Origin of the sequence: Streptomyces sp. NPDC058157, assembly GCF_042884105.1 — a bacterium.
Lineage (GTDB): Bacteria > Actinomycetota > Actinomycetes > Streptomycetales > Streptomycetaceae > Streptomyces.
Genome location: NZ_JBHVUQ010000044.1, coordinates 1 through 49,196, shown reverse-complemented (window position 1 = coordinate 49,196; position 49,196 = coordinate 1). Strand labels below are relative to the sequence as shown.

The window sequence follows — 49,196 nt, the reverse complement described above, 5'->3', positions numbered from 1 at the left end:
TACTTCACCGATCACCCTGCTATCGCGATCGCGGGACTGCGGGGGTGTCAGCCGCCCAACTTGCTGAAGGCCCAGCAAAGCACTTCCCGGTCAGGAGGAGAACCGGCTGCTGCTCCGGTTCGCCGCTCCCCGGGATCCGGCGCTGATCGCGAAGTGGATCAGCTACCAGGTCTTCAACACCGAGCGGCAGAACTGGAGGAGGGGCGTCGAGGCCGCCTTCCGGTACCGCGAGCGCGAGGGCCACCTCCAGGTCCCCTACGACCACACCGAGGGCCCCTACCCGCTCGGCGGGTGGCTCTCGGACCAACGCAGGGCGTTCCGGGCCGGGGCGATGAGCGGGGAGCGGGCGGCCGAGCTGGAGGGGCTCGGGATCGTGTGGGACACCGCCGACGCCGCGTTCGAGAAGAACCTCGCCACCGCACGCGCCTACCACCGGCTGCACGGCACCCTCGCGGCCCCACGGGGCGCGGCGATCCTCGACATCGCCGTCGGGCAGTGGCTCACCAACGTCCGCCGGCCCGGCGGACTCGGGAAGGACCCGGTGCGCGCGGAGCGGCGGGCGGCGGCGCTGGCCGCGATCGATCCGGACTGGAACCCCTCGACGCTGGGGTGGACGGTGGACTGGCAACGGCACTACGCCTACCTCGCCCAGCTTCTGGACAAAGGCGTCCCTCTGAAGGCCATCGCCCCGGGGGTGACCCGGCACGGCGAGGACGTCGGACGGTGGCTGGCCACCCAACGACGGGACTGGAACCGGCTCAACGCCGAGCAGCAGACCCGGCTCGGCGCGCTCGGCATCGCCCCGGCACGGGTTGCACGGGCCCGGCAGGCGCCCGCGAAGACGAGCGCGACCACCAAGTCCGGGCGGGGTGCGGAAGCCTTCCACAAGGGCATCCAGGCCCTCGCGCAATACATCCAGCGGGAGGGCGGGATGCCGGGCAGGGCGCACGTCGAGCAGCTGCAGGACGGTCCGCATCGCACTGGGGTGTGGCTGGCCAACGCCCGCCAGCGCCGCGACCGTCTCGACGCCGGGCAACTGGCCGCACTCGCCGACCTCGGCGTGGAGTGGGCCGCCACCTGACCGTCCCGGGAGAGCAATCCTCCGAGCCCCGCCGAGAAGCCCTCACTGTCGCCAAAACGAGAGATTCACTGTCACCAAGGCGAGAGCCCACTGTCACCAAGGTGAGAAGCCGCTGACACGAAAGCGGTCTCCCCGACGAGCCGTACCGACGTGGGCAGCCCGCGATCACGGCCGACCCCACGAGACCGCGCACCGGACACCCCCACGAGACCGACCCGAGAACCCCTTCAAGCCCCCGGCATCCGCCGGGGGCTTCGTCGTGCCGCCCGAAGGAGACCCTCTTCGTGCCCACCTACGAGACCCTCCCCCCACTTCACCGCCGACCTGAACCGCCTCACCCCCGCCCAGCGCCGGCGCTTCACCCGCGTCGTCCAGGACGCCTTCGTCCCCGGCCTCTTCCGCCGCGGGCTGCGCGTCAAGGGCGTACGGGTCACCCCCGGCGTCTACGAACTCACCTGGGCCCCAACGGCCGCGCCACCTTCACCTACAGCCGCACACGCCACCACGGCCACCACATCAACCGGCGCCGCATCGGCAGCCACGACATCCCCCTACCAGCCCTGAACCCACCCCCGCCACCCAAGTCCTCGCGCCACCTGACCAGGCACGTTCCCATATACGGGACACGTCGATCACCACGGGCGGCACCATTCCCAGATCCGGGAACCCCGCCCCGGCGCAGCAGTGCCGGGTCGACGGCGTCCGGGCCCTTGAAAACGCTCAGGCGTCAAGACCGGCACCCGCCTTGCGAGCGGCATGCTTTCGTGGTCGACACCGGCGCGTGGATCTTCGGCAAGCGGTCCTGCTGCCGGCGGGAACGATTCTCCACGTGGGCAGGGAGAACAGGACGGTTCACGTGGACTGCACCAAGGGCTAGATCAAGGCATCTCCGGAGTTCCACTCCGACAACCACCTGCGCGAGCCTGACTACCGCCAGGAGATCGGCAAGTACGACGGCAGGAACTAGACGCATGTTTTATACATCTGTATTGCACAATTGTATAGGCGTGGGTTAGCGTGGGCACACGAGATCGGGGCCGCCACGACGAGCTCCGGGCCGTCCTGGCCCAGACCGTGGGCCGACGCCACAGGGGGAACCATGCAGCAGCAGACCGTCCTCATATCCGGAGCCAGCGTGGCCGGTGCCACCCTCGCCTACTGGCTTCTTCAGCACGGAATGACTCCCGTGGTGGTGGAGAAGGCCCCCGCCGTCCGGCCCGGCGGCTACAAGATCGATCTCCGCGGCGCCGCACTGAAGGTAGCCGACCGGATGGGCATCCTGGAGGAGGTTCGCCGCCATCGGACCGAGGTCCGAGAGGCCTCCGTCGTGAACGCACGGGGAAACCGGGTCAAAAGCATGGACGCCGACAGCTTCGGCGGCCGGGTCCACGGCGACGCGGAGATCATGCGCGGCGACCTCACCCGCATCCTGTACGACCTCACCAAGGACAAGGCCGAGTACCGCTTCGGGGACTCGATCGCCGAGCTGGAGCAGGGCCCCGACGGGGTCCGCGTCATTTTCGAGAGCGGCCGGACCGAGACCTTCGACCTGGTGGTCGGCGCCGACGGACTGCACTCCCGCACCCGGTCCCTGGCCTTCGGCCCCCAGGAGCGCTACGTCCGCGACCTGGGTTACCACGTGTCCATCTTCAGCGTCCCCAACCACCTCGGCCTCGACCGCGAGGAGTTGACGTACGTCGGCCCGGGCCGAACCGCCCTCGCCTACACCACCGCACACGACACCAGCGCCAAGGCGATGTTCCTGTGGTCCTCCCGCCCCCAGGACCACGGCGTCCGTGACACCGCCGAGCAGCAGCGGCTGCTGGCCGAGGCGTACCGCGGGGAGGGCTGGGAGGTACCGCGCTTCCTCGAGGCCCTGCCCGCCGCCCCCGACTTCTACTTCGACTCGCTCAGCCAGGTACACATGGACAGCTGGTCCACCGGCCGGGTGGGCCTGGTCGGCGATGCCGCGTACTGCGCCTCCCCCGCTTCGGGGCAGGGCACCAGCCTGGCCATGGTGGGCGCGTACGTCCTCGCCGGTGAACTCGCCACTGCGGGTGGCTCCGCGGAGGGTTTCGCGGGCTACGAGCGGGCCCTGCGGCCCTTTGCCGACGCCAACCAGAAACTCGGTCCCGCAAACGTCAAACGGATGGTGATGAACAGCCCCGCACAAGTACGGATCTCCATGCTGATGCTGCGCCTGCTCCAGCACCTGCCCGGCAAAGACCACATGATGGCCAAGGTCCTCGAACCCATCCAGCAGGCAGCCAACTCCATCGAGCTCAAGGCGTACTGAGCACACGGCGCCGACGTCGACCAGTGCCGACGGCCCCTTTTTTCAGGAGACCGGGTTCTGGCACGACTTCCGTGAAGCGGTCACGATTAGTGATCAGCGGGTGCTTCGAGTGCTTGTCGGATCTGTCGCACTTCCTGGCGCCACTGATCGGCCTCGGCGCTATCCACCCAGCCGGTTGCCATTTCTGATCCGTCCTGGAGAACCCGGTCCAGTGCGAGTCTCGCCGACGCGCGAAGGGAGGCTGGCAGTGTGGGCAGCGGTTCGCTGGGGCCGTCGTCCGGGTCGATCACGATGGGGCTGTCCGGGAGGGTGCTGGCCACGAGAGCGCCAGCGGCAACGGCTTCGGCCCCGTCTCCGCCGTCGACGCGTGCTCCCGAGTCGGTGACACGCTGGAATGCCCGCCCCAGCACGTCAATGACCTGCTGGTGGGTAAGTCCCGCAAGTTCATCGACGAAATCTGCGGCGAGATCGCTGTCGAACGGGCCGGTTCCCCACGTTCCCATGCATGGCTCCTGATACGGCTGTCTTGGACGAAGACATGGTTCCAGGAGCCACTGACATCGTCACGGGGCGAGGAGGACCCGCTTGCGGAGCAGTGCGAAGCCAGCGCGACCGAACATCTGGCGCTTGAGCATCTTGATCCGGTTGACGTGTCCTTCGACGACTCCGGAGTTCCAGGGCAGGGTCAGACCAGCGATCACTGCGCCGCGGTCTCGGTCGAGGCCGGCCGCGAGCGAGTGGAAACTGGGAAGGTCGTCCTGGCGGCCGGCGTCGAGCCACTGCGGGAGTCGTTCCCCCTGCCGCTCGGTGAGCATGTGGGCGAAGGCCCGGACGTGACCGGTCAGAGCGTCGAGTTCGGGGCAGTTGGTCAGGACGGCCTTGAGCCGGAGCTGTTCGATCTCGGTCAGCGTCTCAGGTCGGCTGAGGATCCATCGCGTCACCACGCGGGGTGTCGGCGGTTGCGCGGTGACCGGCCGTGGTGAGGTGCGCTTCTCTCGCAGGTAGGCGCTGACGCGGCCGTAGCTGCCTCGATAGCCCAAGGGAACGATCTCCTCCCAGAGCTTCCAGGCGTTGGTGCAACCCTCGTCCCAGCGTTGGTCCAGGTAGGGCTTGTACTCGTCGAGCACGGAGGTCCGGTTGAGCTGCCAGTGGCCGCGGAAGAGGTCCTCCGGCTTCGCAGCGTCGGCGAGGCTTTTGACGGTGCGGTGGGTCATCTGGAGCTGACGCCCGATGGAGCGGCGGCTGTGGCCGGCTTCCAGCAGCGCGTGGACCGTGGCGTGCCGGGCTCGGACGCGGTTGGCGAACCGCTCGCTCCGCCATGGAGAGTCCGCCTTCTCCTCGGGCGGCGCCAGCTCGTCGGCCTTCCCCTCGCGATCGGGGACCAGGACGCGAAGACACTGGCGGTGGCTGGCAACAGCCCGCTCAGCGGCCTGCCCGAGGTTGTGCCACAGATGCCAGCGGTCGGCGACCTGCGTCGCCTGGGGTGCCCCGGCTGTGGCGCCTTCCGCGAAGAACGGCGCACGGTCCCGGCAGACGATCTCGATCCCAGGCCGCTTCGCCAGCCATGCGGCCAGACTGGATGCTTCCCGGTCAGGCAGCAGATCCACCGGCCGACGGGTCTCGACGTCGATGAGCACCGTGCCGTAGACCCTTCCTTTGCGTGTGGCGTACTCATCAACACCAACCACCCGCGGGGCCGGGACTTCGGGTTCGGGCAATGCATCGAGCAGACGCAACACCGCGCTGCGGCTGATGGGCACCCCGAAGGCCCGTGCCATCCGGGCGCCAGCCCGGCCGGCGAGAGCGAGACCCACCGCGGCGAGAGTCGACCGCAACCGCTCCGTCCACCTGCTGTGCCGCCGGGTCAGTCCCGGCATCTGCTCAGCGAACGTCCGCCGAGCGCATGAAGACTCCGAACAGAAGAACCGCCGAACTCGCAGTTGGAGGACCACCAGACGTCCCCCACTCGGAACGTCCGCAGGAAACTGCAGGTAAGAGCTGTGCACCCGGGTCGACTCGCTCCTACAGTCCGGGCATGCCGCCCCGGCCGCCGTACTACAAACGTCGATGCGTATCGCCTCGTGACTCACGTCCAGCGACAGCACCGACACGTCCGCGATGGACGATAACAGCAGGCCCTCCAGACGGGGCGACATCTCTTCCACGACGCCGCACTGTCGACCACACCAAGATCGGCCCTGGTCATTTTCAGGCAACTTCCCCGATCTGATTGGAACACCAGCCGTTACTCAGCGTGCGCGCTTCACGGAAGTCGTGCCAGAACCCGTTCTCACGGACAGAGCCATTCCGGGCCGCGGGCGACGTCGGCCATGCGGGCCGCGAGCAAGGGCCAGGCCCGGGTGGAGACCAGCAGGGCCGTGTCCCGCTCGGAGCCGATGTTCTTCTTCCCGATCGTCACCAGCCGGCCGTTCGCCGCCGGAGAGACGCCGAGCCGCTCAAGGGCGGCCGGCCGGTCGGAGAGGTCCAGGTCGTTCGGGACGGTAAGGCCCTCGGTCAGCGGACCCCACACCGAGCGGGCATCCGCACCCACCACCACCGGGCTCCCGGGCCGGGGCCGGGCAGGAGCAGGAGCAGAGGCGGATTCCGGCGCGGCGGGCAGGGCAGGGCGCGGGCCGGGCGGCGGGAACCCCGCCCGCGGCCACGCATCCAGCCCCCCTACACGCACGCCACCGGACCCATCCGAGGAACGACAAGAACCTGCACCACGCCGACGACATCCTTGACCCCACCCACACAGGTCAGGCCACCGCAAACAGGTGAACCTCCCTGCCGCCAACCAGTGAAGAAACCGCGACGCACATCAGGCGGCGGCTTCGAAGTCGCCGCGGAGGAATTGCGGGCGGGCCTTGCCTTCGAGCACGGGGACCGTCTGGATGTCGAGGCGCTGGACGGCCTGGACCCAGAGCAGTCCACGGTCTAGGGCTTGGTGGCCTTGTCGGCTGATGACGAAGGCGCCCACCGAGTCCTGGTCTGGGTTCCAGACGATTCAGGCCCAAGCTGTCCCGGCGGCAGAAGGGCGTCAACCGCGCCCGCGCGAAAATCCGCGCTCGCGGCGGACGAGCCGTCGCTACCCTCAAAGCCTGGAGAATCCTGGTCAAGCTGCGCTGCTGCCCGCGCCGAGCCACCGCAATCGTGCAGGCCATCCTCGTCCTGCACCACGTCGAGTCACCGCGTTACAAAGGATGAAACGGCTCACTGGATGCCGGCTCGTCTGCGAACGATGTGCCGGCGCGGTCGCCGGTGCCCGGCACGTCCTTGGCGAGCCGGCCTGCGAGTGCGCTCACCGGGCATCGACTGGGTGAGGACGCCGAGTGTGAGCAGAGCGAGCGCCGGCAGCACGGCGACGATGATTCCCATCGGCAAGGCGTCGGTGGCGCCGCCCGCGCCGGCCAGCGGAGCAAGTGCCCCGCCGATCATGAACTGGCTGAAGCCGAGCAGAGCGGCTGCCGACCCGGCGTGTCCGCCATGGTCGGCCAGGGCTTGGGCCGCGGCGTTCGGCATGACCAGGCCCACGCTGGAGACCAGGACGAACAGGCCGGTCAGGAGCACGGGCAAGGGTGCCCGTGTCAGCACCGCGCCCAGGACCGTGGTGCCACCGGCTGTCGCGCCCAGCAGGCCGGCGAGCAGCAGCACGCGGGCGCCGACCCGGGCCACCAGCCGGCCGCTGATCTGGGCGGCCGCAATGAGTCCGGCGGCGTTGACGGCGAACACGGCGCTGTACTGCTGCGGTGACAGGCCGTGAATTTCCTGCAGGACGAACGGCGAGCCGGAGATGTAGGCGAACATCGCCGCGAAGACCAGGCCGTTGGCCAGGACGTACCCGGTGAAGACCCGGTCGCTGAGCAGCTGCCCGAAGACAGCCGGCAGCGGCCGGCGTGACGCGGAGGACCGGGTCTGCGGCAGTGCTGCGGCGGAGGCAGCCAGCATCACGGCGCCGAGTACGGCCAGGCTCACGAAGATCCCCGGCCAGGCCGTGACGCGCAGTAGCTGGCCGCCGAGGACCGGCGCGAACACCGGCGCCAGGCCGGTGATCAAGGTCAGTGCGGAGAAGAGACGTGCGGTGCGGGTTCCGGAGGTACGGTCGCGGACCATGGCGTTGGCGATGACGATGCCGAACGCCCCGCCGATGCCCTGGACCAGGCGCAGGCCGATGAGGGTCCGGACGTCGGGCGCCACCGCGCAGAGCGCGCTGGCGATCGTGTAGAGCGCGAGGCCCGCCAGCAACGGACGCCGCCGGCCGTAGGTGTCGCTCAGCGGCCCGGCGATCAGCTGCCCGATGGCCAGCCCGGCCAGGCAGGCGGTGATGGTCAGCTGGGTGGCCGCGGCGCTGGCGCGCAGGTCGCCGGCGAGGTCCGGCAGTCCGGGCAGGTAGCCGTCGATGGACAGTGGCCCCAGGGCCACGAGCGCTGCGAGCAGGACGATGAATCGGGTCTGTCGGCCGGCGGCGTCGTTGCTCATGGCTCAGTACGCCACGGTGATGCGGCGGCGGATCGCGGTACCGCTCTCGATCGTGTCGGCCAAGGCGATCGCGTAGTCGGCGTACGAGATGCGACTGTTGCCGTCGTCGTCGGTGAGCAGGGTGTCCCCGGCGCTGCGGTAGGCCCCGGTCCGCTCGCCCGCTGCGATGACCGCGGCGGGCGACACGTACGTCCAGTCGAGGTCGTGGACGCCGCGGTAGAAGTCGAGCGCTTCGGACTGGGCCTCGGCGTTCGCCTTCCACAGCGCGGGGAAGTCCGGGTCGTCCATGACCCGGGCGCCGGTCGGCGTGCGCAGGCTGCCGGCACCGCCGATGGTGACCAGGCGGGTGACGCCGGCTCGGCGGAGTCCGTCGATCAGCGCACGGGCGGCACCGACGATCGTGGCGCGGTCGTCCTCCTGGCCGATCCGGGGGCCGACGGCCGACAGTACGGCGTCGTGGGAGGCGGCGAGGCCGGCGACCGCGGCGGCGTCCGTGACGTCACCGGTGGTCACGGTCAGGGCCTTGTGCCCCAGTCCGTCGACGTGGCCGGCTCGGGTGACCGCGGTGACGGTGTGACCGCGACGCAGTAGTTCCTCGGTGGTGGGCCGGCCGATGTTGCCGCTGGCACCGAACAGGACGATCTTCATGTGTTGCTCCTTGTTTCTGATGGTCACAGGACGGGCCGGCCGTCGGCGACGATGGCCGCGGTGATGCCGCGCGCGTCGGCGGCGTGCTGGAAGCGCTGCTCGATGTCGGGTTGCTCGGTGTAGAACGGCGGGTTGTGGAACAGGCCGTAGTGCATGGCGCAGACGGTGCCGGCGCCGAGTGCGACGGCAGCCTCGACGCCCTGCTCGGGGGTCATGGTCGCCGGGACGTTGGCCGCGTAGCCCTCGAAGTGGGCGATGACGCCGTTGACCGGGACGAACGCGACGTCGAACGGGCCGTGGTCGCGGGCGATCTGCCACCAGCTGCCGTGCCACTGGGTGTCGCCGCAGTGGATGATCCGCCGACCGGCGCCTTCGACGACCCAGGCGACCTGGTCACAGTCGTTGCCGCGCCAGTCCAGCGAGGTCACCGGGGTGACGGTCAGCTCTCCGATGCGGCGTGACCGGCCCAGGTCCTGGGCGACGGGGGTGATGCCCACCTCGTGCAGCGCCGCTGCGCTCGGGGTGTGGCAGCCGATCGTGCCGGTGGCCGCGATCCGGGCGATCAGGTCGTGGTCGTAGTGGTCGGGGTGCAGGTGGGTGATGAGGGCGTGGGTGCCGGGCGGGGCATCGACCGGGTCGACCGGCCGGTGCGGCGGCCCCATCACCGGCGCCAGCGGAGCGACGTTCTCGAGCGGGTCGATCAGCAGGCGGGTGTCGCCGAGACGGATCTCGACGCCGGCCCAGGCCAGCCGACGCACGGAAAGGGTGGGAGTCATGGGCAGCGACGCTAGACCGACTTTGTTGAGAAAGTCAACAAGCGAGTTCTGAATCTCAACACCACGATGTAGGATGGTGGCATGCGCACCTACGGGCAGTACTGCGGCATCGCGAAAACACTGGACACCGTCGGCGACCGATGGACCCTGCTGATCGTCCGTGAACTGTTCGCCCTGGGTCCGTGCCGGCACACCGACCTGCGCAACGGGCTGCCCGGGATCGCCAGCAACCTGCTGGTCGACCGGCTCCGCGAACTGGAGGAAGCCGGCCTGATCCACCGCGAGGCCGCCCCGCCGCCGGTGGCCACCACCCTGTTCTCCCTCACCGAGCGTGGCCGCGAGCTGGAGCCGGTGCTGCGGGAGCTGAGCCGGTGGGGCATGCCGCTGTTGCGTGAGCCGGGCGGCAGCGACACCTTCCGCACCCACTGGCTGGACATGCCTGCCCGGGCACTGACCGACCACCACCCCGACCAGCCGGCAATCGCCCTGCAACTGCACGCCGACGGCAACGAAGACCTGGTAATCGAAGTCAAGGACGGCTCGGTGCACACACACGCAGGCCGGGTCGACCACCCCACCGCGTCACTGACCGGACCGCCGCACCTGCTCGCCGCGACCCTGCTCGGCGACCTCGATCTGAGCGCCGCAGTACAGCAAGGCCTGCGGCTCAGTGGCGAACACGAGGCAATACTGCGCATCCTGCCCCGCTGATCGTCCGGCCGCTCGCGAGACTGCGACCTCAAGCTCTACCGAGTCTGCGCCGGTCTCAAAAACGGTCCATTGAAACGGGCTGGGGAAGGACGAGGACACCGCCACGACCCGGGCCGCGCAGCTCACCGCGATCGACAAGGACTGGAACTGCCCCTGGCCACTCGGCTGGCAGCGGCACCACCGCGTCCTGGCCGACCTGGTCGACGCCGACGGACAGCTGCCCGACATCGCCCCCGGCGTCCTGCGGGACGGCGACGACATCGGACGGTGGCTCCAACAGCAGAAGCAGCCGGCCACCTGGGCCCGACTGCTGCCCGAGCAGCAGGCCCGGCTGACCGTGCTGGGCGTACAGCCCGACCAAGCGCCCTCTCCCTCCCCGGCGGCCAGCCGCAGGGCCAAGGGGCCGAGCAAGGCGCAGCAGGCGTTCCAGCGGGGCCTGGCAGCCCTCACGCAGTGGGTGGAGCGGAAAGGCGCCCACCGGCCGGTCCCCAGGGCCCACGGCGAGGAGATCGCGGTCGAGGGCGAAGCAGAGCCGGTGATCGTGAAGCTCGGCGTGTGGGTCACCAACACCAAGAGCCGACGCAACAAGCTCACCGCCGACCAACACGACGCCCTCGCCAAGCTGGGCGTCGACTGGGCCTGACGGGCTGCCCGGCTCGTCGTTGAGCTGAGAGGTCAGCGAAGTGAAGGCCCCGGGGCGTCGTGACCCCCGGGGCCTTCGATCGTGTGCATGGGTTGTGCGGCAAGGCGCAGCCGGCGTGGCTACCGGGCTCCCGCCAGGCCCTGCTTGTGCAGGGCAACCCGTCGTCCAGTCTTCCCATCGGGACTGGCACCTGCGGGGGTACCTTGGGGCGTGCCGGGGTGTGGCGGGTGGGTGACCCGGCGACCGGTACGGCCATGTCAGCGGGCACAGCCAATGCGCGGCGTCGAGCAGGGGCCCGTATTCGCGCCACCACTCACTTCGCCCGCGGCCGGGGCCGAGCTCGACCTCTCGGGCCTGGGCTGCGCAAGTGTGCTGAGCTGGTTCTCGTAGTTCAGTGCCAGCCGGTGCAGGTCCAGGCGCCATCAGACCCCCACAGGCACGCCCGATTCTCTACCGTGCCGTCAACCATGTCGGTCCAGCTGTTCGACGAGGTGGCCACCCACGACGCGTAGCCGTTGGGCGCTTGGACAATGAACTGGTGGCCGGCTCCGTTGACGAGGCGGGCCCAGTTCGCGGCGCAGGCTGCGCTGTACCTCAGCTCGATCCTCCCGGAGGTGGTCGACTTGGACTCGACCGTGTAGGCATCTGCGTTGCAGCCCATCTCGATGGGGTCCTTGCCCCAGCACGAGTTCCCGTAGCAGCCCGCCATGGCTTTCGCGGTGGTCGCTCCCGCTCGCGCCTCAGGGCCGTCACCCGCGGCGGATGCCGGGCTCGCCCATGAAAGTGCCGCGATCGTACCTGCCGCTAACGTGACGCTGAGCTTCCTCCACATGGTGACCCTCCGGTCTGAGACGGTTCCACCGACGCGCTTCGCACGGTGCCGACTGCCACTGTGTGGGGAGAAGTCAGCCGGCGTCGTTGGCACGGCGCGCAGCTACATTGCGCACTGAGCGCAGACAGGTCGCGGGTGACCGGGAGTTGGCCGACACCCCGCTATCCCGGCGGGCTGCCGACCGCCAACTATGGGCGTGTACACATCACCGTGGAGCGGGGGCTTCGTGACGGGTACACAGCCGCATGCACAGACGGTCAGGGTCCGCGCGCGGGACGGTTTCGAGTCGTGGGCGGGCATGGTCGGCGACCTCGTGATGCCCGTCTCCATCACCAGCCCGCACGTCGAGCGCTTCCGCGGCACCGCGACGGCGCTCGACCTCACCCATACCGACCTGTCCGGATTCGCCTTCTCACCGATGTCCGCCCGGCGCGGCGCGGGGCACATCCGGCGCGGGGACCCGGAGAACTACTTCCTCTTCCTCGTCCACGGCAGCCCGGTGGGCCTGGAGCAGAACCGCAACAACACCCTGCTCCGCGCCGGCGACATGGCGCTCTTCGACTCCTCTCACCCCTTGAGCTGCGAGTTCCTCGACGAGGGCCGACTCTCCCGCATCTCTCTGCTGCGGGTGCGCCGCAGCGTCCTGCCGCTGCCCCAGGACCACGCCGACCGGCTCCTCGGCACCCGGCTCGCCACCGGCACCGCCTCGGGCGCCCTGCTCGGCTCGTACCTGACCGGGCTGCGCACCCACACCGAGCACGCCGGCCCCGCCGAGTTGTCCCGCCTCGGCTCCGTCGGCCTCGATCTGTGCGCCGCCTACCTCGCGGTGCAGTCCAGCGGCCCCGGCGCGCTGCCCGCCGAAACCCGCCACCAGGTCCTGCTGGCCCGGATCCGGGCCTTCATCGACCACAACCTGCCCGACCCGCAGCTCGGCCCGGACACCATCGCCGCCCACCACCACATCTCCGTACGGCTGCTCCATTCGCTCTTCCGCGAGGAGCCGCAGACCGTCGCCGCCACGATCCGCAGGCTCCGCCTCGACCACAGCCGGGCCGACCTCGCCGACCCGCACCTCGGCCACTCCACGGTCGGCGAGATCGCGGCGCGCTGGGGCTTCCGCCACCCGGCGGACTTCAGCCGGGCCTTCCGACGCGCGTACGGCATCCCGCCCAGCGACTACCGCCGCCTGGCGCTGCTGAGCGGTGCCGGACAGACCGAGTGCGAAGCACCGGCTTCGTGACAGCGCCCGACAAGGCCGAACGCCACCCTGTGTCAGTACAGCAAGGCCAGGCGCCACATACGTGTCAGCGAGCGCACCACCTCTGCAGGGTCCGGCGGCGGAAGTCGGGGGGACCTCTACCTCAGTGGGGATGCCGCCGTCAGCCGTATGCCGGATAGCGCCCGTCGTCGCGGGGTGGTGGCAAGGGTGGACCTGCCGGGCTTCGGGCTGCGGTGGGAGCGGGGCTCCCACCCGGCGGGTCGCCGTCCTCCTGGGCGTGTCCCAGCGGACCGTCCAGCGCTGGGTGACCCGTAAACCGGGCAGCCAGGGACGCCCGAGCCCCCGCCACGAGCAGAAGATCGCCGAACTCCTCCAGGCGCGCCGGCAGCCGCTGATCCGTGCCGGTCGGCGTGCAGCGGCCGAGGAGGGCGGTGTGGTCGTGCACACCCGCGTCCGGTTCGGGTTCGAGGCCGGTGTTGCGCGACGTCAGAGATGCGCATGAAGGCGACGTCATGGTTGATGGGGCTCTCGTCCAGGACGTAGCGGACGTGCGGGCCGCCGAAGTAGCCGCAGACGATATGGGCCGGGGGTAGGTGAATCGGCATAGGCTCGCCCGCGTGGCTGATGACATAGCTGAACTCCTGCGGGATCTGCCGGGTCTGAAGAGTGTGACGGGGGTGTGGCGGCTCGCCGAGCAGTGGTTGGCGGCCGGGGACAGCGAGCGGGTCGCCGAGCTGGGTGTCCGGCTCGTTGGGGAGTACCGCGGCCGAGAGCAGGAGTTGTGGCAGTACGTGACGATGCGGGACGGGCTGCTGCGGCTGCTCGCCCGCACGCCCGGCCCCGGCCAGGTCCTCGCCACGGGTCGGCTGGCCCAGGCTCTTGGCGGCAGTCACTTCCCGAGCCTGGCCGCCTCCCTGCTGGTCTCGGCACAGCAACCAGCGCACCTGGCAGTCCTGTTCAGTGACGGGGCGGATGGACCGGACGAGTTGCGGGCCTGCCTGGTACAGGAGTTGGTGGTCCGAGGAGTCGACCTCGCCGGGCTGCCGCAGGTGGCCAACTGGGCGGGCGCCTCGCGTCAAAGACACGGCCAGTTCGCCTGGCTGCCGCTCAGTCGTGCCGAGTTCGAGCTCGGCTACCCCGTGCCGGCCCGCTTTCCGGACGGGGAGAGCCGCACCGGGCAAGAGGCACTCGTGTGGCACTCCGGCAGCGCCCCGGTGCCGCTGCCCGGCGTGAGGGAGACCACCGCGGCAGCGACCGGCGAGCTGATCGCTGCCGCCGCGCGGAACTGGGCCGAGGACTCGAACGGCCGGCTCGAGGCCCGGGTGTTCGAGTTCGTCGAGCCGCTGACGGCGGCCAGCCTGCCTGCCGCCCTTGGGACGATGGGTCTGAAGTGCACGGCCGCGGCGGCCCAGGTGAGCCTCAGCCGCTGCTTTCCGGTGGAGGTCTGGGAGGTCCTGTTCGACGCCGCGGCCGAGGGAGGAGCGTATGAATCGGCGGAGTACGGCGCCTATGGCCGCCTTGCGGCCTGGCGTTCCCTGGCCGGACTGACGGGAGTGGAAGAGGGCACCCCGGTGGCCGAGCTCGAGGCGTTGGCGGCGGCCTACCGGTGGTACAGCTTCGGCATCGACAGCGGGTGGTTCTTCCGCCAGCGCTGGGACCTCGCCATCGTGGCCCTCTCACCGAACGGCCGCCGACTGGCTGTGCTGGCAGCCACGGACACCTACTGAGCGCCAGCGCATCCGAGGCAGACGGTCAGCTCCCCCCTCACCTGGTCGCCCGCCACGACGGTCCCGCCGATCCCGGCCTCGACGGGACCACCGGCGGACTGTCCGACGTACTGGTCGTCGCCGTTCTCCGATGCGACCCACTCCGCCGCGAGCCAGGAGTGCGAGGCGGCGTCGACGCCGACGGCCACGGAGCCACGACGGGCGTCACTCACGCCGACCTGCCGAACGAGCGCTCCAGTGACCCTGCCCAAGGATCAGGCCCGGCGCGTCACGTGATCCATGATCAGCTCACCTACGGCATTCCAGCGCTTTCTCGACATCTCCCGACCGTTCTCATCGAAAACGACCACTTCCGACGGCCCGCCGTTGGCGTGCCAGTACCGCCACTCACCTACCGCGGCACCCATGATGGCCACGCCCTCGGCCCGCTTGGTCCCGTCCGGCCACCACTCCTGCTGCCGCCCGTGCTCGACGCCCGAGCAGTAGGTGCCGAGCAGCTCGGTGTGCCCGTTGTCCGCGACTTCCTCGACCTCCCCAGTGAACAGTGCCCCTGCGTGACAGGTGCGTCCGTACTCGTCCAAGTAGGTCTGATCGCCTTTGATACGCATCGCCCGTACTGAAGTCGGCGTCGCCCCGCTCGGTTTCGCCGGCGGCTCGGCGCCACCAGGAGCCTCGATGGTGGGCCCTGACTCGCGCTCGGCGGCGCGCTCCCCGCGCGCTGCGAACTTGCGCCTGAGCTCTGCACGCCAGCGCGCGGCGTTGCTGCCGTCCAGTTGCCCGGCGAAGGCGGCACGGGCGGCGTCGACAAGTTCGGCAGGGGCCCCCGGACCATACTTGGCGATCTCCCACAGCGCGTCATCCGTTGCCATGTCGAGCCCAGTGCAGGTCCGCAAACCCTGGCCACTGAGCACCTCTTCCAGCACGGCGCCGAAAGTCCTCCTCAACTGGTCCTCGGTCGGCCAATCACCGAGCATGGACCCACCCCTCCCTGAAGCGAACGAACTGTCCCGTCCCCTGTACGACGCCCGGCGCGATCGGGCGGGTTCCCGCCGCCGTCACCGCTCGCATCCTGCCGAACGATCCACCCGGCGACAACAACGCCGTCGAGCCGAAGCTCGGTAGTTGTCACATATTGATCTGAAGCGGTTTGGGTTTCGGGTCGTTGGTGGGTGTGAGCGATCTGGTGGGGGACGCGCGGCATCTGTCGCCGTCGGCGCAGGAGGCCCTGCGACTGCGGGCGGTGGCTGCGTTGGTGGCGGGGCGGGACCGTGAGCTCGTGGCAGCGGTCTTCGGGGTGTCGCTGAAGGCGGTCGACACGTGGTGGGCGAAGTGGCGTGGGGCTTTCCGGGCAGTTGTGGACGCGGCGGCTGATCGGTGACCTGATCGCGAAGCTGTACCGGGTACAGCTGACCGAACCGGGGGGCAAGTACCTGAGGCGTTGGGGGCTGTCCTTCCAGCGTCCGGACAAGCGGGCCGTCAAGCAGCACCCGGAGGCCGTGCGCCGCTGGCGCGAGGAGACCTGGCCGGCGATCCGGGTGAAGGTGAGAGGGACGGCGGCGAGATTCTGTTCGCCGACCAGGTCGGCATCCGGTCCGACCAGGCTACCGCCCGCACCTGGGGCGAGAAGGGCAGGACACCGGTCGTGCGGCGGAGCGGGAACCGGTTCTCCGTGAACGCAATGTCGGCGATCAGCGCCAAGGGCCGAGTGCACTTCATGGTCTTCACCGAGAGCTTCACCGCCGAGGTGATGTGCCGTTTCCTGGATCGGCTCGCCGGCCACTTCGACCACAAGTTCCACCTCGTCGTCGACGGGCACTCCGCCCATTCTGATCAATAGGTGTGCTGTCGCATGAGGGTGGTGCCGCCGCAGCGTCGGGAGGCGGCACAGCGGAGGGCGGTGCCGGGGAGGGGCATGCTGTGCCAGGCGGCGAGTCGGATGTACGCGGGTGAAATGTCGGCGCTGATGCCGACGCGTCCGAGGGTTTTGGCAGCCGCTGTGGTGGTGCCGGTGCCGCCGGAGGAGTCCAGGACGGGATCGAGGGCTCCTTCCAGCCCTCTGGGGAGGGCCTGGGGAGCATGCGCGGCTCCACACCGGGGAACCGACCGCCCCCGGCCGCCCGTCCTCCGAGCGGAGTGGCAGGCACTCCGGACCAGCGGCCCGGCGAGGGGAACTACGGCCCATGACATGGGAGTTGGTGGGGGGTGTGTTCGGCGGCCTGCTGGCCGTCGTCGTCCTCGTGGAGATCATCCGTTACGTCCTTCGGCCGCCGGAAGCGCCCTTCGTCCCCGGCCACCATCTGACCGCCGACGGCGCGCGGCTGGCCCGGCGCCTCGCCGCCCAGTACGATGCGCGTTCGCCAACACACCGGGTCCTGGCCTCTCTCCTCTCCCAGCGGAACGCCGCGATAGGCCGATGGGGCGAGAAGTGGACCTCCGCCCCGCCCGTCGATCCGGCCACCCACTGGGAGGGTTGGCGGGAGATCCTCGGGCGCCGCGACCGGCTCGCCCGCCGACTGGTTCGAGAAGTGTCCTTCTCCATCGGGATCAAGGACCTCACATACGGCGGGCCTCGGACCATCCACCTGTGGGAACCCGACGTCCCGGCCTGGGTCGACCGGCTGGAGCCCGCCCCTCGGACCGCGGCCTTCGAGATCCTCAACAGGACCCACCCGAGCCGGCGGTCGGAGCGGCTGGTCGACTCCCAGACGGGCATCCTCGCACTCCGCCACGGCATGACGTTGCTGGCCATCGTCCCGCGCACCCATCCGAACCCCTGACGAGCTCGTGCACGGTAAGCGGTGAGACGTCGAAAGCTGCGGCGGGGGCGGGGCTCACCTCTGTCGTCGCGGGCTCAGGTCGACGGTCTGCTGGTGTGACAGCAGACTGGAGGGGGCCTGAGCCATGTCGCTCACGGCGCCGGCAGCCGCGCCTTCCGTGACCGATGCCGCCCCGCCGACGGGCCACGGCCGGAGCAGGCAAGCCCGTGGGCGGGGGTGGCTTGCCCAGGCTCCCCTTGGGCTTGCCCAGCACCTGTCAGCGGCCGACCGTTTCGGGGTTGCAGGAGCGACGCCGGTGCGGGTCGTCAACGCTGATCTCGGCCGTGTAGCCCATACGTTCCCCAGCCTTCCTTCGCTTGCTACGGGGTGCTGCGGTACTTCAGGCGCTGCGGTGCGCTCCGACGAAGGGCTGGAGGGCTTCCTGCGTGTGTGGAAGGCCGAGTTCGCGCAGCCGGTCGGCGGAAGATCGGGTGAGCCAGGCGTGCCCGTGGCCGGCGAGATCGTGCAGCGGTTGCTGCTGCGCCGCCGTCAGGTCGGCGTAGCGGGGCGTGGGGTGCGGCTGCGGTACGTGGAAGAGGTCCTCGAACGCTCTGCGGGTGCGGGACCCGGAGGAGTCCCAGACGATGCGGGGCAGGCATGCGTCGAGCGTCTCGCGCACGACGGCCGGGTCCGAGCCGGGCGGGAGCGAGTGGAGGGTGCGCTCGATGTGGGCGTGGAGGTCGCCGTCGCAGTAGTCGGTCACGCGGTCGAACGGGCTACGGGCCGCGGCGGCGAGTTCCGCGACGGCGCGGCCGAGCAGGCCGGGGCCGGCGGGCGCTTCCTCGAGGGCGGCAAGACGGATGAGGGCGGTGGCCGCGGCCCACCGCATCAGCGGGTCCGCGGCATCCAGGTAGGGGGTGATGTCCCCGGCTGTGGAAACAGGACCGACAAGGCCGGCGGCGAGCAGCGCCGTGGCCGCGGTGACCGAATCCTCCTCACGGGCGGCAAGGGCAAGAAGGCGGGGCAGAGAAGTGGCAGCGAATTCGGGGAACCAGGCCAGGAGGTAGGCGATCCGGGTCCGCAGACGGGCGTCGGCATCATCGAGCAGGACAAGAAGGCGGGGAAGTTCAGCGAGGACCGCGTCGTAGGACTCCAGTGCCGACCACCGGGAGTCGACCGAACTCGTCGAAGGCGAACGTGCGGCCCGGACGCTCGTTGACCGCGTACTCGATCCGCTCCAGCTTGGCGTCGAACGCGGGGGCCGGGGACTCCTTCCAGGTCTTCGTGCGCTGGAAGGAGATGCCCCGGCGGGTCAGCAGGCAGCGCAGGGCTTCCCGGCCGATCGTGATGGGCCGGGAGATGTTGCGTCGCAGGTGGTCGGCGAGTTTGCGGATCGACCAGCGGGTGAAGCGCTTGCCCAGCCTGGTCGGGCGGGTGGTGGCCGTCTGGACGACGAAGTCCTCGTCATCACCATCGAGTAGGCGGGACGGCTCCCCGCCCATCGAGGGTTGAGGCAGGCGAGCCCGATCTCGTTGAAGCGGTGGATCACGTTGCGGACGGTGTCCTCGTCCGCCTGGAGCAGCCGCGCGATCACCGGAACCGTGCTGCCGCCGGAACCGCACCGAGTTGGTGCTGCTCCCCGCACGATATGTTGCAGCTTCTTCCCCTCCTGCTCGGTCAGCCCGCGGACCCTGACCGGTAACGCCATCCCGCCTCCCCATGCCCGTCGAAGTCGTCACATCCGACCAGCACAACGAGCAACCCGGCAAACGTGACCATGCGCGCGCTGGGCGTGGACGCAGACCTCGGCCGCGGTCCGGGGAGGACAGCTGCTGGTCCACGAGGACCCCCTTCAGTCAGTTCACACAGCGTAGGGTGCGCGGGATCAGGCAGGCCGATGATTGTCTACGCGGTCTTGGCGAAGTTCGCTGCGGCCCCCGGCAGGTCCTCATCCGGCCGGGACCGGCTCGTCGGCCGCAAGTGAGTTGCCTTCGGCGATGCTGCCGCAGGAGGACGGGGCCTCCTTGCCGGCGAACCGGGCGCGCAGCCAGGTGAGGGCGGTGGGCACCGTGGCCGTGGGCGCGGTCACGTGGCTGAGGGCGTCGTACTGCTGGTACCAGACCGCGGCGTCGCCCTCGGCGCAGTACTTCCGCGCCAGCGCCCGTGTGTCCCCGGCGACCGTGATGCCGTCGCCCGAGCCGATGCCCGCGATGTTGCTCGTCGTTCCCTCCAGGAAGCCGGCGTTGCCCTGGCCGATGTAGCCGGGGACCGTCGGGGTCGGTGCCAGGCCGAGGTTGGACTTGTTGACCGCCTCGACGAGCTCGGGTACGGAGTTCGGGTTCGCGTACTCCGGCTTCGCCATCTTCTTCCACGTCAGACCGGGGTAGTGGCCCAGCACGTCGGCGATCGAGGAGTGCTGGTGCTCGTCGACCAGTTTCTTGCCGTAGTCGTTCAGGTACTTCTTGAGGTCGAAGTCGTACGAACGCGCTTGCCCGATGAGCAACTCCGGGATGAGCCCGGACCACACCTGACTGCCTTCGATGTACCTGAGGATGTGCGAGGGCTTCACGAGCACCCCGCCCTCGGCGTATCCCACCAGGCGCGTGTTGACGTCAGGGGCGTACGTGGGCGCGAGGGAGGCGGCCCAGTTCGTCGCGACGGCGCCGCCGGAGTAGCCCATGAGGCCGACGCGCGCGTCGGGGCTGATGCCGGTCCGCGACTGCGCGCTGGAAGCGGCACGCAGGGAGTCCAGCGTGTTGTACCCGTACTCGCGGGAGGCCGTGAGGTGGGCGGCCTGCCCCTCGGTATCAGGGAGGACGACGTCGTAGCCGGACAGCAGGAGCGGCGCCACGAGCGTGGACTCGCCGTTCGCGATCAAGCCGCCGGGCAGCTTGACGTCGCCCGCGACCGCCCGGGACGGACCGTCTTCGGGGTCGAGCGAGTCGTAGAACGACTGGTACGACACGACCTTGCGGCCGTCGCCACCGGGGCTGCGCAGCACGGAGGTCACGCCCGCGGACGGGTGGCCCTGCGCGTCGGTGGTGCGGTAGAGCAGCTGCGTCGCCTGGAGGGGGGTCGCGATACCCAGGACGTGGTACGGCAGGGTCCGGACCTTGAGCACGTCCCCGGGACTGTACGAGGAAAGCGGCTTGCTGCCGTTGTAGGTGTAGAACGCGTCGCCGGGCTGCTGAACGCCGGACGCGACAGCGGGCACGGCGGCGACGGCGAGGGCGACGACGCCCGTGATCGCGGCGTGCCACACTCTGCATGAGCGCATGACTCTCCCAAACGGTGTAAGCGGATCAGAGAGATGACCGCTACGGCCGGAGGGGGGTGGCCGATGGTCGGTTCCGGCGCAACTTAGCAAAGGCACACGGCAGTTGACCAGGGTGCGCCAGGGTTGCATGGGACGAACGGCGGCCGAGGCAGTACCCCCGCTCCGCCAATTCCCTTGTGCCGCCGACCGGCCGGAACGGTGCAGCGCCGGGGCCCTGGCTACCGACCGAGCGCGTCATGCCACGAGCCGGGGGCGAGCGAGCAATTGTCAAGACCTGTGGGTGGAGCTCAGTTCGGATCGCTGTCGTGCAGGGCGAGCTTCAGTCGTGTGAATGCTGTCGGAGACGGCAGTTGAGCCAGGGTGTTCTTGATCTGCTGGGCGATCTCCCCGGGGGTGTTCTTGCTCGTGTCGCATTCGAGGTCGTAGATGCCGTGTGCGCGGACCTGCTCGAACTGCCGCGCGGCAAGACCTGGCGTCCGGTCGCCGCGGATCCGTTCCCGTCGCTCCAGCTCCGGCAACGGGCAGTGAACGCCTACCAGGACGACCCTCTCGGCAGGGAACAGGCTGAGGCAGTCGAGGAGGCGTCAACGCTGCGTCAGCATGTGGTCCACCACGACGTGGTTGCCGGCCGCGGACATCCCGGCGACGGCGCGGTGGAAGCCCAAGGCGGTTCGGTCGATCTCGGCCTGCAGGTGTTCGTCAGGGATGTCCCGATCGGACCGCATCGCGTGGAAGGCGTCCACCGGCATGTGAAAGAACGATTCGTCCAGGATCTGGAGAAGTTCTCGGGCGATGCTCGACTTGCCGGAGCTCGAAGTTCCGTTCAGGAAGATGATCAGACCGCCCGGTCCCTGGTAAGGCAGTGCAACACCGCGGGTCCCGCCAGCCGGGGCGTTGGCCGGGGCGGGATCCGGTGATCGCACGCCTGCCTGGGCCGCGGCCGGGCTGCCAGCGCCGCGGGTGACCTTCGTCCGCAGCTTGACCGTGGAGAACGTGGACTCGGTCGGGTTGGTGGTCCGCAGGTGGACCCAGTGCTCAGCGGGGAAGGCGTAGAACGCCGACAGCTCGTCCTGGTCATCGGTGGTCTTCGCGACGGCCTTGGGCCACGTCGTGCCATAGGTGCGAGCGGACGCCTCGAAACCCAGCAACGCTGGAGACGAGCGGTGGGGACACCTCGGCCGGCACCCGCCACAAGCCCATGGCGCCGTCGCCGATGACGAGCTCGGGGTCGCGCATGCCGCGGCGGCGGCAGTCCCGCAGCAGGTCGGCCCACGACTCGGTCGATTCCCGGAGCCCCTCGGCGATCGAGATGAGCTCCTTGGCATCGTCCAGGCGGACACCGAGCAGGACCAGGACGCACGAGTGCGCCTGCCCGAGCCGGACCTTGGGGTGGACGCCGTCCGCCCACACGTGGACGAAGTCGCCGTCGGACGGGTCCCGGTCCTGGAAGGCGGCGTGGTCCTCGCTCCACCGCTTCGTCAGCCGGGTCGCGGTCGCCGGCGACAGGCCGGCCGCGCCGCCGAGGAACCGCTCCAGCGCCGGCACGAAGTCACCGGACGACAATCCGTACAGGAGAGCAGCCGCAGGACCTCCGAGATCTTCGGCGACTTACGGCACCACGGAGCCGGGACCTTCGAAGAGAACCGCTTGCGCTCGCCGGTGGCATCGTCGACGCGACGGTCGTTCACACGCGGGGCCTTCACCTCGACCGGGCCAGCCGCCGTCACCACGGGTCCGGGGCCGGTGGTGGCCGTTGCGGACCACCAGACGTCACCCATGCCCGTCGGTCTCGGCTGCCAACTCGGCCATGCACTGGTTTACTTCCGCTTCCAGTGCGGCGGCCGGCATCCGGCTGGCGCCCTCGCGGACGATCTCGTCGATCAAGGAGCCGGACCGGGTGGAACCGTCCTCGGCGACCAGGCCGAGCACGGGCGTACCTGCCGGCGCCGGTCAGTCTTCAGACTGCGACGGTGAACGTGAGTTGCCGCGGCGAGGGGGTCGTCGACTGCGGCCTTCACCGCGTGTCCTCGGCCAGCAGCCGCAGCGCTTCCAGGGCCACGGCGCCGGCCCGCGCGACGCCGTCCGCGACCACTCGGCGGTGCGGGTCGTAGCCGCCGGTGGCTTCCACGTCCACGAGGTCGTCGGCGTTCGTCCCGTCCACCACCAGCACGCCGCCCGCGGTCAGTCCGCGCAGGGAGGCCGTCACCAGCAGCGCGGAGAGTTCCATCTCGATCGCGGCCACCCCGGCCTTCCCGTACTCCGTGACGGGGAGCAGGCCGGGCTGGAACGCGGCGCGGCTCCAGACGATGCCCCGGTGGTGGGGGGCGGATGCCTCGCGGGCCGCCCTCGCGAGGGCGAGGACCGCCTCGGGCGCGGCCACTGCGGGATACTCCGGCGGCAGCAGCTGTCCGGTCACTCCGTCGTCGCGGACCGCCCCCTCCGCGATCACCAGGTCGCCGTCGGCTATGCCGGAGCGGATCGCCCCCGCCGTGCCCAGTCTGATGAGGGTGCGCACGCCCGAGTCGGCCAGCTCCCGGAAGAGCAGGATCGCTCCGGGGCCGCCGACACCGTGCGAGGCGACCGCGACAGGGAGCCCTGCCCAACTCCCGGTGAAGAGACGGTACTCACGGTGGTGGGACACTTCCTTGGCATCGTCCAGGAGTTCCGCGACGGTCGCGGCCCGCGCCGGATCGCCCACTACCAGCGCGGAAGAGGGCAGGCCGGTGCTCGGGATGCGGGTGAGGGGCAGCAGGTCCAGCGTCATATGACGGCTCCGGTTGTCGTACGGGCGGCACGGCGGCGTCGCGCCGTGGTCAGGAAGAGCGCCGCGAGGGTGACGGCGTACGGGGCGGCGTCCGTGGCCTGCTGTGGGAGGCCGAGGCCCTGCAGGCGGAAGCCGACCGCTTCGGTGAGGGCGAACAGCAGGGCCGCGAGCAGTACGCCCACGGGTGTGGCGCGCCCGAGCATGACCGCGACCACGGCGATCCAGCCGCGGCCCGCGGTCATGTTCTCGGAGAACAAGGTGACGTTCCCGAGCGCCAGTTGGGCACCCGCGAGCCCGCACAGCACTCCGGAGGCCAGCACCGCGCCGTACCGGTAGGTGGCGGGGCTGACCCCCAGGGCCGCCGCGGCGTCGGGCGCTTCGCCGGCCCCGCGCAGCCGCAGTCCCCACACGTGCCGGGTGAGCATGAAGGCGGTGAAGGCGGCGACGGCCCAGGAGAGGTAGGCGAGCGGAGACTGTCCGCCGATCAGCGGAAGCCCGGTGAGGCCGGGGTCGTCGAAGGTGCCGCGTACTCCGAGAACCGTGCGCAGCAGGAATCCGGTGAGTCCGAGGGCGAGGAGGTTCATGGCCACGCCCAGCACGACGGCGTCGCCGCGCAGGGTGACCGCGCCCACGGCCAGGATCAGGGAGTACGCCGCGGCGGCGAGGGCTGCCGCGGCCACACCCAGCCACGGACTGCCGGTGAACCAACTCGTGGCGACGGCGCTGAAGCAGCCGATCAGCATCATGCCTTCGAGGCCGATGTTGAAGACGCCGGCCCGCTCGCAGATCGCCCCGCCGAGGGCGGTGAGCAGGATCGGGGTCAGCGCGCGCAGCACCGAGGGGAAGAGGTCGAGGTCGAGGCTCATCAGGCGGCCGCCCTCTCGTCGCCCCGCGTACTCCGGCCGGCCGGGCGCCACCGGGGCATCCGCAGCCGGGCGGCGAGGAAGACGATGACCAGGGCCTGCAGTACCTGGGTCAGCTCGCGCGGTACCTCGGTGGCGCGCTCCATGCTCAGGCCGCCGACCTGAAGGGCGGTGAAGAAGAACGCGGCGAGGACGGTGCCGAGCGGTGCGGCGGCGGCGAGCAGCGCCGCCGTCAGCCCGGTCCAGGTGTAGCCGGGCGCCGTGAGCGCGCCGTCGAGGAAGCGGTAGGGGAAGCTCAGCACCCCGATCGCCCCGACCAGGCCGGCGAGGGCGCCGGAGGTGGCCATCAGGCGCAGCGTCAGCCGGGGCCGGTCCACCCCGGCGTATGCGGCGAACCGCGGGTTGAGGCCGGTCATGCGGACCTCGTAACCGGAGCTGGTGCGCGCGTCGACGAAGGCGTGGACGACGGCCGCGGCGGCGACGAGGAGCAGGCCGACGGTGATCATGGTCGATCCGAGGGTGGGCAGGGCGACGCCTTCGGGCAGCCGCCGCGTCTGCGGGAGGCTGGAGCCGGGCTCCTTGAGCGGATAGCGCGCCAGGTACGAGGCGAAGGAGACGGCCGGGTAGGACAGGAGCAGGCTGCTGACCAGCAGCGGAACCCCGAGCCGGGTTTCGCAGACCGCGGCGAGGACGGCGTACGCGGCGCCGGCGGCCATGCCGGCGAGGAGGGCCGCGGCGACGGCGAGGGGGGCGGGCAGTGGGGCGTAGAGGCCGGTGACCGTGGCGGCGAGGCCGCCGAGCACCAGTTGGCCGTCGCCGCCGAGGTTGACGAGTCCGCCGCGCAGCGGTACGGCCAGTGCGAGGGCCATGCCGAGGACGCTGGTGCCGGTGGTCAGGGTGGCGGCGAGCCCGTCGGGGCCGAGCGAGCCGCTGAACAGGGCGGTGTACCCGTCGAGCGGGTCCGCCCCGGCGCCGGCCAGGAGCAGCGCTCCGATGACGAGGGCGGCGACGACGGAGAACAGGACGGGTGAGCGCAGGAGGTCCGTGCGCGAAGAGGGGGTGGCCGTTGCGGTCATGCCGGTCGGGCCTCCGCTCCGGCGAGGGCGAGGCCCAGGCTCTGTTCGTCGGCCTCGTCGCGGGTGTAGGAGGCCGCGATCCGGCCCTCGAACATGACGAGGACCCGGTCGGACAGGGCGCGGATCTCGCTGAGTTCCGCCGAGACGAGGAGCACCGCGTGGCCCGCGTCGCGGTAGGCGACCAGTTGGTCGTGGATGTGCCGGACCGCGCCGACGTCCACGCCACGCGTGGGCTGTTCCACGAGCAGCAGGGGTGCCTCGTGGGCGAGTTCACGGCCCACGAGGAGTTTTTGGAGGTTGCCCCCGGACAGTGCGCCGGCCGGGGTGGCGGGTGAGTGCGTCTTGATGCCGAAGCGGTCGATCAGGGTGCGGGCGTGCGCTCGCAGGACCGCGGGACGCAGCAGTCCGCGGCGGGTGGCGAGCCGCCGGTGATGACCCATCGCCAGGTTCTCCGCGACGGAGGCGGTGGGCGCGGTGCCCACGGCCGCGCGGTCCTCGGGAATGTAGGCGAGGCCCGCTGCGCGACGCCGGGCGGGTGAGGCGTGCGTGATGTCGTGCCCGGCGAGTTCGATGCGGCCTGCGTCGACGGGGCGCAGGCCGGCCAGCGCCTCGATGAGTTCGCTCTGGCCGTTGCCCGCGACACCGGCGATTCCGACGATCTCGCCGCCCCGCACGGTCAGGTCCACTCCGCGTACGCCCGACACGGTCAGCACCGCCCGGCCGGGGGTGCCCGGCGGTTGGAGCCGGTCCAGGTCCACGCGGCGGCCCGTCATCGCCTCGGCGAGTTCGGCCGCAGTGGTGTCACGCGTGCGCAGCCGGGCGGTGACCCGCCCGTCGCGCAGCACGGTGACGCGGTCGGTGCCCTCCAGCACCTCAGACAGTTTGTGGGTGACGAGGATGACGGAACGGCCCTGCGCGACCAGCGACTTGAGGACGGTGAACAGCCGGCCGGCCTCGCCGGGAGTGAGCACGGCTGTCGGCTCGTCGAGGATCAGGACGCGGGCGCCGCGGTGCAGCAGCCTGAGGATCTCCACCCGCTGCCGCACTCCGACGGGCAGGGCGCCGACGAGGGCGTCGGGGTCGACGGGCAGCCCGTGTTCCTCGGCGAGTTCGGCGACCCGGCGGCGCGCGGCCGCCCGGTCGAGGAGTCCGTGACGGCGGGGTTCGGCGCGGAAGACGACGTTCTCGGCGACCGTCAGCGAGTCGAAGAGTCGGAAGCCCTGGTGAACCATGCCGAGTCCGGCGTCGATCGCGTCCGACGGGCCGGAGAAGCGGACTTCGCGCCCGTCGATCCGGATCGTGCCCGCGTCCGGCCGCACCTCCCCGTACAGGACGGACATGAGGGTGGACTTCCCTGCACCGTTCTCCCCCATCAGGGCGTGGATCTCGCCGCTCCGCACGCTCAGGTCGACGGCGTCGTTCGCCAGGGTGCCGGGGTAGCGCTTGGTGATGCCGGTGAGCTCGACGACCGTCTCGTCGGAACTAGTTGGCAGCCGGGTCATTGACCTTCAGCTCCCCGGAGACGATCTGGTCGCGCAGCTGCTTCACCCGGTCGAGGACCTGGGGGTGCTGTGCGATGACGCACTGGGATCCGGCGACGTTCTCCTCCAGGCCGGTCAGGCTGATGCCGCCCTCCTTGAGCCCGTAGGAGACGATTCCGCCGGCCTGGCCGCCGCCGAGCACCTGCTCGATGCCCTTGCGCACAGCTACGTCGGTCTTCTTGATGACGTTGTCGACGACGGTGCCGGGCGCGGAGACGCACTGGTTGACGTCCACGCCGTACGCGAAGGCGCCCTTGGCCTTCGCTGCCTCGAAGACGCCGTAGTTGCCTGCGGCCGCGGCCGCCATCACCTGGTCGGTCCCGCCCGAGACCAGCGAGTTCGCCTGCTCCTTGGCACGGGCCGAATCGTTGAAGGGAGACTGGCCGCCGACGAAGCGGGTGGACGCCTCGCTCGAAGGCGCGGTCGCCTTCGCACCGGCCGCGAACGGATCGCTCTACCGCCGGAACTGCGGAGTGTCGAGGACGTCCACCGCCCCGACCTTGCCGCTCTTGCTGAGCAGTCCGGCTTCGGCACCGGCCAGGAAGACGGCTTCGTGCTCCCGGAAGACGGCGCAGCTCACGTTGGCGTACGTCTTCCCGGTGCAGGCGTCGACCACGAGGAACTTCTGGTCCGGGTGGGCCTCGGCCTGCTGGGCGACCAGGTCGGCGAATTCGAAGCCGACCAGGACGATGACCGCGGGCTTGGCGTCGACGGCGGCCTGGACGTTCTGCTGCCGGGAGGCCACGTCGGTGGACTCGTACACCTTGGAGCTGCCGGAGCGGGCCGTGGCTGCGGCCTTCACTCCGTCCACGGAGAGTTTCAGGAACTCGTTCTGCCCCACCGCGTCGGGGGTGACGAGCGTGAACGCGGGGCCGTCGCCCTTGCCGCCCTCCTCCTTCTTCGCCGCTGCGGCGTTGCAGCCGGTGGCGAGCAGCGCGCCTCCCGCCACGGTCGCGGCGAGTCGAAGGGCGCGGGTACGGGATCTCCGGGACATGGAGGTGACCTTCCGGGACGGCACAGGAGTACGGCGTACGGGGGTACGGCAGCTCGGTGGTGCGCGGGGGTGGGCGACCGCTCGGATGTGAACGGCGTGGTGCATCGATGAAATCGATGTGAAATCGGACGAGTTGTGAAACGGCTCGTCAGTGGTCCGGCGAAGGGGCGCTCAGCCGCGACAGGCGTCGCTGGCACACCGGCCGTAGTCGAGGTAGCGGCGCAGCGTCAGCAGCATGTGCGCTCTCCCCCCTCGGACTAGGTGCAACAGATCGTTGAGGCCAGGAGAGTAACACCGGGTGCGGCCGGCCCGCCCTCCGTCTCGAACTGTGGTTCCCCCGGCTGCTGTACGGTGACGCGCACCCCTCCCTCCCCACCTTTCTTCCGAGCCTTTGGAGTGCACTGCCATGACCAGGGAACTGCGCGCCGTCGAGTGGACCGGCGACGGTCTCGCACTGATCGACCAGACCGCGCTGCCACAGCGCAGGGAGGTACTGCGCGTAACGGACGTGGACGGCCTGGTGAACGCGATCCGGAGGCTCGTGGTGCGCGGAGCCCCGGCGATCGGGGCGGCGGGGGCGTACGGGGTGGCCATCGCCCTGCTGCAGGCGGAGCGCGAGGGGTGGGACGGCACCCGGATACGTGGGGAGGTGGCCCGGATCCGGGCGGCTCGGCCGACCGCGGTCAACCTGGCTGTCTCCGTGGACCGGGTGCTGGCCCGGCTGGAGGAGGGTGTGGCGGCGGTGCTGGCCGAGGCGGTCGCCGTGCAGCGCGAGGACGTGGAGGCCAACCACGCGCTGGGCACGCACGGCGCGGACTGGCTGCAGAAGCGGCAGGGCGAGGACCGCCCGCTGCGCATCCTGACGCACTGCAACACCGGGGCGCTCGCCACGGCCGGCTGGGGGACGGCACTCGGAGTGGTCCGTGAACTGCATGCCCGGGGGCGGCTGGAGACGGTGTACGCCGACGAAACGCGGCCGCTCCTGCAGGGCGCTCGACTGACCGCCTGGGAGCTGGCCGAGGAGGGTATCGCGCACTACGTCCAGGCCGACGGAGCGGCGGCCGGAACCATTCTGCGCGGGGAGGTCGACGCCGCGGTGGTGGGCGCCGACCGGATCGCCGCGAACGGCGACACCGCGAACAAGGTCGGCACGGTCGGCGTCGCGCTGGCCTGTGCCTACGCGGGCATCCCGTTCGTCGTGGCCGCTCCCACCACGACGGTGGACCTGGCGACCGCGCACGGAGACGACATCACCATCGAACTCCGCGACGAGAGCGAGGTGTTGGGGTGGGCGGGCGTCCGGACCACCCCGGCCGGCTCCCGCGGCCACAACCCCGCCTTCGACGTGACGCCGGGCGCTCTGGTGACCGCCCTGGTCACCGAAAGGGGTGTCCTGGAGGTCTCGGCGGGCGAACTGCCCGGCCTGCACCTGGCCTGAGCCCCGCCCGGTCGGATCCGTCCACGCCGAAGGGGCGCTCCCCGCACCGGGGCGCGCCCTCGGCGGAGAGGCCCTCGTCAGCCGGCCGCCAGCTCCAGTTCCAGGAGCCATTCGACGATCTCGGTGTGGTGGCGCGCCTGGCGCGGTGAGTCGCCCCACACGTACAGCCCGTGGCCCGCCACGACCACCGCCGGCATCCGCGGGTCCCGGGCGGCTTCCAGGCGGTCTCCCAGCACCCGCATGTCCTGGCTGTTGGCTACCACGGGCAGGGTGATCTCCTCCCCCTCGGCAGGGTGGCCGACGCCCTTGAGCATCTCCAGGTCCCTCAGCACGATGCCTCCGGGCTGCCTGCGCCCCATGAGGACGGAGGCGACCGTGTGCACGTGCACCACCGCGTTCGCACCGGTGAGGCGGGCCACCCGGGCGTGCAGCTCGGCCTCGGCGGACGGTCTGCCGCCGCTCACCGCCGCGCCCTGCCCGTCGACCACCACCACGTCCTCGGCGGTGAGTTCGCCCTTGTCGTGGCCGCTCGCCGTGACGGCCAGCCGGAAGGGCTCGCGGGAGAGGAGTACCGAGAGGTTGCCCGAGGTGCCGCGCATCCAGCCGAAGGAGGCGAAACGTGCTGCCTCGGCCGCCAATACCGCACCCGCCTGTTCCAGGCCGGTCGACCTCGTCACGTTCCGCTCCCCACCACGTCGATGTGCTCGAAGGTACGGGCCTGCGCGTGGCCGCCCGGCCCCTGCTCGTAGAACGGCTCCCCCGGCCGCCGCACGCCCACCGTCCGCCAGCCCGCCGCCCGGGCCGCGTCCAGTTCGCCCGGACGGTCGGAGAGGAACAGCAGCCGGGCCGGGAGGATCCCGGTGTCCGCGGCGATCGCGCGGAAGGATCCTGCCTCCAGCTTCGGTCCCGCGTTGTCCGTGTCGTACCAGTCGGTGACGAGGTCGCGCAGATCGCCCTCGGGACTGTGTCCGAACCACGCCCGCTGCGCGGCCGCCGACCCGGACGAGTACACGTACAGCCGCACGCCCGCCGCATGCCAGCGTCGCAGCGCGGGCACCACGTCCCCGTAGAAGTGCGAGACGAGCTCGCCGCGCGCGAACCCCTCGGCCCACAGCACGCCCTGGAGCGTCTTCAGCGGCGTCGCCTTGCGGTCCTCGTCGAGCCAGGCGTTCAGTGCCTGCTCGATCCGCGCCGGGCCCGCGTCCGGCTCCCCCAGCTCGGTCCGTACCCGGGCGAGGGCGTGGGCCACCTCCGGTTCCCCGGACCGCTCGGCGATCAGGGCGCCGAATCGCTCGCGCGCGTACGGATAGAGCACGTCGACGACGAAGCCGGTGGCACTCGTGGTGCCCTCGATGTCCAGTACGACGGCGTCCACGCTGTGGCTCACGCCGCGTGCTCCGCCGTGACCGTGTCGAAATCGGGGAAACGACGAGAGATGCCACTGCCCGTGAAGGTGCCGATCCAGCCGTCCTCCTCGTGGAAGAAGCGGATCGCGGTGAAGGCCGGCCGGGTGCCCATGTCGAACCAGTGCGTGGTGCCCTTCGGCACGCCGAGGAGGTCGCCCCGCTCGCACAGCACCGCGTGGACCTCGTCGGCCACGTGCAGGTAGAAGATGCCGGAGCCCGCGACGAAGAAGCGCACCTCGTCGTCGTCGTCATGCGTGTGTTCCTCCAGGAACCTCTCCCGCGCGGCCTTCGCCTTCTCGGCGAAGCCGGGGTCGTCGCCCGGGTGCAGGGCGACCACGTCGACGGTGGCGAAGCCCTCCGCCGCGGTCAGCCGGTCGATCTCCGCCCGGTAGGCGGCGAAGACGGCATCACTGTCGGCGTTCACCGGGACGTCCTCGCGCACCGGCCAGCGTTCGTAGCGGACCCCGAGCGGCGCCAGTGCCGCGGCGATCTCGGCGGGCTCTGAGGTACGGCGTACGACGGTTTCGGGGCCGCTCTCCGGCCAGGTCGTCAGCAGCGTCACGGAATGCTCCAGGGTGGAATGAGTGGCGTACGGGGGTGCGGGCCCCTGGCCCGGGGCCGATTCTCGCCGTCCGTTGTTGCCGCAGCGTGGCGGCCGTATGGCAGGTGCCACAGGCGGCCGGCCCCGCACCCGACGGTGACCCGCTTACGATCAGCACCGGGACCCCGGCTCCCCGCGCGGTCCGTACGCGCGACCGCCCCGCCGGAACCACGTGCCCAAGTGAGGAACCAGAGATGCCCGCCCCGCTGAACAGCCCCTATCAGCAACTCCGCGGCGGCGACGGCCGACGGGAGGCGAACACCTCCGCGGTACTGCGGACCGTGCTCGACCACGGTCCGGTGGCCCGCAGGCGGATCGCGGCCCTCACCGGGCTCAGCCCGGCGGCGGTCTCACGGCAGGTGGTCGACCTCGCCCGGCTGGGGCTGGTGCGGGAGCGCCCCGAACTGGTCGCCGCGGCGGGGGTCGGCCGCCCGCAGGTCCCGGTGGACATCGACCCCGGGCGGGTCGCGGTGGCCGGTGTGCACATCGGGGTGCCGGGCGCGACGCTGTCGCTGATCGACCTGCGCGGACGCATCCTGGCCCGGGAGGACGTGAGCAGTCGGGGGCTCGGGGGGACCGCGATCCTCGAACGGGTGACCAGGCGGCTGCCGGCCTTCCTCGCCGCGCACAAGGGTGCCCTCAGCATCGCGGGTGTGGGTGCGGTGCTGGGGGGAAGGGTGGATCCGGAGCGGGGGATCGCGGTCCGGCACGAGCCGCTCGGCTGGTACGAAGTACCGCTGCGCGACGCACTGGAACGAGCCACCGGACTGCCGGTGTACGTCGACAACCACGCGCGCGCCCTCGCCCAGTCGGAGATCCTCTTCGGCCACCCCGACGCGCAGCACAGCATCGTGGCGATCTTCGTGGGCCATGTGGTCGACGCGGCCCTGGGCAGTGGCGGCCGGGTGCACCTCGGCCCGCGCGCGGCCACCAGCGACCTGGCCCACCAGCCCGTCCCCGGCAGCCGGGCGCAGTGTCCCTGCGGTCGGACCGGCTGCTTCGAGGCCGTCGTATCCGACACCGCCCTGTTCGAGGAAGCCACTGATCGGGGCGTCATCGCCGAACCCGACCGCGCGCTGCTCTCCACGGCCGTGGCGGCGGGACATCCCGGCGCCGACCGTCTGGTGCGGCGCCGGGCACGGCTGATCGGCCGGGCCGTCGCGCTCCTGGCCGACCTGGTCAACCCGGATGTGGTGGTGGTGCACGAGACGTTCTCCGGGGCCCATCCGAGGTACCTCGACGCGATCCGCACGGAGGCGGTCGGGCGCTCGCACCTGTGCGACGACCCGGAGCGGATCGTCGCGCCGGGAACCGGGGAACGGGCTCTGGACGTCGCGGCCGGCACGGCTGTTCTGGCCCACATCTACGGTGATCCACTGCGAACAGTGGCGTTTGACCAATCATCGGGTCTCTGACAACCTGCGCGCATGACCCCGACCGTGCGGCTCGTCTCCCGCAGGCATGTCGACCTCTGTCGGCACGCCAGCGCGATCTGTGCCGTGCCGTCGCCGGGCTGTCCTCGCTGATTTCTGCGGTTTCAGCCTGCCTCCGGGCCGCCCCGGATCCGTTCCCGCCCGACGGGACCCCGGTGAGACGCGGCCGGCCACACCCCGCGTACCGCGCCACGCGCTCCTGACCGGACCGCCGCGACGCCACCCCCTGCGATGGATCACACCAGGTCCCACCTGCAGTTAATTAGTTCCGCTCAGATTGCAATTAACTTCTCCTCTCGATTTCCCCCTCGCCAAGGCGGTTCCACCATGACCACGCTCCCCCACCTCTCCCGCCGGGGCCTGCTCCGCGCCCTGGGCGCCGGCTCCGTCCTCATGACACTGGGCGCCTGCCGTTCCGCGGTCGACGACAGCGCACCCGCCGGCTCGGCGAGTCCCGGCAGGGGCGGCACCCTGACGGTCGCGCACGGTGTCGACTTCACTCCGGCCCTGCTCTTCGCGGTGAGCGCGATGACGCTCGTCCCCCGCCTGGTGTTCAACACCCTCACCCGCTACGACGACAAGCTGCGGCCGCAGCCGGAGCTGGCGAAGTCCTGGCAGGTCGCCCCGGACGGCAAGAGCATCACCTTCGTGCTCCGCGACGACGTCACCTTCCACAACGGCCGCACGTTCACGGCGGATGACGTCATCTTCGCGGTACAGAACCTTCAGAACCCCGTGCGCGCCGCACAGTTGCGGTCCACGGCGGCCGCCGTCACCTCGTTCGAGAAGCGGGGCGACCACGAGATCACACTCGGTCTCGCACATCCCGTCAGCAACCTGTTCGACCTCTTCGAGTTCATGTTCATCGCCGACAAGGACACGGTCGAGGACGCGGTCGCCGGCAAGCAGCTCATCGGCACCGGGCCCTACACCTTCACCGGCCGCAACCCCGGCGCTTCCATCAGCTTCGCGCGCAACGAGCGCTACTGGCAGCCCGGCCGTCCTTACCTGGACAAGGTCGAGATACGCATCATCCCGCAGCCCGATTCGCTGCTCTCCTCGCTGCGCACCGCCCAGTCACAGCTCTCGTACGACGTCCGGGGCCAGGACGTGGCGCAGCTGAAGGACGACAAGCAGTTCCGCATCAAGGGCTACGACACCGGCGCCGGCGCCCTCTACCTCGGCGCGAACGTCAAGGAGCAGTACACCAGCGACAAGCGCGTACGCCAGGCGCTCGCCTGGGCCGTCGACCGCGAACGCATCGTCAAGCAGGTCCTCGGCGGCTACGGCCAGGCGAGCGCTGCCCCTTGGCCCAGGTCATCCCCGGCGTACAGCGACGCCAACGCCGCCCGCTACAAGCACGATCCGGACAAGGCGCGGGCCCTGCTGAAGGAGGCCGGCCACGACACGCTGTCCCTGCCGCTCGCCCACGCCTCGGTGCCGAGAGTCACGGCCATCGCCCAGATCATCCAGTACGACCTGAAGCAGATCGGCATCACCACCGAGCTCCAGCCCTACGACTCGGCGACCATGCAGAAGAAACTGATCGCCCAGCAGATGCCGGCCCTCTGGACGATGGGGCACGGGTTCGCGCAGGTCCACCCGTCCACCCTGGCCGTCAGCGCCTACCCCTTCAACGAGGCGAAGAACACCTCTCAATTCAGCTCGGCCGCCTATACGGAAGCGGTACGCGACGCATGGGTGCGCAGCGACGCGGAAGGTCCCGAGGCGCTGGGGGCCTACCAGCGGATCAGCGACCAGCTCCTCGACGAGGCCTTCATCATCGACCTGGCGGTGGAGGCTTCGGTGGAGGTCGCCACGGCCAAGGTCCACGGAGCGGACCTCAACAAGTTCGGCTACCTCATCCTCGACGACGCCTACCTGGTGTGACGCCGTGGGCTCCTACCTGTTGAAGAGGGTTCCTTCCGCGCTGCTCGTCCTGGCGCTCGCCTCGTTCGCCATCTTCGTCATCCTGCGCCTCATCCCCGGCGACCCCGCCACCACCCTGGCGGGACCGGACGCCGGACCCGCTGCCATCGAGGCGATCCGCGGCCGACTCGGCCTGGACCAGCCGCTGCCCGGCCAGTACCTCACCTGGCTCGGCGATCTCGTGCACGGCGACCTCGGCCCCTCGTACGCCATCGGCGGCGAGGTCTCCGAGCTGATCGGTCAGGGGCTGGGGCGGACGGTGGAGCTGACGATCGGCGCGCTGGTGCTGGTGGTCGTGCTCGGCCTGGCCCTCGGGCTGCTGGGGGCGACCGGGCGCGGCCGCGGGGTGCGCGCCGCGGCGCAGGCGGTCACCACCGCCTCGCTGGCCGTGCCGCCGTTCGTGACCGGGATCGTGCTGGTACTGGTGTTCGCGGTGGGCCTTCGCCTGCTGCCCGCCGGCGGATACCGGTCGGTGCGCGATGCCCCCGACATCGGCCTGCAGTACCTGCTGCTGCCGGCGCTGTGTCTCGCCCTGCCGAGCGCCGCCGTCCTCGGCCGCTACCTCAAGGACGGGCTGGCGCGCGCCCTGGCCGAGGACTACGTACGCACCGCCACGGCCGTGGGCGTCAGCCGTCGGCGCATCGTCTGGCGCCACGCACTGCCCAACGCCCTGCCGCCCGTGGTCACCGTACTCGGTATGCAGATCGGACAGTTGCTCAGCGGGGCGGTGCTGGTGGAGGCCGTCTTCGCCTGGCCGGGTCTCGGCATGCTCGCCGAACAGGGTGTGATCCGCCGCGACTACCCCGTGGTCCAGGCACTGCTCCTGCTGCTGGTAGCGGTGTTCGTCGCCGTGCAGCTGATCACCGACCTCGTCTACGCCTGGCTGGACCCCCGGATCAGGTGGGCTTGACCGTGACCATCACGACCACATCCTCCTCGTTCCGCGCCCGCAACCGCTACCTGGCCGGGCTGCTCGGTGTCCGCGGCATCGCCGGACTCACGTTGGTGTCCGCGGTCGCAGTGGCCGGACTGCTGGCTCCGTTGCTCACGTCCGCCGATCCCCTGGCGCAAAGCGGTGACGCACTGGCCGGGCCTTCAACGGGGCATCCGTTCGGAACGGACGACCTCGGGCGCGATCTGTTCAGCAGGGTGCTGCACGGCATCCGTGCCGACCTCGCCATCGGCCTCACGGCCGTGCCCGTCGCCGCAGCGGCGGGTTGCGCCCTCGCCCTGCTCTCCGTCTCCTCGCGGGCCGCCGATGTCGCCGTCCAGCGGTCCTTCGACCTGGTGTTGGCCTTCCCCGGCCTGATCCTCGCCCTGACCATCACCGCCGTCTCGGGGCCGGGACGACTGCCGATCGTGGTCGTCATCGCGCTGGCGGAGGCACCCGCCTTCGGACGGCTGCTGCGGGGCGCCGTCCTCGTACAGCGCGAGCGCGAGTACGCCGTCGCCGCACGGGTGGGCGGGGCGGGGCGGCTGCGCGTCCTGGTCCGCCATGTGCTGCCCAACGCGATCGACCCCGTCGTGGTGCAGATCGCCACCGCCCTGTCGATCGCCGTGTTCATCGAGGGCGCCATGAGCTTCATCGGCGTCGGCATCCGGCCGCCGGAGCCCTCCCTCGGCAGCGTCCTCAGCCAGTCCACGGCCTACCTCGGCACCCATCCCACCTTCGCGGTGGCACCGCTGATCGCGGTGACCGCACTCGTCGTCGGCTTCACTCTCATAGCGGAAGCCCTGAACCGGGGGATCCGGCAGTGAGCCCAGCCACGACCCACCTCGCCACCGGCACCGGCACCGGCACCGGCACCGGCACCACCGCCGGACGCGCCGCTCCCCTGCTCGACGTACGCCGCCTGCACGTCACCTTCCCCCTCGGTGCCGGGACCGTGCGGGCCGTCCGGGGCATCGACTTCGCCCTCGCCCCCGGCGAGACGCTGGGTGTCGTAGGCGAGTCCGGCTCGGGCAAGTCGACCCTGGCCCTCGCACTCACGCACATGCTGCCGGGCGGTGGCCGCGTCACCGGCGGCTCCGTACTGCTCGACGGCGAAGACCTGACCGCAGCCCGGGAAGAGGCGCTGCGCCGCGTACGGGGAAGCCGGATCGGAATGATCTTCCAGGACCCGATGGCCTCCCTCAACCCGGTGCTCTCCATCGGACAGCACCTGGACGAGGCGATGCGGGCCCACGGGCGCGGCGACCGGCGTGCGCGTCGGGGCCGCGCGCTCGAACTCCTCGGTCTGGTCGGCATTCCCGCCCCCGAACGGCGGATCGACGACCACCCCCACCAGTTCTCCGGCGGCATGCGCCAGCGCGTGATGATCGCCCTCGCGCTGGCCAACGAACCGGACGGGCTGATCGCCGACGAACCGACCACGGCGCTCGACGCCACCGTCCAGGACCAGATCCTGCAGCTGCTCGAACGGCTGAACCGGGAGACCGGCACCGCTCTCGTCCTCGTCACCCACGACATCGGAGCCGTCGCACGCGTCTGCCGGCGGGTGATGGTGATGTACGGAGGAAAGGCCGTCGAGGAAGGACCCACCGAGCACGTACTCGCCCGCCCCCGACATCCTTACACCGCAGGCCTGCTGGCGGCCGTGCCACGCCTGGAGTCCCCTTCGGGCACCCGCCTGCTCGGCATTCCCGGCAGCCCGCCCGACCCCGCCGCCCCCGACGGGGGGTGCGGCTTCGCACCCCGGTGCCCGCTGGCCGAGGACCGCTGCCATGAGCAGGAGCCCCCGCTGACGGGAACCGCGGCCGGCGCGCGTTCCGCGTGCTGGGTCACCGGCCCGAAGGACGTCACCGCCGACGGGGAAGCCGCCGAGGACCGCGGGGCACGGCCGGCCGTGGAGCCGTCCGCCGCGCCGCTGCTGGAGGTCACCGCGCTGCGCAAGACCTTCCCCGGCCGGGGCCGGGCCGGACGCCGCGATCCGGTGGTCGCCCTGGACGGAGTCGACCTCGTCCTGCACGCCGGTGAGACGCTGGGGATCGTGGGCGAGTCGGGATCGGGCAAGTCCACGCTCGCGCGCACCCTCGTCCGGGTGTACGAACCGACCTCGGGGGACATCCGGTTCCGGGGGCGGAACCTGTCCGCTGCGTCGCCGGAGACGACCAAGGCACTGCGCCGTGAGGTCCAGATGGTCTTCCAGGACCCCTTCTCCTCACTCAACCCCCGGATGACCGTGCGGCAGATCATCGCCGAGCCGCTGATCGCGCACGGCCTCGGCGACCGCGCGCAACGGGCGGAGCGGGTGGCCGCTCTGCTACGGCAGGTCGGCCTCGATCCGGACGTCGCCGGGCGCCATCCGCACGCGTTCTCCGGCGGTCAGCGCCAGCGCATCGGCATCGCCCGCGCGCTGGCCCCCGAGCCGTCGGTCCTCATCTGTGACGAGCCCGTCTCCGCCCTCGACGTCTCGGTCCAGGCCCAGGTCGTCAATCTCCTGACCGACCTGCAACGCGACCTCGGACTCGCCCTGTTGTTCATCGCCCACGATCTCGCGGTGGTTCGGCAGATCAGTCATCGCATCGCCGTGATGCACCGCGGGCAGATCGTCGAGACCGGCGCGGCCGACGAGGTCTGCACACGTCCCGCCCACCCCTACACCCGCACCCTGCTCGGGGCCGTTCCCCGGACCGCCCCGCCCTCACCCAAGGAGCTCCGCCCATGACCAGCCCGCATGCCCCCGGCACCGCGAACCGCCGCGATCCCTACGACGGTTTCACCGGAAGAGTGGGCCGTACCTTCGCCGAGTCCGAGCCCTCCTGGCAGCCGCCGCGGCGGCCTGGAGGGCGCGCCCCGAACATCGTCGTGGTCCTCGTGGACGACATGGGCTACAGCGACATCGGCCCGTTCGGCTCCGAGGTCCCCACCCCCGTACTCGACGGCCTGGCCGAGGGCGGTCTGCGGCTGGCCAATTACCACACCATGCCCCTGTGCTCCCCCGCCCGCGCCGCCCTGCTCACGGGGCTCAACCCGCACCGGGTCGGGTACTCGACCGTCGCCAACTTCGACCCCGGTTTCCCCGGCTACGGCATGGAGGTCGGCGAAGACGTCCCCACCCTGGCGGAGGTCCTGCACGACGCGGGCTACGCCACGTACGCCGTGGGCAAGTGGCACCTGACCCGCGACTCGGCGTCCAACGCCGCCGACGACCGGCGCAACTGGCCGCTGCAGAAGGGCTTCGACCGGTACTACGGCGTACTGGAGGGCCTGACCAGCCTGTTCCACCCGCACCAGCTGGTCCGCGACAACAGCCCGCTCGACATCGACGAACTGCCCGACGGCTACTACTACACGGACGACATCACCGACGAGGCCATCTCCATGGTGAAGTCACTGCGCGCGCACGACCCCGACAAGCCGTTCTTCCTGTACGTGGCGCACAACGCCGTGCACGGCCCCCTCCAGGCCAAGTCCGCCGACATCGAACGCCAGCGCGGCCGCTACGACGGCGGCTGGGACACCCTGCGCGACACCCGCTTCGCCCGCCAGATCGCCGACGGCCTCTTTCCCGAGGGGACCGCCCTGCCCGACCGCAACTCCGAGACGGGCCACGACGTAGGCCCCTGGGACGAGCTGACCCCCGAACAACAGCGCCGCTACGCCCGCTACATGGAGGTCTACGCGGCCATGGTCGACAACATCGACCAGAACCTCGGCCGGCTCACCGACACCCTGCGCGCACTCGGCGAACTCGACAACACCGTCATCGTCTTCACCTCGGACAACGGCGGCACCGGCGAGGGCGGCGCCGAGGGCACGCGCAGCTACTTCAGCCGCTTCGTCCACCAGCCCGTCCCGGACGACTGGAACGAGGACGTGGACCGGGACACCCACCTCATCGGAGGCCCGCAGAGCCTGGTGCACTACCCGCGCGGCTGGGGCATGGCCTCCAACACCCCCTTCCGGCTCTACAAGGGCCAGACCTACGCCGGCGGCGTGCGCGTACCGTTCGTCATCTCCTGGCCCGAAGGACTCCGGCGGGCCACGGACGATCCCGGGATCCGGCAGCAGTACCAGTACGTCACCGACATCACCCCCACCCTCCTGGAACTCGCGGGCGTACCGCGCCCGGAGCGGTGGCGCTCTCGGCCCGCCCAGGAACTCGACGGCGTCAGCTTTGCCCCCGTCCTCCACGACGGGGGGACGCCCAGCGCCCACACCGAGCAGTACTGCGAGATGTCGGGAAACCGCAGCTACTACCGCGACGGCTGGAAGCTGGTCACGCTCCACCGTCCCGGCACACCGTACGACGACGGTGAATGGGCCCTGTACGACCTGCGCACCGACCCGACCGAAACCATCGACATCGCCCAGGACCACCCGGGGGTGGTGAAGGAACTGGCCGCGGCCTGGGAGGCGGCGGCCTGGCGCAACGGCGTCTTCCCCCTCGCCGACGGCAGCGGCGCGCTGGCCCGCCGCAACCCCGCCGAGGAGCGGTTGCACCGCCCCCTCACCTTGCTGGCGGGCACACCCGAGCTGGAGCGGTACCGCTCCTCCCGGCTCATCTCCTTCCGTTCCTTCGACGTCACCGTCGATCTCGACGAGCACGCCGCCACCGACCAGGGCGTGCTGGTCTCGCACGGCGACCAGGGCGGCGGCTACAGCCTGTACGTGGAAGACGGGCGGCTGCGGTTCGCCTACAACGAGTACGGCGAGCTGCACGAGACCGATGCCGGCCCGCTGCCGGCGGGCCGACGGAGGGTCACGCTCTCGGCCACCGCGGTGGAGGGCCTGCGCTGGGAGTTCCGCATCCTGATCGACGGTGTGGAGACCGGCCGGTCGGACAGCGTCCACCAGCTCATCGGCATGGCGCCGCTGCAAGGCATCAGCGTGGGCGTGGACCGCAAGTCCCCGGTCTCCTGGCCGGTCTACGAACGCCACGGCAGCTTCCACTACACCGGCCGCCTGCGCTCGGTGACCTACGACCCCGGCGCGCAGGCGCCCTACGACCCGGCGGTCGTGGCCCGCGCGCTGAAGGAGGCGGCCGCCGCCTTCGAATGACGGGGAACGCGCACGGGGCCGGGGCCTCGTCCCCCGGGAGGCCGCCTGCGCGAGGCGCTGCCGGCCGGCTGACCGGGATCATGCGCGGCTGGGCCGTGCCCACTCCGGGAGCAGGCGTCCGCCTCACAGCGCGGCGGACGCCCCTCCTCGTTCCGGCCCCGAAGTCCAGTTCCTGGAACGGAGATTGCCCTCTCGAAGTAACTCCGCTCGGCGCTGATGGGGCTCCCTGGATTTCCCCACCCGGTCGGCGCGGACGCCGGGCCGCGGCGGGAGTACGACGGGTAGGGGCGCCTGGTCAGCGATGTGACCCACCACAGCGGCGACGTCACGAGCGTCCGCTACGCCTACGACGTGCCCTGGCCCGCCACCGCAGCCCCGGCGGGTGCGAACGCGGCGGCGCGCCGGCCACTCGTCCCGCCGGCGGCGGAGCCCGGTTGTTCGATGACGGTGCCGACCGTGCCGGTGCCGACAGCCCGCGTGTCGTCACGTGTCTCGAATCCGGTGCGGGTCTCCCTCGCGACCGGCTTGATCAGGTTGACCGTCACAGTGGCGGTCCCGCCCGGACCGAGCGAGTCCGTGCGCACCGGCAGCGTCACCGCTCCGATGACCGTGGCCGCCCGGAAGCGGAGGCAGGGGCGGTAGCCCGAGGAGACGGCGCGGGAGCGACCTCCCGCGGCCTGGCTCAGCAGACCGATCGTGGCTGTGAACGTGGCGTACGCCTCCAGCGACCCGGGCGTGGTGAGGACCCGGCAAGGGCCTCAGCTGCCAGGCTGGTGCGGCGCCGCTGGCCTCACCATCACGAAAGAACGGCCAGACTCCGTCCCGGGTACCCCGTTTCCCGGAGCACCCGAAGCACCCGGAGCACCCGTGGATGACACGCGACGCATGCACGTCGTCTACCGCCGCCGGCCATCCCTCTCCCCGGCCGGTCCGCGGCACACGATGCCGAGGACCCACCCGAGGGCGGCGGGGAGTCGGTCCTCCGCGGCCTGCGCACCGCGGCGACCCACTTGGTCAGCACGGGGGCGCCTGACAGCAACCCCTACTGGCGCGGGTCTCTCGCGATGTCGCTAGTGTGGTCGGTGGCGCGGCACCATCACGGAAGTAGCGGTATGTCCACTGCCCTGCCCTCTGAAGTCAGCTCCACCGGCGTCGCGTCCCCTGGCGTGGCATCCGTCGGTACGTTGTCCACGGCGCAGCACGCCGCCGTCGCGGCAGTCCTCGTGCTCGTCCTCGGCGGGGTCGGGTTGGCCCTGCGGCGGCCGCTTCTTCGGCGAACCGGCTCCTCCCCGGCCGCGGTGCTCGGCCTGCTGCTCACGGCCGCGGTGCTGGTGGGGATCACCCTGCCGGACCAGGTGGTTGCAGGGGTGGGCGCGCGGCTGGCCGCTTGCCTGGCCGGCGCGTCGGTGCGGACTCTGGGCGGCGGATGGGCCCACCACGCCGCCAACGTCGTGCTCTGGTCTGTGCTCGGGGTGTTCGGCACGCTGGCCGACCGCCGCCCGGGGCGGGTAGTGGCGGCCGTGTGCGTGGTGTGGGCGGCCGTCGAGCTGGCGCAGACCCTGGATCCGGTGCGCTCCTGCCAGTACGTGGACTGGGCGGAGAACACCCTGGGCGCGGCCCTCGGCGCGCTCGCGGCGTGGCCGGTGGCGCGACGCCGAGCCATTGCCGGCGGTCCTGAGTCGAGCCCGGAAGAAGTGCGCTGAGGCGTCGAGGGTGTCGAGGGGCCGGCTGAGCCGTTCGGAGTCGTCTGCGCTGGTTCCGGCCTCGGGTTCGCTGAGGGCTCTGGAGGCGGTCGCCCTCAGGAGCGGGGTCTCATCGGCGTAGCCGTGCGAGGTGAGGAGCTCGGCGATGTCCATCGCCAGGTGCCCGATACCGGATTCGCGTGCGAGGCGGGTCCGCTCGCCGGTCCCGGGTTCGGGCCCGGAGTCGGGCCCTGGGCCAGGAACATCTCGTGGTCGTCGAACAAGGGGAAGTCCAGCAGGACGTAACGCCGGGCCGTTGTCTCCGGCCTTTCGGCCCCGGGCGGGCACCGGTCGGACCATGAGCGTCCGGGCGACGCGGGAGTCCGCTCGGGGCGGCCGTCACCGCTACCCCGCGGACCCGAAGGTCCACACGGCGCGGTCGCCCGGGCCGACGACGAGGTCGAGCGGCCGATGCGCTCCTCGTGGCGGTACGACACCCGTGGGTTGAGGGACATCTCGACCTGGCGCAGCCCGGCCTGCTCACGTACCACGGGGTCCAGGCGGATCGTGGTGCCGGCGCCGTTCGCCGAGGCGCTGCCGTTGGGGAGTTCGCGCACCGTGAAGCCACCCGCGCGGAGCAGCGGCAGTGTGGCGGCCAGGTCGCGGGCGGTGACCCCCAGGCGGATCGAGGTCACGTTCCGCATCAGGTGGTCGCGGTAGCCGTCGGACAGGTACCGCTCGCGGCCGACGTCACCGGGGTACGCGGCCGGCTCGGTGTTGCCGCGCGGGTCGGCGAAGCACTCGGGGAGGTATTCCGTGCCCCAGGCGCCGAAGCCGTCGTACTGGCCGGTGGTGAAGACGGCGTCGAACCACGGCACCGGTACCCCGTCGCCGAAGTCCCGGGTCTGGCGGAAGGTGGTCGGGGTCGGCACTCCCCGTCGGCGGTCTCCCGGTCGAGCACCTCGTAGGCGTGGTTGGAGTACGGCAGTTGACGATCCGTCGGCGGAGGTCCTTCCTCCAGTGCCGACGCGATCCCGCCGGTGCCGCCGGTGCCGTCGGCCCACCCGACCAGTGCTACGGCGAGGGCCATGAATACGTGCAAGAGACGTCAAAGTCGCATGCGGGCGATCGCAGGCGGGCACGGGCCGCGTCCACTTCCCCTTCTTCCCGCGTACGGGGCAGGACGCGGCCTCCGTCTGAGTGGCCATCAGGTCCCCGGGCGCAGGCCGGGGCGGGTGTCTTTCGATCACGGGCGCGGCGCGGTTCAGCCCCGCCTCGGAGGCACCGGAACGACCGTGCCCTCGGCCACACTGGGCGCGGTGGTGAAGGCCGGTCCGGCGCCGGTGATCTCCAGGAGGCGGGCCAGGCGGCGCGGTACGGTGCCCGCCAGGACCACGGGGTGGTCCAGGGCCGCGTGCAACATGATGCTGAGCGCCGTCGAGTCGATGAAGGTCACCTCGGCGACGTCCAGGACGAAACGGGTGACACCGGGTACCGCGGGATCCATCGCGGTCCGCAGGGGGGCGACGTTGTCCATGTCGAACTCCCCCGCCATCACGACGATGCGCACGTTCCCCTCGGAACGGGTCTCGACACGACCGCGAGCCTCGGCGTTGTGCGTGTCCATGCTGTTCACCTCCGGTTTCCTCGTGTTTCCGCCGTCTCCGTCAGCGGCCCGGCCGCCCGCCTCGTCACGTGCGGGGGAGCTTGACCACGGTGACGAAGAAGTCGTCGATCTGCTGGATCGCCCGGATGAACTGGTCCAGGTCCACCGGCTTCGTCACGTACGCGTTGGCGTGCAGCTTGTAGCTGCGCAGGATGTCCTCCTCGGCCGCCGACGTGGTGAGCACGACCACGGGGATGTGCTTCAGCTCCGGATCGGTCTTGATCCGTTCGAGGACCTGCCGTCCGTCGTACTTGGGCAGGTTGAGGTCGAGCAGGATCAGGTCGGGGCGCGGGGCGTCCGCGTGATCGCCCCGGCGGTACAGGAAGTCCAGGGCTTCCAGGCCGTCCCGCACGACGTGCAGCACGTTTCCGATCTTGTTGTCCTCGAAGGCCTCCCGCGTCATGAGCTCGTCGCCCGCGTCGTCCTCGACCAGCAGGACTTCGGCGGGGGTGGCCTGAGGCCGGTCGGGGGGAGTGCTCATCGGGGGGTTCCTCCGGTGGATACGGGCGCGGGTGACGCGGTGTCGGCGGCGGGCTCCGCGGGCGCGGGCGTGCCCGGGGCGGCGTCCGCGGCGACGGGGAGGGTGAAGACGATCCGGGTGCCTTCGTGGTGGCCGGTGTCGATCCGGATGCGTCCGCCCGCGTGCTCGACGATCTTCTTGCAGAGCGCGAGGCCGATCCCGGTGCCGCCGTAGGTCTCCCGGCCGTGCAGGCGCTGGAAGATGACGAAGACCTTCTCGGCGAACTCGGCCGGTACTCCGATGCCGTTGTCGGTGACGGTGAAGGTGTGCAGACCCGGCTCCGCGGCGGGGCCGTCGGCCACGGTCACCTCCACGCGCGGAGCCCGTTCGGGCGAGCGGAACTTGACGGCGTTGCCCACCAGGTTCTGCCACAGCATCGTCAGCAGTGTCGGGTCGCCCACCACCTCCGGGAGCCTCTCGGGCCGGGTGATCTCCGCGCCGCTCTCCTCCACGGCGGCGGCCAGGTTGCGCAGTGCGCGGTCCAGGGCGGCGTCCATCGCGACCGTCTCGCGCGCGTCCTGGACCCGGCCCACTCGGGAGAAGGTCAGCAGGTCGTTGATGAGGACCTGCATCCGCTTGGCCCCGTCGACGGCGAAGGCGATGTACTGCGCCGCCCGCTCGTCGAGCTGGTCCCCGTACCGCTTCTCCAGCAACTGGCAGAACGAGGCCACCTTGCGCAGCGGCTCCTGGAGGTCGTGCGAAGCCACGTAGGCGAACTGCTCCAGCTCCGCGTTGGAGCGGCGCAGCTCCACCGCCTGCGCGTCGAGTTCGGCGGCCGTCCGGTCGAGCCGCTCGGCGTTGCGCAGCGAGGTGTTCAGCTCGGCCACGGTCCGGTGCCGCATGGCCTCCACCGCCCCGGCCAGGGCCTTGAGGTCGGAGGGTCCGCACCGGGGGATCTCCTCCTCGAAGGCGCCCTCCGCGACGCGCTGGGAGGCGGTCCGTACCCGGGCGAGCGGCCTCAGTACGCCCACGTGGAGCAGTACGGCGAGGGCCGAGGCGGCGAGCAGGAAGGCCACGACGATCGCCAGCAGGACGTGGTCGCGCTGCGCGCGTGCCGTGCCGAAGGTGGTGCGGGCGTCGTTCTGGAGGCGGTCCAGGCGTGCCTGCTGCGCCGCGACCCGGCGGCGGACCTCGTCGAAGCGGTCCTTGCCGGCCTGGGCGGAGGGCGGGGTGGTGCCGTTCCGCGCGGAGGCGATGGCTGGGTTCGCGAACTCGTCCCGCCAGGTGAGGGCGGCCTCCTCGACGGCGGCCAGGTCCTGGCGTACGCCGTCGTCGCCGTCGAGGAGCGTCGCCAGGCGGCGGGCGGCCTCGCTCTCGTTGCTCCGGCCGCGTTCGTACGGTTCCAGGAGGACGGGATCGTGGGCCAGGAGGTAGCCGCGGACCCCGGTCTCCTGGTCCAGCAGGGCCGTCTCCAGGCGCAGGGCGTCCCGCTGGGCGGGCAGGATCTCGTCGACGAGCCGGTTCCCGGCCGTGGTGGTGCGGGACAGCAGGGCGGCTCCGAGCGCTCCCGTGCCGACGAACATCAGGGCCAGGACGACCAGAACGGTGGTGAGCCAGGCCTGGAGGCTCGGTCCCTGGCGGTCCGTGCCGCGTCGGGGGCGTGTAGGGGCGGGCCGGGTGCGGGAGGTCACGAGGACGGGTTCCATTCGAGGTGGAGGACGGCGACGTCGTCGGCGAGGCCGCCCCAGTCCGCGGCCAGGCCCTGCGCCGTCTCGATGAGGGTGTCGACGAAGGGCTCCGCCGGCAGGTCGGCGTGCTTGCGGGCGATCTCCAGGAGGCCTTCCTCGTCGAGGCGGTCGGAGCCGGGGCCGACGCGCCCTTCGATCAGGCCGTCCGTGAAGAGCATCACGGCGCCGCCGTCCTCCACCGCGACCTCGCTGACCGGCCAGCCGGCGCCCCAGCCCGGCAGGACGCCGAGCGCGGGTCCTCCCGCGACGGTGAGGAGCTCGACGCCGCCGGCGGAGCGGACCAGGAGGCCGGGGTGCCCGGCGCGCTGGACGGACACGGCGCGGGTGCCTGGCGGACGGGTGAGGCAGACGAGGGTGGCGAAGATCTCCGGGCCCGAGCGTTCGGCCACCAGGATGCGCTCCAGAAGTGCGAGCAGCTCCGCCCCGCGGGCTCCGGCCAGGACGAAGGAGCGCCAGGCCACGCGGAGGCAGACACCGAGTGCCGCCTCGCTGGGGCCGTGGCCCGATACGTCGCCGACCACGGCGTGTGTGGCTCCGTCGGGGGTCTGGACGACGTCGTAGAAGTCTCCGCCGAGCAGTGCCTGGGCTCGTCCGGGGTGGTAGCGGGCGCAGACGGTGACGGTGTCGGCCGCGTCGTCGAGCAGCAGCGGTGTGGGGAGCAGGCCGCGTTCGAGGCGGGCGTTCTCCTCGGCGCGCAGTCTGCCCGCCTGGAGGGCGGCGGCGGCCAGCTCGGTGCGCTTGCGCTGGATCGCGTAGCGGACGGCCCTCATGAAGACGTCGGCTTCGAGGCGCCCCTTGACCAGGTAGTCCTGGGCTCCGGCCGCGACGGCCGTCAGTCCCGCCCGCTCCTCCGACAGGCCCGTCAGGACGACGACCGCGGTCTCGGTGGTCCGGGCGAGGACCTTCTTGAGTCCGTCCAGGCCCTGGGCGTCGGGCAGGTGCAGGTCCAGCAGGACGCAGTCGGGGGTCCTGGTCCCCAGCAGGTGGAGGGCGTCGGCGAGGGAGCGGGCCCGGGCGAGACGGACCTCGGTTCCGCTGTCCTCCACGAGTTCCTCCACGAGCACGGCGTCACCCTCGTCGTCCTCGATGAGAAGAAGCTGGGGGGGAACACCGTTCCACAGTGCCAGCGAGTCGTCCGGCTCCACCGAGGGGCTCTGCCGGGGCCGGATCACCGGCTGTTGCGTGGCGGGGGCGGCCGGGCGCCGGGCCCCGAGCCCGGACATGCTCACCATGGCGTCGGGTCTGTCCCTTCTCATTTCGGACGGCGGACGCCCGGCGGACGCGTGGTTGCGTCGGACAAGCCTAGGGTGATCATTTGCCGTTGGGCAATATTTTACGGACTCAATGATTCTGTTTGCCCCGGGCCTGGCCGAAAACCGCCTCCCTCGCCCGCGGGCGGCCCCTCGGTTGAGGGAGGGTCCGCGGCCGGGGGAAGGTCCGCGGCCGCCTCCCGGAACGCCGTCAGCCCGGCCACCAGCGCCTCCACCGCCTCGGGGGCCATCCGCCCGAGCACCGCCGACAGCTCCCGCAGCCGGACCAGCCGCCGCTCGTCCAGGAGCGTCCGCCCCCTGGGTGTGAGCCGTACCTCCACCTCGCGCCGGCGCAGCGGGTGGGGCGCGCGAGTGAGCAGCCCCATGGCTTCCAGCCGGTCACAGAGCCGGGTGACCGACGGCGGACGGGAGCCGAGCACATCGCCGAGAGCCCGCAGGTTGATGCCCTCGGCGCCTTCGACGGCGAGCAGCGCCCGCAACTGCGACGGCGACACGGCCGGTGTCACCCCGTCCTGTCCCCGGGCGTGGAGCACCGCCAGCAGGTCCGCCGCGGCGGCGAGGACCGCGGCCGGGTCCTCGTGCGCGCCGGAGCGGCGGGGGCGGGCCATGCCACCACTGTCCCACCGGCGGACCCGGTCTGCCCCCAGCCCTACCGTTCCCGGCCGTCGGAGGCGGGACCGGGTCTGCCGTGCCAGTCGAGGCAGACGACCATCGCGTCGTCGGCGGCGTCCACGCCGCCCCGGTGGCCCGGCAGTTCGTCCAGGAGCGCCTTGGGCACCTGCGAGGGCGGCAGCAGCCGCGTGTTCAGGACCGCCCTGGTCAGGGCGCGCGTGCCATACGGTTCTCCCGCAGGGGAGAGCACGTCGTAGACGCCGTCGCTCAGGAGGAGCAGCCGGTCCCCCGGCAGGACCCTGAAGCGCTGACAGGTGTAGACGGTGTCCTCGAACATGCCGAGCGGCAGCTGAGCCTCCAGCGCGACCGGCTCCACGGTAGCGCCGCGCAGCCGCCAGAGCCGGGGCGACCCGGCGTCGACGGCCTCGACCTCGCCGGTGTCCAGGGCGAAGCGGAGCAGCAGCGTCGGCAGGTGCTGCCGCCCCTGGTAGTGGCCGTAGAGGGCCTGGTCCGCCAGGGCCGCCTGATCGGCGAGGCCGAGGCCGGCCCGCCGGGCGTTGCGCAGGGCACTCACGGCGAGACTGGTCAGCAGCGCCGCCTCGACGCCCTCGCCCATGCCGTTGTTGACGGTCAGCGTCAGGTGGTCGGCCGAAGCCGACCAGTCGAAGCTGTCGCCGAAGATCGCGTACGCGGGCTGCAACTGGGCCCCGAGGTCGTACTCGGGCCGGGAACAGGAGCGCCCCGGCAGCAGTTGCCACTGCATCTCGGCCGCCAGGGTGAGTCTGCGGGTCCGGCGCGCCTGGAGGAAGAAGTCGGTGTCGCGGTCGGCGACGAGGATCTCGTGAGCCAGCGCGTCGGCCACGTCCCGCAGCGGTCCGAGGAGTCCGCCGACCGGGACGCCGGCCGGAAACAGGACGCTCAGGACCCCAAGCCGGTCGCCGCGCACGGTCACCGGCAGGTGTACGGCGGTCCCGCGCTCCCCGGGCACGACGTACGGCTCCTGGGCGCCGAAGGCACGGCCCTCGGCACCGTTGTGCGCCGACACGGAGTCCGCGGTGTAGGGCGCGGCCGTGACGGGCTGGAGCCGTGCCGCGGCGTAGTCGGCCATCAGCAGCTCGGCACCGACCGCTCCGTGGTCGCGGGCCAGGACGGCCCGGACCTCCTCGAACACCTCGTGCGGGGCGGCGGCGCGCAGTGCGCGCTCGACGCCGCCTCCGCCCCCGGCACCCGCGCCGCCCACGACTTCTGCCACCGGCCCCGTTC

42 protein-coding genes and 7 pseudogenes are annotated in these 49,196 nt (G+C 71.3%); 18 read left to right on the top strand and 31 right to left on the bottom strand.

The genetic code is table 11. The features are described 5' to 3' along the window. The first annotated feature begins 106 nt into the window (after positions 1-106). Positions 107-1,081 carry a helicase associated domain-containing protein gene (locus ACFVXK_RS14150; RefSeq protein ID WP_389611777.1) on the top strand — a complete coding sequence of 325 codons (975 nt, stop codon included), beginning with the start codon at positions 107-109 and terminating at the stop codon, positions 1,079-1,081. 1,099 nt (positions 1,082-2,180) lie between these two features. Next, entirely contained in the window at positions 2,181-3,377 is a 1,197-nt protein-coding gene (locus ACFVXK_RS14145) for an FAD-dependent monooxygenase (protein ID WP_389611771.1), read from the top strand. Between the two features lie 86 nt (positions 3,378-3,463). Here the strand turns inward: ACFVXK_RS14145 and ACFVXK_RS14140 are convergent, their stop codons facing one another. From ACFVXK_RS14140 to ACFVXK_RS14125, 4 genes are all read right to left on the bottom strand, one after another. Next, the gene (locus ACFVXK_RS14140; protein WP_389611770.1) at positions 3,464-3,880 is read right to left on the bottom strand and encodes a DUF4259 domain-containing protein; all 417 of its coding nucleotides are present in this window, start codon (positions 3,878-3,880) and stop codon (positions 3,464-3,466) included. A 60-nt stretch (positions 3,881-3,940) separates the two neighbouring features. Continuing rightward, complete coding sequence (locus tag ACFVXK_RS14135; protein WP_389611776.1) at positions 3,941-5,533, bottom strand: ISL3 family transposase; 1,593 nt, start codon at positions 5,531-5,533, stop codon at positions 3,941-3,943. 134 nt (positions 5,534-5,667) lie between these two features. Then, on the bottom strand, positions 5,668-5,931 hold the full coding sequence (locus tag ACFVXK_RS14130) for a hypothetical protein (protein ID WP_389611769.1): 264 nt from the start codon (positions 5,929-5,931) through the stop codon (positions 5,668-5,670). A 267-nt stretch (positions 5,932-6,198) separates the two neighbouring features. Next, on the bottom strand, positions 6,199-6,357 hold the full coding sequence (locus tag ACFVXK_RS14125) for a hypothetical protein (RefSeq protein WP_389611768.1): 159 nt from the start codon (positions 6,355-6,357) through the stop codon (positions 6,199-6,201). A gap of 23 nt (positions 6,358-6,380) precedes the next feature. Here ACFVXK_RS14125 and ACFVXK_RS14120 point away from each other — a divergent pair. Further along, positions 6,381-6,584 (top strand): annotated as a pseudogene (locus tag ACFVXK_RS14120) (IS5/IS1182 family transposase); the annotation flags it as partial. 6 nt (positions 6,585-6,590) lie between these two features. Here the strand turns inward: ACFVXK_RS14120 and ACFVXK_RS14115 are convergent. Genes ACFVXK_RS14115 through ACFVXK_RS14105 form a run of 3 tightly spaced genes read right to left on the bottom strand, consistent with a single transcriptional unit; the run spans position 6,591 to position 9,280 of the window. Further along, complete coding sequence (locus ACFVXK_RS14115) at positions 6,591-7,856, bottom strand: multidrug effflux MFS transporter (protein WP_389611767.1); 1,266 nt, start codon at positions 7,854-7,856, stop codon at positions 6,591-6,593. Between the two features lie 3 nt (positions 7,857-7,859). Continuing rightward, a complete protein-coding gene (locus ACFVXK_RS14110; RefSeq protein WP_389611766.1) occupies positions 7,860-8,504 on the bottom strand; it encodes an NAD(P)-dependent oxidoreductase in 645 nt (214 codons plus the stop codon). 23 nt (positions 8,505-8,527) lie between these two features. After that, a complete protein-coding gene (locus ACFVXK_RS14105) occupies positions 8,528-9,280 on the bottom strand; it encodes an MBL fold metallo-hydrolase (RefSeq protein WP_389611765.1) in 753 nt (250 codons plus the stop codon). Between the two features lie 81 nt (positions 9,281-9,361). Between ACFVXK_RS14105 and ACFVXK_RS14100 the strand changes: the two genes are divergently transcribed. Next, positions 9,362-9,991 carry a winged helix-turn-helix transcriptional regulator gene (locus ACFVXK_RS14100; RefSeq protein WP_389611764.1) on the top strand — a complete coding sequence of 210 codons (630 nt, stop codon included), beginning with the start codon at positions 9,362-9,364 and terminating at the stop codon, positions 9,989-9,991. A gap of 73 nt (positions 9,992-10,064) precedes the next feature. Beyond that, positions 10,065-10,634, top strand: a pseudogene (locus tag ACFVXK_RS14095) (helicase associated domain-containing protein); the annotation flags it as partial. A gap of 391 nt (positions 10,635-11,025) precedes the next feature. Here the strand turns inward: ACFVXK_RS14095 and ACFVXK_RS14090 are convergent. Beyond that, positions 11,026-11,466: a DUF2690 domain-containing protein gene (locus ACFVXK_RS14090; RefSeq protein WP_389611763.1), complete on the bottom strand. Its 441-nt coding sequence runs from the start codon at positions 11,464-11,466 to the stop codon at positions 11,026-11,028. A gap of 226 nt (positions 11,467-11,692) precedes the next feature. Here ACFVXK_RS14090 and ACFVXK_RS14085 point away from each other — a divergent pair, with 226 nt between their 5' ends. Then, positions 11,693-12,706, top strand: coding sequence for a helix-turn-helix domain-containing protein (locus ACFVXK_RS14085; protein ID WP_389611762.1), 1,014 nt, complete (start codon positions 11,693-11,695; stop codon positions 12,704-12,706). Positions 12,707-13,302: 596 nt separating this feature from the next. Beyond that, positions 13,303-14,412, top strand: a complete 1,110-nt coding sequence (locus ACFVXK_RS14080; RefSeq protein WP_389611761.1) for a DUF6183 family protein — start codon at positions 13,303-13,305, stop codon at positions 14,410-14,412. Here ACFVXK_RS14080 and ACFVXK_RS14075 read toward each other — a convergent pair. Continuing rightward, complete coding sequence (locus ACFVXK_RS14075; RefSeq protein WP_389611760.1) at positions 14,406-14,624, bottom strand: hypothetical protein; 219 nt, start codon at positions 14,622-14,624, stop codon at positions 14,406-14,408. The two genes, ACFVXK_RS14080 and ACFVXK_RS14075, sit on opposite strands and share 7 nt — an antisense overlap. A gap of 42 nt (positions 14,625-14,666) precedes the next feature. Beyond that, the gene (locus ACFVXK_RS14070; protein WP_389611759.1) at positions 14,667-15,386 is read right to left on the bottom strand and encodes a toxin-antitoxin system YwqK family antitoxin; all 720 of its coding nucleotides are present in this window, start codon (positions 15,384-15,386) and stop codon (positions 14,667-14,669) included. A gap of 257 nt (positions 15,387-15,643) precedes the next feature. On the opposite strand from ACFVXK_RS14070, the pseudogene ACFVXK_RS14065 reads away from it, so the two are divergent. Further along, a pseudogene (locus tag ACFVXK_RS14065) lies at positions 15,644-16,237 on the top strand (IS630 family transposase); the annotation flags it as partial. A 355-nt stretch (positions 16,238-16,592) separates the two neighbouring features. Beyond that, entirely contained in the window at positions 16,593-17,189 is a 597-nt protein-coding gene (locus tag ACFVXK_RS14060) for a hypothetical protein (RefSeq protein WP_389611758.1), read from the top strand. 379 nt (positions 17,190-17,568) lie between these two features. On the opposite strand, the gene ACFVXK_RS14055 is transcribed toward ACFVXK_RS14060, so the two are convergent. The 10 genes and pseudogenes from ACFVXK_RS14055 to ACFVXK_RS14010 all read right to left on the bottom strand — a co-directional run bounded on the left by ACFVXK_RS14055 (position 17,569) and on the right by ACFVXK_RS14010 (position 27,683). After that, positions 17,569-18,057: a hypothetical protein gene (locus ACFVXK_RS14055; protein ID WP_389611757.1), complete on the bottom strand. Its 489-nt coding sequence runs from the start codon at positions 18,055-18,057 to the stop codon at positions 17,569-17,571. A gap of 274 nt (positions 18,058-18,331) precedes the next feature. Further along, a pseudogene (locus ACFVXK_RS14050) lies at positions 18,332-18,876 on the bottom strand (transposase); the annotation flags it as partial. 240 nt (positions 18,877-19,116) lie between these two features. After that, positions 19,117-20,445: a lipase family protein gene (locus ACFVXK_RS14045; protein WP_389611756.1), complete on the bottom strand. Its 1,329-nt coding sequence runs from the start codon at positions 20,443-20,445 to the stop codon at positions 19,117-19,119. Between the two features lie 287 nt (positions 20,446-20,732). Beyond that, positions 20,733-21,308 (bottom strand): annotated as a pseudogene (locus ACFVXK_RS14040) (chloramphenicol phosphotransferase CPT family protein). 63 nt (positions 21,309-21,371) lie between these two features. Further along, positions 21,372-22,374, bottom strand: a pseudogene (locus ACFVXK_RS14035) (transposase); the annotation flags it as partial. Between the two features lie 85 nt (positions 22,375-22,459). Further along, the gene (locus ACFVXK_RS14030; RefSeq protein ID WP_389611755.1) at positions 22,460-23,209 is read right to left on the bottom strand and encodes a nucleoside phosphorylase; all 750 of its coding nucleotides are present in this window, start codon (positions 23,207-23,209) and stop codon (positions 22,460-22,462) included. Beyond that, on the bottom strand, positions 23,206-24,075 hold the full coding sequence (locus ACFVXK_RS14025) for an ABC transporter permease (protein WP_389611754.1): 870 nt from the start codon (positions 24,073-24,075) through the stop codon (positions 23,206-23,208). Before ACFVXK_RS14025 ends, ACFVXK_RS14030 begins: the two co-directional genes overlap by 4 nt. Then, positions 24,075-25,148, bottom strand: a complete 1,074-nt coding sequence (locus ACFVXK_RS14020) for an ABC transporter permease (RefSeq protein ID WP_389611753.1) — start codon at positions 25,146-25,148, stop codon at positions 24,075-24,077. Before ACFVXK_RS14020 ends, ACFVXK_RS14025 begins: the two co-directional genes overlap by 1 nt. After that, positions 25,145-26,650 (bottom strand): ABC transporter ATP-binding protein, encoded by a 1,506-nt coding sequence (locus ACFVXK_RS14015; RefSeq protein ID WP_389611752.1) that lies wholly within the window; start codon positions 26,648-26,650, stop codon positions 25,145-25,147. The genes ACFVXK_RS14020 and ACFVXK_RS14015 overlap by 4 nt, the downstream gene beginning before the upstream one ends. Then, positions 26,631-27,683 (bottom strand): annotated as a pseudogene (locus tag ACFVXK_RS14010) (BMP family ABC transporter substrate-binding protein). Before ACFVXK_RS14010 ends, ACFVXK_RS14015 begins: the two are co-directional and overlap by 20 nt. 406 nt (positions 27,684-28,089) lie before the next feature. Here ACFVXK_RS14010 and mtnA point away from each other — a divergent pair. Next, a complete protein-coding gene (gene mtnA / locus ACFVXK_RS14005) occupies positions 28,090-29,121 on the top strand; it encodes an S-methyl-5-thioribose-1-phosphate isomerase (RefSeq protein ID WP_389611751.1) in 1,032 nt (343 codons plus the stop codon). Between the two features lie 77 nt (positions 29,122-29,198). Here mtnA and mtnB read toward each other — a convergent pair whose 3' ends face one another. From mtnB to ACFVXK_RS13990, 3 genes are read right to left on the bottom strand one after another with little or no spacing between them, the layout of a single operon-like run. Next, positions 29,199-29,798, bottom strand: a complete 600-nt coding sequence (gene mtnB / locus ACFVXK_RS14000; RefSeq protein ID WP_389611750.1) for a methylthioribulose 1-phosphate dehydratase — start codon at positions 29,796-29,798, stop codon at positions 29,199-29,201. Beyond that, positions 29,795-30,508: an acireductone synthase gene (gene mtnC / locus ACFVXK_RS13995; protein ID WP_389611748.1), complete on the bottom strand. Its 714-nt coding sequence runs from the start codon at positions 30,506-30,508 to the stop codon at positions 29,795-29,797. The genes mtnB and mtnC overlap by 4 nt, the downstream gene beginning before the upstream one ends. Then, the gene (locus tag ACFVXK_RS13990) at positions 30,505-31,089 is read right to left on the bottom strand and encodes an acireductone dioxygenase (RefSeq protein WP_389611747.1); all 585 of its coding nucleotides are present in this window, start codon (positions 31,087-31,089) and stop codon (positions 30,505-30,507) included. Before ACFVXK_RS13990 ends, mtnC begins: the two co-directional genes overlap by 4 nt. Positions 31,090-31,322: 233 nt before the next feature. Between ACFVXK_RS13990 and ACFVXK_RS13985 the strand changes: the two genes are divergently transcribed. From ACFVXK_RS13985 to ACFVXK_RS13955, 7 genes are all read left to right on the top strand, one after another. Continuing rightward, positions 31,323-32,543, top strand: a complete 1,221-nt coding sequence (locus ACFVXK_RS13985) for an ROK family protein (RefSeq protein ID WP_389611746.1) — start codon at positions 31,323-31,325, stop codon at positions 32,541-32,543. 12 nt (positions 32,544-32,555) lie between these two features. Next, positions 32,556-32,654: a putative leader peptide gene (locus ACFVXK_RS13980; protein WP_328740532.1), complete on the top strand. Its 99-nt coding sequence runs from the start codon at positions 32,556-32,558 to the stop codon at positions 32,652-32,654. A gap of 234 nt (positions 32,655-32,888) precedes the next feature. Then, positions 32,889-34,451: an ABC transporter substrate-binding protein gene (locus tag ACFVXK_RS13975; protein ID WP_389611745.1), complete on the top strand. Its 1,563-nt coding sequence runs from the start codon at positions 32,889-32,891 to the stop codon at positions 34,449-34,451. Positions 34,452-34,455: 4 nt separating this feature from the next. After that, positions 34,456-35,400: an ABC transporter permease gene (locus tag ACFVXK_RS13970; RefSeq protein ID WP_389611744.1), complete on the top strand. Its 945-nt coding sequence runs from the start codon at positions 34,456-34,458 to the stop codon at positions 35,398-35,400. After that, the gene (locus ACFVXK_RS13965; protein ID WP_389611743.1) at positions 35,397-36,248 is read left to right on the top strand and encodes an ABC transporter permease; all 852 of its coding nucleotides are present in this window, start codon (positions 35,397-35,399) and stop codon (positions 36,246-36,248) included. Before ACFVXK_RS13970 ends, ACFVXK_RS13965 begins: the two co-directional genes overlap by 4 nt. 77 nt (positions 36,249-36,325) lie before the next feature. Further along, complete coding sequence (locus tag ACFVXK_RS13960; RefSeq protein ID WP_389611775.1) at positions 36,326-38,158, top strand: dipeptide ABC transporter ATP-binding protein; 1,833 nt, start codon at positions 36,326-36,328, stop codon at positions 38,156-38,158. Continuing rightward, a complete protein-coding gene (locus ACFVXK_RS13955) occupies positions 38,155-40,494 on the top strand; it encodes an arylsulfatase (protein ID WP_389611742.1) in 2,340 nt (779 codons plus the stop codon). Before ACFVXK_RS13960 ends, ACFVXK_RS13955 begins: the two co-directional genes overlap by 4 nt. A 344-nt stretch (positions 40,495-40,838) precedes the next feature. Here ACFVXK_RS13955 and ACFVXK_RS13950 read toward each other — a convergent pair whose 3' ends face one another. Further along, positions 40,839-41,219 (bottom strand): hypothetical protein, encoded by a 381-nt coding sequence (locus tag ACFVXK_RS13950; protein WP_389611774.1) that lies wholly within the window; start codon positions 41,217-41,219, stop codon positions 40,839-40,841. Between the two features lie 387 nt (positions 41,220-41,606). On the opposite strand from ACFVXK_RS13950, the gene ACFVXK_RS13945 reads away from it, so the two are divergent. Further along, a complete protein-coding gene (locus ACFVXK_RS13945) occupies positions 41,607-42,197 on the top strand; it encodes a hypothetical protein (RefSeq protein WP_389611741.1) in 591 nt (196 codons plus the stop codon). 95 nt (positions 42,198-42,292) lie between these two features. On the opposite strand, the gene ACFVXK_RS13940 is transcribed toward ACFVXK_RS13945, so the two are convergent. The 7 genes from ACFVXK_RS13940 to ACFVXK_RS13910 all read right to left on the bottom strand — a co-directional run bounded on the left by ACFVXK_RS13940 (position 42,293) and on the right by ACFVXK_RS13910 (position 49,185). Further along, positions 42,293-43,108, bottom strand: a complete 816-nt coding sequence (locus ACFVXK_RS13940) for a DUF5829 family protein (RefSeq protein WP_389611740.1) — start codon at positions 43,106-43,108, stop codon at positions 42,293-42,295. A 332-nt stretch (positions 43,109-43,440) separates the two neighbouring features. Further along, positions 43,441-43,803, bottom strand: coding sequence for an STAS domain-containing protein (locus ACFVXK_RS13935; RefSeq protein ID WP_389611739.1), 363 nt, complete (start codon positions 43,801-43,803; stop codon positions 43,441-43,443). Positions 43,804-43,867: 64 nt separating this feature from the next. After that, the gene (locus tag ACFVXK_RS13930; RefSeq protein ID WP_389611738.1) at positions 43,868-44,323 is read right to left on the bottom strand and encodes a response regulator; all 456 of its coding nucleotides are present in this window, start codon (positions 44,321-44,323) and stop codon (positions 43,868-43,870) included. After that, positions 44,320-45,993 (bottom strand): ATP-binding protein, encoded by a 1,674-nt coding sequence (locus ACFVXK_RS13925; protein WP_389611737.1) that lies wholly within the window; start codon positions 45,991-45,993, stop codon positions 44,320-44,322. Before ACFVXK_RS13925 ends, ACFVXK_RS13930 begins: the two co-directional genes overlap by 4 nt. Continuing rightward, entirely contained in the window at positions 45,990-47,273 is a 1,284-nt protein-coding gene (locus ACFVXK_RS13920) for a PP2C family protein-serine/threonine phosphatase (RefSeq protein WP_389611773.1), read from the bottom strand. Before ACFVXK_RS13920 ends, ACFVXK_RS13925 begins: the two co-directional genes overlap by 4 nt. Before the next feature lie 110 nt (positions 47,274-47,383). Continuing rightward, the gene (locus ACFVXK_RS13915; RefSeq protein ID WP_389611736.1) at positions 47,384-47,929 is read right to left on the bottom strand and encodes a MarR family winged helix-turn-helix transcriptional regulator; all 546 of its coding nucleotides are present in this window, start codon (positions 47,927-47,929) and stop codon (positions 47,384-47,386) included. A 41-nt stretch (positions 47,930-47,970) separates the two neighbouring features. Further along, on the bottom strand, positions 47,971-49,185 hold the full coding sequence (locus ACFVXK_RS13910) for a PP2C family protein-serine/threonine phosphatase (RefSeq protein ID WP_389611772.1): 1,215 nt from the start codon (positions 49,183-49,185) through the stop codon (positions 47,971-47,973). Between the last annotated feature and the right edge of the window lie 11 nt (positions 49,186-49,196).

Coding starts and splice junctions, on each gene's coding strand:
- ACFVXK_RS14145 (WP_389611771.1), top strand. CDS start 2,181: ATGCAGCAGCAGACCGTCCTCATATCCGGAGCCAGCGTGGCCGGTGCC.
- ACFVXK_RS14140 (WP_389611770.1), bottom strand. CDS start 3,880: ATGGGAACGTGGGGAACCGGCCCGTTCGACAGCGATCTCGCCGCAGAT.
- ACFVXK_RS14135 (WP_389611776.1), bottom strand. CDS start 5,533: ATGTCGCCCCGTCTGGAGGGCCTGCTGTTATCGTCCATCGCGGACGTG.
- ACFVXK_RS14115 (WP_389611767.1), bottom strand. CDS start 7,856: ATGAGCAACGACGCCGCCGGCCGACAGACCCGATTCATCGTCCTGCTC.
- ACFVXK_RS14110 (WP_389611766.1), bottom strand. CDS start 8,504: ATGAAGATCGTCCTGTTCGGTGCCAGCGGCAACATCGGCCGGCCCACC.
- ACFVXK_RS14105 (WP_389611765.1), bottom strand. CDS start 9,280: ATGACTCCCACCCTTTCCGTGCGTCGGCTGGCCTGGGCCGGCGTCGAG.
- ACFVXK_RS14100 (WP_389611764.1), top strand. CDS start 9,362: ATGCGCACCTACGGGCAGTACTGCGGCATCGCGAAAACACTGGACACC.
- ACFVXK_RS14090 (WP_389611763.1), bottom strand. CDS start 11,466: ATGTGGAGGAAGCTCAGCGTCACGTTAGCGGCAGGTACGATCGCGGCA.
- ACFVXK_RS14070 (WP_389611759.1), bottom strand. CDS start 15,386: ATGCTCGGTGATTGGCCGACCGAGGACCAGTTGAGGAGGACTTTCGGC.
- ACFVXK_RS14060 (WP_389611758.1), top strand. CDS start 16,593: ATGACATGGGAGTTGGTGGGGGGTGTGTTCGGCGGCCTGCTGGCCGTC.
- ACFVXK_RS14055 (WP_389611757.1), bottom strand. CDS start 18,057: ATGCGGTGGGCCGCGGCCACCGCCCTCATCCGTCTTGCCGCCCTCGAG.
- ACFVXK_RS14045 (WP_389611756.1), bottom strand. CDS start 20,445: ATGCGCTCATGCAGAGTGTGGCACGCCGCGATCACGGGCGTCGTCGCC.
- ACFVXK_RS14030 (WP_389611755.1), bottom strand. CDS start 23,209: ATGACGCTGGACCTGCTGCCCCTCACCCGCATCCCGAGCACCGGCCTG.
- ACFVXK_RS14025 (WP_389611754.1), bottom strand. CDS start 24,075: ATGAGCCTCGACCTCGACCTCTTCCCCTCGGTGCTGCGCGCGCTGACC.
- ACFVXK_RS14020 (WP_389611753.1), bottom strand. CDS start 25,148: ATGACCGCAACGGCCACCCCCTCTTCGCGCACGGACCTCCTGCGCTCA.
- ACFVXK_RS14015 (WP_389611752.1), bottom strand. CDS start 26,650: ATGACCCGGCTGCCAACTAGTTCCGACGAGACGGTCGTCGAGCTCACC.
- mtnA (WP_389611751.1), top strand. CDS start 28,090: ATGACCAGGGAACTGCGCGCCGTCGAGTGGACCGGCGACGGTCTCGCA.
- ACFVXK_RS13985 (WP_389611746.1), top strand. CDS start 31,323: ATGCCCGCCCCGCTGAACAGCCCCTATCAGCAACTCCGCGGCGGCGAC.
- ACFVXK_RS13980 (WP_328740532.1), top strand. CDS start 32,556: ATGACCCCGACCGTGCGGCTCGTCTCCCGCAGGCATGTCGACCTCTGT.
- ACFVXK_RS13975 (WP_389611745.1), top strand. CDS start 32,889: ATGACCACGCTCCCCCACCTCTCCCGCCGGGGCCTGCTCCGCGCCCTG.
- ACFVXK_RS13955 (WP_389611742.1), top strand. CDS start 38,155: ATGACCAGCCCGCATGCCCCCGGCACCGCGAACCGCCGCGATCCCTAC.
- ACFVXK_RS13945 (WP_389611741.1), top strand. CDS start 41,607: ATGTCCACTGCCCTGCCCTCTGAAGTCAGCTCCACCGGCGTCGCGTCC.
- ACFVXK_RS13935 (WP_389611739.1), bottom strand. CDS start 43,803: ATGGACACGCACAACGCCGAGGCTCGCGGTCGTGTCGAGACCCGTTCC.
- ACFVXK_RS13930 (WP_389611738.1), bottom strand. CDS start 44,323: ATGAGCACTCCCCCCGACCGGCCTCAGGCCACCCCCGCCGAAGTCCTG.
- ACFVXK_RS13920 (WP_389611773.1), bottom strand. CDS start 47,273: ATGTCCGGGCTCGGGGCCCGGCGCCCGGCCGCCCCCGCCACGCAACAG.
- ACFVXK_RS13915 (WP_389611736.1), bottom strand. CDS start 47,929: ATGGCCCGCCCCCGCCGCTCCGGCGCGCACGAGGACCCGGCCGCGGTC.